The sequence below is a fragment of the Pseudomonas sp. M1 genome (genome assembly GCF_022760135.1).
Classification (GTDB): domain Bacteria; phylum Pseudomonadota; class Gammaproteobacteria; order Pseudomonadales; family Pseudomonadaceae; genus Pseudomonas; species Pseudomonas citronellolis.
Genome location: NZ_CP094343.1, coordinates 6,847,529 through 6,904,019 on the forward strand (window position 1 = coordinate 6,847,529; position 56,491 = coordinate 6,904,019).

50 protein-coding genes and 1 pseudogene (1 of these 51 only partly in view) are annotated in these 56,491 nt (G+C 66.9%); 32 read left to right on the top strand and 19 right to left on the bottom strand.

What is annotated here, in order from left to right; genetic code table 11:
- Together mnmE and PM1_RS30450 are read left to right on the top strand one after the other, a co-directional pair.
- Positions 1-102 carry the 3' end of a tRNA uridine-5-carboxymethylaminomethyl(34) synthesis GTPase MnmE gene (gene mnmE / locus PM1_RS30445; protein ID WP_009614435.1) on the top strand. The gene continues 1,266 nt to the left of window position 1, outside the view, so only the last 102 of its 1,368 coding nucleotides appear in the window; its start codon lies off the left edge, out of view; it ends in the stop codon at positions 100-102.
- 80 nt (positions 103-182) lie between these two features.
- On the top strand, positions 183-1,175 hold the full coding sequence (locus tag PM1_RS30450; protein WP_009614434.1) for a restriction endonuclease: 993 nt from the start codon (positions 183-185) through the stop codon (positions 1,173-1,175).
- A gap of 33 nt (positions 1,176-1,208) precedes the next feature.
- On the opposite strand, the gene PM1_RS30455 is transcribed toward PM1_RS30450, so the two are convergent.
- Positions 1,209-1,448 (bottom strand): hypothetical protein, encoded by a 240-nt coding sequence (locus PM1_RS30455; RefSeq protein ID WP_161788533.1) that lies wholly within the window; start codon positions 1,446-1,448, stop codon positions 1,209-1,211.
- Between the two features lie 73 nt (positions 1,449-1,521).
- Entirely contained in the window at positions 1,522-2,190 is a 669-nt protein-coding gene (locus PM1_RS30460; RefSeq protein ID WP_009614433.1) for a hypothetical protein, read from the bottom strand.
- A 670-nt stretch (positions 2,191-2,860) separates the two neighbouring features.
- Between PM1_RS30460 and mnmG the strand changes: the two genes are divergently transcribed.
- From mnmG to PM1_RS30540, 16 genes are all read left to right on the top strand, one after another.
- Positions 2,861-4,753, top strand: coding sequence for a tRNA uridine-5-carboxymethylaminomethyl(34) synthesis enzyme MnmG (mnmG, locus tag PM1_RS30465; protein WP_009614431.1), 1,893 nt, complete (start codon positions 2,861-2,863; stop codon positions 4,751-4,753).
- Entirely contained in the window at positions 4,753-5,427 is a 675-nt protein-coding gene (rsmG, locus tag PM1_RS30470) for a 16S rRNA (guanine(527)-N(7))-methyltransferase RsmG (protein ID WP_009614428.1), read from the top strand. Before mnmG ends, rsmG begins: the two co-directional genes overlap by 1 nt.
- On the top strand, positions 5,420-6,208 hold the full coding sequence (locus PM1_RS30475; RefSeq protein WP_009614427.1) for a ParA family protein: 789 nt from the start codon (positions 5,420-5,422) through the stop codon (positions 6,206-6,208). The genes rsmG and PM1_RS30475 overlap by 8 nt, the downstream gene beginning before the upstream one ends.
- A gap of 17 nt (positions 6,209-6,225) precedes the next feature.
- Positions 6,226-7,098: a ParB/RepB/Spo0J family partition protein gene (locus PM1_RS30480; protein WP_009614425.1), complete on the top strand. Its 873-nt coding sequence runs from the start codon at positions 6,226-6,228 to the stop codon at positions 7,096-7,098.
- A 149-nt stretch (positions 7,099-7,247) separates the two neighbouring features.
- Entirely contained in the window at positions 7,248-7,655 is a 408-nt protein-coding gene (locus tag PM1_RS30485) for a F0F1 ATP synthase subunit I (protein WP_009614423.1), read from the top strand.
- 16 nt (positions 7,656-7,671) lie between these two features.
- Positions 7,672-8,541, top strand: coding sequence for a F0F1 ATP synthase subunit A (gene atpB / locus PM1_RS30490; protein ID WP_009614414.1), 870 nt, complete (start codon positions 7,672-7,674; stop codon positions 8,539-8,541).
- Between the two features lie 109 nt (positions 8,542-8,650).
- On the top strand, positions 8,651-8,908 hold the full coding sequence (atpE, locus tag PM1_RS30495; protein ID WP_003457994.1) for a F0F1 ATP synthase subunit C: 258 nt from the start codon (positions 8,651-8,653) through the stop codon (positions 8,906-8,908).
- Positions 8,909-8,959: 51 nt separating this feature from the next.
- On the top strand, positions 8,960-9,430 hold the full coding sequence (locus PM1_RS30500; RefSeq protein WP_009614410.1) for a F0F1 ATP synthase subunit B: 471 nt from the start codon (positions 8,960-8,962) through the stop codon (positions 9,428-9,430).
- Positions 9,431-9,441: 11 nt separating this feature from the next.
- Positions 9,442-9,978 (top strand): F0F1 ATP synthase subunit delta, encoded by a 537-nt coding sequence (locus PM1_RS30505; RefSeq protein ID WP_009614408.1) that lies wholly within the window; start codon positions 9,442-9,444, stop codon positions 9,976-9,978.
- Positions 9,979-9,996: 18 nt separating this feature from the next.
- On the top strand, positions 9,997-11,541 hold the full coding sequence (gene atpA, locus PM1_RS30510) for a F0F1 ATP synthase subunit alpha (protein WP_009614402.1): 1,545 nt from the start codon (positions 9,997-9,999) through the stop codon (positions 11,539-11,541).
- A gap of 52 nt (positions 11,542-11,593) precedes the next feature.
- On the top strand, positions 11,594-12,454 hold the full coding sequence (atpG, locus tag PM1_RS30515) for a F0F1 ATP synthase subunit gamma (protein ID WP_009614400.1): 861 nt from the start codon (positions 11,594-11,596) through the stop codon (positions 12,452-12,454).
- 30 nt (positions 12,455-12,484) lie between these two features.
- Positions 12,485-13,861 (top strand): F0F1 ATP synthase subunit beta, encoded by a 1,377-nt coding sequence (atpD, locus tag PM1_RS30520; RefSeq protein WP_009614399.1) that lies wholly within the window; start codon positions 12,485-12,487, stop codon positions 13,859-13,861.
- Between the two features lie 40 nt (positions 13,862-13,901).
- Positions 13,902-14,327 carry a F0F1 ATP synthase subunit epsilon gene (locus tag PM1_RS30525; protein ID WP_009614398.1) on the top strand — a complete coding sequence of 142 codons (426 nt, stop codon included), beginning with the start codon at positions 13,902-13,904 and terminating at the stop codon, positions 14,325-14,327.
- Between the two features lie 137 nt (positions 14,328-14,464).
- Entirely contained in the window at positions 14,465-15,832 is a 1,368-nt protein-coding gene (glmU, locus tag PM1_RS30530) for a bifunctional UDP-N-acetylglucosamine diphosphorylase/glucosamine-1-phosphate N-acetyltransferase GlmU (RefSeq protein ID WP_009614397.1), read from the top strand.
- A 149-nt stretch (positions 15,833-15,981) separates the two neighbouring features.
- On the top strand, positions 15,982-16,575 hold the full coding sequence (locus PM1_RS30535) for a MarC family protein (protein ID WP_024128857.1): 594 nt from the start codon (positions 15,982-15,984) through the stop codon (positions 16,573-16,575).
- Positions 16,576-16,588: 13 nt separating this feature from the next.
- Positions 16,589-17,404: an N-acetylmuramoyl-L-alanine amidase gene (locus tag PM1_RS30540; protein ID WP_009614395.1), complete on the top strand. Its 816-nt coding sequence runs from the start codon at positions 16,589-16,591 to the stop codon at positions 17,402-17,404.
- Here PM1_RS30540 and PM1_RS30545 read toward each other — a convergent pair.
- Complete coding sequence (locus PM1_RS30545) at positions 17,383-19,143, bottom strand: ATP-binding protein (RefSeq protein WP_134163492.1); 1,761 nt, start codon at positions 19,141-19,143, stop codon at positions 17,383-17,385. The two genes, PM1_RS30540 and PM1_RS30545, sit on opposite strands and share 22 nt — an antisense overlap.
- A 26-nt stretch (positions 19,144-19,169) precedes the next feature.
- Positions 19,170-20,519, bottom strand: a complete 1,350-nt coding sequence (gene algB / locus PM1_RS30550) for a sigma-54-dependent response regulator transcription factor AlgB (RefSeq protein ID WP_009614393.1) — start codon at positions 20,517-20,519, stop codon at positions 19,170-19,172.
- A 351-nt stretch (positions 20,520-20,870) separates the two neighbouring features.
- On the opposite strand from algB, the gene PM1_RS30555 reads away from it, so the two are divergent.
- The 8 genes from PM1_RS30555 (at position 20,871) to PM1_RS30590 (ending at position 28,397) form a co-directional block, all read left to right on the top strand.
- Positions 20,871-21,119 (top strand): hypothetical protein, encoded by a 249-nt coding sequence (locus tag PM1_RS30555; RefSeq protein ID WP_009614391.1) that lies wholly within the window; start codon positions 20,871-20,873, stop codon positions 21,117-21,119.
- A 39-nt stretch (positions 21,120-21,158) separates the two neighbouring features.
- Entirely contained in the window at positions 21,159-21,320 is a 162-nt protein-coding gene (locus PM1_RS30560) for a DUF1328 domain-containing protein (RefSeq protein WP_009614390.1), read from the top strand.
- Positions 21,313-21,783 carry an inhibitor of vertebrate lysozyme family protein gene (locus tag PM1_RS30565; protein WP_009614389.1) on the top strand — a complete coding sequence of 157 codons (471 nt, stop codon included), beginning with the start codon at positions 21,313-21,315 and terminating at the stop codon, positions 21,781-21,783. The genes PM1_RS30560 and PM1_RS30565 overlap by 8 nt, the downstream gene beginning before the upstream one ends.
- A gap of 781 nt (positions 21,784-22,564) precedes the next feature.
- Positions 22,565-23,899 carry a glutamate/aspartate:proton symporter GltP gene (gltP, locus tag PM1_RS30570; RefSeq protein ID WP_009614388.1) on the top strand — a complete coding sequence of 445 codons (1,335 nt, stop codon included), beginning with the start codon at positions 22,565-22,567 and terminating at the stop codon, positions 23,897-23,899.
- 216 nt (positions 23,900-24,115) lie between these two features.
- The gene (locus PM1_RS30575; RefSeq protein WP_009614387.1) at positions 24,116-25,345 is read left to right on the top strand and encodes a nucleoside recognition domain-containing protein; all 1,230 of its coding nucleotides are present in this window, start codon (positions 24,116-24,118) and stop codon (positions 25,343-25,345) included.
- Positions 25,346-25,536: 191 nt separating this feature from the next.
- Positions 25,537-26,208 carry a S1C family serine protease gene (locus PM1_RS30580; protein ID WP_009614386.1) on the top strand — a complete coding sequence of 224 codons (672 nt, stop codon included), beginning with the start codon at positions 25,537-25,539 and terminating at the stop codon, positions 26,206-26,208.
- 222 nt (positions 26,209-26,430) lie between these two features.
- Positions 26,431-27,723 carry an MFS transporter gene (gene tcuC / locus PM1_RS30585; protein WP_024128859.1) on the top strand — a complete coding sequence of 431 codons (1,293 nt, stop codon included), beginning with the start codon at positions 26,431-26,433 and terminating at the stop codon, positions 27,721-27,723.
- 122 nt (positions 27,724-27,845) lie between these two features.
- Positions 27,846-28,397 carry a GNAT family N-acetyltransferase gene (locus PM1_RS30590; RefSeq protein WP_009614384.1) on the top strand — a complete coding sequence of 184 codons (552 nt, stop codon included), beginning with the start codon at positions 27,846-27,848 and terminating at the stop codon, positions 28,395-28,397.
- Between the two features lie 3 nt (positions 28,398-28,400).
- Here the strand turns inward: PM1_RS30590 and PM1_RS30595 are convergent, their stop codons facing one another.
- Positions 28,401-29,783, bottom strand: a complete 1,383-nt coding sequence (locus PM1_RS30595) for a M16 family metallopeptidase (protein ID WP_009614383.1) — start codon at positions 29,781-29,783, stop codon at positions 28,401-28,403.
- Positions 29,784-29,979: 196 nt separating this feature from the next.
- Here PM1_RS30595 and PM1_RS30600 point away from each other — a divergent pair, with 196 nt between their 5' ends.
- A complete protein-coding gene (locus PM1_RS30600) occupies positions 29,980-30,939 on the top strand; it encodes an NAD-dependent epimerase/dehydratase family protein (protein ID WP_009614382.1) in 960 nt (319 codons plus the stop codon).
- Between the two features lie 317 nt (positions 30,940-31,256).
- Here the strand turns inward: PM1_RS30600 and PM1_RS30605 are convergent, their stop codons facing one another.
- The 4 genes from PM1_RS30605 to PM1_RS30620 all read right to left on the bottom strand — a co-directional run bounded on the left by PM1_RS30605 (position 31,257) and on the right by PM1_RS30620 (position 37,292).
- Positions 31,257-32,819 (bottom strand): methyl-accepting chemotaxis protein, encoded by a 1,563-nt coding sequence (locus PM1_RS30605; protein WP_009614381.1) that lies wholly within the window; start codon positions 32,817-32,819, stop codon positions 31,257-31,259.
- Entirely contained in the window at positions 32,816-34,996 is a 2,181-nt protein-coding gene (locus PM1_RS30610) for a putative bifunctional diguanylate cyclase/phosphodiesterase (protein ID WP_009614380.1), read from the bottom strand. The genes PM1_RS30605 and PM1_RS30610 overlap by 4 nt, the downstream gene beginning before the upstream one ends.
- 153 nt (positions 34,997-35,149) lie before the next feature.
- Positions 35,150-35,473 carry a hypothetical protein gene (locus PM1_RS30615; RefSeq protein WP_009614372.1) on the bottom strand — a complete coding sequence of 108 codons (324 nt, stop codon included), beginning with the start codon at positions 35,471-35,473 and terminating at the stop codon, positions 35,150-35,152.
- 103 nt (positions 35,474-35,576) lie between these two features.
- On the bottom strand, positions 35,577-37,292 hold the full coding sequence (locus PM1_RS30620) for a Na/Pi cotransporter family protein (RefSeq protein WP_009614371.1): 1,716 nt from the start codon (positions 37,290-37,292) through the stop codon (positions 35,577-35,579).
- 474 nt (positions 37,293-37,766) lie between these two features.
- Between PM1_RS30620 and PM1_RS30625 the strand changes: the two genes are divergently transcribed.
- Positions 37,767-38,258, top strand: coding sequence for an LEA type 2 family protein (locus PM1_RS30625; protein ID WP_009614369.1), 492 nt, complete (start codon positions 37,767-37,769; stop codon positions 38,256-38,258).
- Here the strand turns inward: PM1_RS30625 and PM1_RS30630 are convergent.
- From PM1_RS30630 to PM1_RS30640, 3 genes are all read right to left on the bottom strand, one after another.
- Positions 38,255-38,863 carry a hypothetical protein gene (locus tag PM1_RS30630; RefSeq protein ID WP_009614367.1) on the bottom strand — a complete coding sequence of 203 codons (609 nt, stop codon included), beginning with the start codon at positions 38,861-38,863 and terminating at the stop codon, positions 38,255-38,257. The genes PM1_RS30625 and PM1_RS30630 overlap by 4 nt on opposite strands.
- Positions 38,864-38,936: 73 nt before the next feature.
- Entirely contained in the window at positions 38,937-39,698 is a 762-nt protein-coding gene (locus tag PM1_RS30635) for a TerC family protein (protein WP_009614365.1), read from the bottom strand.
- 18 nt (positions 39,699-39,716) lie between these two features.
- A complete protein-coding gene (locus PM1_RS30640) occupies positions 39,717-41,021 on the bottom strand; it encodes a CitMHS family transporter (RefSeq protein ID WP_009614363.1) in 1,305 nt (434 codons plus the stop codon).
- A gap of 450 nt (positions 41,022-41,471) precedes the next feature.
- Between PM1_RS30640 and PM1_RS30645 the strand changes: the two genes are divergently transcribed.
- Both PM1_RS30645 and PM1_RS30650 read left to right on the top strand, forming a co-directional pair.
- Positions 41,472-42,140 (top strand): TetR/AcrR family transcriptional regulator, encoded by a 669-nt coding sequence (locus tag PM1_RS30645; RefSeq protein WP_009614361.1) that lies wholly within the window; start codon positions 41,472-41,474, stop codon positions 42,138-42,140.
- A complete protein-coding gene (locus PM1_RS30650) occupies positions 42,137-42,727 on the top strand; it encodes an IMPACT family protein (protein ID WP_009614359.1) in 591 nt (196 codons plus the stop codon). Before PM1_RS30645 ends, PM1_RS30650 begins: the two co-directional genes overlap by 4 nt.
- Positions 42,728-43,786: 1,059 nt before the next feature.
- Here the strand turns inward: PM1_RS30650 and PM1_RS31470 are convergent.
- From PM1_RS31470 to xdhA, 5 genes and pseudogenes are all read right to left on the bottom strand, one after another.
- The gene (locus PM1_RS31470) at positions 43,787-44,524 is read right to left on the bottom strand and encodes a methyl-accepting chemotaxis protein (protein WP_372241058.1); all 738 of its coding nucleotides are present in this window, start codon (positions 44,522-44,524) and stop codon (positions 43,787-43,789) included.
- A gap of 129 nt (positions 44,525-44,653) precedes the next feature.
- Positions 44,654-45,715, bottom strand: a pseudogene (locus PM1_RS31475) (HAMP domain-containing protein); the annotation flags it as partial.
- Positions 45,716-45,960: 245 nt separating this feature from the next.
- Complete coding sequence (xdhC, locus tag PM1_RS30660; protein WP_009614355.1) at positions 45,961-46,797, bottom strand: xanthine dehydrogenase accessory protein XdhC; 837 nt, start codon at positions 46,795-46,797, stop codon at positions 45,961-45,963.
- Positions 46,794-49,382, bottom strand: coding sequence for a xanthine dehydrogenase molybdopterin binding subunit (gene xdhB / locus PM1_RS30665; RefSeq protein WP_009614353.1), 2,589 nt, complete (start codon positions 49,380-49,382; stop codon positions 46,794-46,796). Before xdhB ends, xdhC begins: the two co-directional genes overlap by 4 nt.
- Entirely contained in the window at positions 49,375-50,799 is a 1,425-nt protein-coding gene (gene xdhA, locus PM1_RS30670; RefSeq protein WP_009614351.1) for a xanthine dehydrogenase small subunit, read from the bottom strand. The genes xdhB and xdhA overlap by 8 nt, the downstream gene beginning before the upstream one ends.
- A gap of 725 nt (positions 50,800-51,524) precedes the next feature.
- Between xdhA and ahpC the strand changes: the two genes are divergently transcribed.
- Entirely contained in the window at positions 51,525-52,088 is a 564-nt protein-coding gene (gene ahpC, locus PM1_RS30675; protein WP_009614349.1) for an alkyl hydroperoxide reductase subunit C, read from the top strand.
- A 135-nt stretch (positions 52,089-52,223) separates the two neighbouring features.
- Positions 52,224-53,789, top strand: a complete 1,566-nt coding sequence (gene ahpF / locus PM1_RS30680; protein ID WP_009614347.1) for an alkyl hydroperoxide reductase subunit F — start codon at positions 52,224-52,226, stop codon at positions 53,787-53,789.
- Positions 53,790-54,209: 420 nt separating this feature from the next.
- Here ahpF and cls read toward each other — a convergent pair whose 3' ends face one another.
- The gene (cls, locus tag PM1_RS30685) at positions 54,210-55,634 is read right to left on the bottom strand and encodes a cardiolipin synthase (protein ID WP_009614345.1); all 1,425 of its coding nucleotides are present in this window, start codon (positions 55,632-55,634) and stop codon (positions 54,210-54,212) included.
- Between the two features lie 573 nt (positions 55,635-56,207).
- Complete coding sequence (locus PM1_RS30690) at positions 56,208-56,456, bottom strand: hypothetical protein (protein ID WP_009614343.1); 249 nt, start codon at positions 56,454-56,456, stop codon at positions 56,208-56,210.
- Between the last annotated feature and the right edge of the window lie 35 nt (positions 56,457-56,491).

Here is a 56,491-nt window from a genome sequence, read left to right on the forward strand (position 1 = left end):
GACCTGCGCCACGCCCAGCAGGCCCTGGGTGAGATCACCGGGGCGTTCAGCTCCGATGATCTGCTGGGGAGGATCTTCTCCAGCTTCTGTATCGGGAAGTGAGGCTTGATGATATCGATCGGCCCCGTAAAGTAGAGCGCCTCATCATCCCTCTTTAATCTGCAAATCTTTAAGGATCGTGTATGGCGCGGATGTGGATGGTACGCGGTGAAGGCGGAAGTCTGTATGAAGCCTTCAGAGAACACGGAATTGCAGCGATCGGCTGGCGACAGATCTCGGCGCAAGCTAAACCGGGAATTGCCCGCAAGCAACTGATCGCCTTGTACCAATCGGCCGAGCCGCAAATGAAGCAAGGTTCCGTGATCTCTGGCGCCTCGCAAGTGTGGCGCTTCGTCAATGAGATTCAGGACGGGGACTGGGCCATTACCTATTCCCCAGCCAACCGCACCTACATGGTGGGTCAAGTCAACGGGCCTTCCGAACACCATCCCGAATGGGTCGAGCAAGGCATGCCATTGGCACGCAAAGTGCGCTGGCAACCCCAGGAACTGGCTCGTGACAATCTCAGCGCCAGCACCAAGAACAGCCTGGGCTCGACGCTGACGCTGTTCGAAGTGCCGCCCGCTGCCGCTTCCGAAGTACTGGCGGCGCTGAAGGGTAAGCCGGTGCCGGTAACAGAAGAGGAAACCGAAGAAGCCGTCGTCGACCCGCTGGCCGATATCGACTCCCAAGCCCTGGAGCGCATCAAGGACCGTGTCAACGAGCTCGACTGGGACGACATGCAGCAACTGGTCGCCGGCATTCTGCGCGCCATGGGCTACAAAACCCAGGTCTCGCCGCCTGGTTCCGACCGGGGCAAAGACATAGTCGCCTCGCCCGATGGCTTCGGCTTCGAGCACCCGCGCATCGTCGTGGAGGTCAAGCACCGCAAGGGGCAAATGGGCAGCCAGGAGATTCGCAGCTTCCTGGGCGGCCGCCACAAGGATGATCGCGGGCTATACGTCAGTACCGGCGGTTTCACCAAAGAGGCTCAGTATGAAGCGGAGCGCGCCTCCATCCCGCTGGCAATGTGGACATTGGACCATGTGGTGCGCGCCCTGATCGAACACTATGACGCCACCGACGCCGAAACCAAACGAATCGTACCGCTGAAGCGACTGTACTGGCCTGCCTGAAGCCAGAGGGAACTGGTGCTGAAGCAGGCTGAATCACTGTCGAACGCTTGGTCGAAGTGATGACTGCGTAGGGGTACTGGGATGAATGGCAAAAAACTGATCCGCAACAGCACGGCCGAGTTCCTGATCTTCACTGGCCAGGCCGGCGAACAGAGCATCGAGGCCCCCTATGAGGACGAAACCCTGTGGCTGTCTCAGAAGCTGATGGCCGAACTGTTCGGGGTGGATGTGCGCACCGTCAGCGAGCACCTGAAGAACATCTTTGCCAGTCATGAGCTCGCGCCTGAGGCAACTATCCGGAAATTCCGGATAGTTGCGTCTGAAAACAAACTCTCCAGTGACTTCGCTAACGGGCCGAAGCGATCGCCTCCGCGCGTTCGCAGAGTTCGGCCACGCGACGCCTGGCGGTCCCAGCGCATGGCTCCGCAGCCGCGTCCAGCAGGTCCGGGTCGATCTCGAGGAACTCCACCAGGGCTTGCTGCGCTGTGGATAACTCCGTCAGGCCTGGCGGGACCTCGGGTTCCTCATCCTCAGCTTCCAGGAAAGGCGCATCCGCCAGCCAACCCAGGTAGAGCGGGCGCAGGTCGCCGCCCTGCAATTCCTCCCGCAATGGCAGCAGGCGCGGCATCCATTGCGTGCCATTGTCCACGGCGAAACGATCGAAGTTCTCGGTCTCGTCGAGCATCCAGTTGAAGCACCAATGCGAATCGCTGGCGACGATGGAAAAACTGAAGGAGGCGATGGCGAAGGGTAATACCCGTTCCGCCGGGAGGGCGGACCTGGGCAGCCGCAACGACAGCCGGCAGCTGGCAAAACTGGCGAAATAGACAAAGGCGTCGAAATAGCGCCGCATCCACTCATCCGGGTCGCCGTTGAGATCACCCCAGTTGTATTGGTTGGTGAAAACGGTCGGAGTAATGACGGCGCGACCGGACCTGGCTCGCAGTTCGGCCATCTCTTGCGGGGTGAGCGGCCGATCGATGGCTGCGAATTCGTAGTACTGGTATTCACTCATGACTGGCTGTCTTGGTTCGGGTGAAGAGTGGCGATGGTACACGCTCGCTTCTGTCCAGGAACTCACTCCCAGGGGTTCGCGAGCAAGCTCGCTCCTACGAAGAACCGTGCCCGTTCCCCACGTCCTGGTTTTGAACACAGGAAGAAATGACCTGTGGATAGCCCCTTTCCTTGCCCATATCCCTGGCAGCTTGTGGATTGATCTATCGGCGTAAACAACGAAACCACCGTGGAATCTGGCCTGGATCAACCTATTCACATGCCGCCCTGAACCCTGTGGAAAACTACCGTATAGCTACGTAGACAACCCAGTGGCCAAAACCGGGGATAACCTGCCTGTGCATAACCCTGCATTCCATGCACAGGTGTTCAACCGGAAGTGCCCTGCTTCCGGACACCTTCGGCACAGGTTTATCCTTCGCTGTAAATCTCGCTCCAGAAGGCCCCGAAGCACTTATCCACAAAAATTGTCCACACCAAACATAATCACTAGCTCTAAAAAGATTTAAAAATTCCCTCTCTCTTTATTTTGTGAATGAAGCATTCCCTCGTGTGACGCACGAAATGCCGATTGGCTACTTTTCATACAGGTCCCTTCAATCGGCAGGGCTAAGCCCCTATACTGTGCGGCTCTCTTTTTCTTTCCCTGATCGACAGGCACGAGGTGCGTGGTGGATTTCCCTTCCCGTTTTGACGTGATAGTGATCGGCGGTGGCCATGCCGGCACGGAGGCCGCGCTGGCGGCCGCACGCATGGGCGTGAAGACCCTGCTGCTCACCCACAATGTGGAAACCCTGGGCCAGATGAGCTGCAACCCGGCCATCGGCGGTATCGGCAAGAGCCACCTGGTCAAGGAAATCGATGCCCTGGGCGGCGCCATGGCGCACGCCACCGACAAGGGCGGCATCCAGTTCCGCGTGCTCAACAGCCGCAAGGGCCCCGCCGTGCGCGCTACCCGCGCCCAGGCCGACCGCGTGCTGTACAAGGCCGCGGTGCGCGAGATCCTGGAGAACCAGCCGAACCTGTGGATATTCCAGCAGGCCTGCGACGACCTGATCGTCGAACAGGACCAGGTGCGCGGCGTGGTGACTCAGATGGGTCTGAAATTCCACGCGGACCAGGTGGTACTGACCGCCGGCACCTTCCTCGGCGGACTTATCCACATCGGCCTGCAGAACTACTCCGGCGGCCGCGCCGGTGATCCGCCGGCCATCGCCCTGGCCAGGCGCCTGCGCGAACTGCCGCTGCGCGTCGGCCGCCTGAAGACCGGCACGCCGCCGCGCATCGACGGCCGCAGCGTGGACTTCTCGGTGATGACCGAGCAGTCCGGCGATACCCCGATCCCGGTGATGTCCTTCCTCGGCAGCAAGGAAGAGCACCCGCGCCAGGTCAGCTGCTGGATCACCCACACCAACGCGCGCACCCACGAGATCATCGCCGCCAACCTCGACCGCTCGCCGATGTACTCCGGCGTCATCGAGGGCATCGGCCCGCGCTACTGCCCGTCGATCGAGGACAAGATCCATCGCTTCGCCGACAAGGACAGCCACCAGGTATTCCTCGAACCCGAGGGCCTGACCACCCACGAGCTGTACCCCAACGGCATCTCCACCTCGCTGCCGTTCGACGTGCAGCTGCAGATCGTGCGTTCCATCCGCGGCATGGAGAACGCCCACATCGTGCGCCCGGGCTATGCCATCGAGTACGACTACTTCGACCCGCGCGACCTGAAGTACAGCCTGGAGACGAAAGTCATCGGCGGCCTGTTCTTCGCCGGCCAGATCAACGGCACCACCGGCTACGAAGAAGCCGGCGCCCAGGGCCTGCTCGCCGGCGCCAACGCCGCGCTGCGCGCCCAGAGCCGTGAGGCCTGGTGCCCGCGCCGCGACGAGGCGTACATCGGCGTGCTGGTGGACGACCTGATCACCCTGGGCACCCAGGAGCCGTACCGCATGTTCACTTCGCGCGCCGAGTACCGGCTGATCCTGCGCGAGGACAACGCCGACCTGCGCCTGACCGAGAAGGGCCGCGAGTTGGGCCTGGTCGACGACCGCCGCTGGGCGGCCTTCGAGGCCAAGCGCGAAGGCATCGAGCGCGAGGAACAGCGCCTGAAGAGCACCTGGGTGCGGCCGAACACCCCGCAGGGCGACGCCATCGCCGAGCGCTTCGGCACCCCGCTGGCCCACGAGTACAACCTGCTCAACCTGCTGGCCCGCCCGGAAATCGACTACGCCAGCCTGGCCGAAGTGACCGGCGCCAGCGCCGAGGACCCGCAGGTCGCCGAGCAGGTGGAGATCCGCACCAAGTACGCCGGCTACATCGACCGCCAGCAGGAAGAGATAGCCCGCCTGCGCGCCAGCGAGGACACCCGCCTGCCTGTGGATATCGACTACACGGGCATCTCCGGGCTGTCCAAGGAGATCCAGAACAAGCTCGGCCAGGCCCGCCCCGAGACACTCGGCCAGGCCGGGCGCATCCCCGGTGTCACCCCGGCGGCCATCTCGCTGCTGCTGATCCACCTGAAGAAGCGCGCCAGCGGCCGCCAACTGGAGCAGAGCGCCTGATGTCCCAGGTCACCCAAGCCCACTCCGACGAACTCGTGCGTGGTGCCGCGGCGCTCGGCGTCGAACTCGACGAAGCCGGCCGCCAGGGCCTGCTCGCCTACCTCGCCCTGCTGGCGAAGTGGAACAAGGCCTACAACCTCACCGCGGTGCGCGACATCGATGAGATGGTCTCGCGCCACCTGCTCGACAGCCTCAGCGTCGTCCCGCACTTCCTCGCCGCCGGCGGCGAGCGCTGGCTGGACGTCGGCAGCGGCGGCGGCATGCCCGGCATCCCGCTGGCCATCCTGTTCCCGGACAAGCGCCTGACGCTGCTCGACAGCAACGGCAAGAAGACCCGCTTCCTCACCCAGGTGAAGCTGGAACTGAAACTGCACAACCTGGAAGTTATCCACAGCCGGGTCGAGGCCTACCAGCCGGACCGGGCATTCAACGGCATCGTCTCCCGGGCCTTCAGCAGCCTGGAAGACTTCTGCAACTGGACCCGCCACCTCGGCGACGGCGAGACCCGCTGGCTGGCGATGAAAGGCGTGCACCCGGAGCAGGAGCTGACGGCACTCCCGGAAGATTTCCGGGTCGAAGCCGAGCACGCCCTCAGCGTGCCGGGTTGCCAAGGCCAGCGGCATCTGCTGATACTGCGCCGGAGCATGACGGGGACGGGGGACAACCATGGCTAAGGTATTCGCGATCGCCAACCAGAAGGGCGGTGTCGGCAAGACCACCACCTGCATCAACCTCGCCGCCTCGCTGGTCGCCACCAAGCGCCGCGTGCTGCTGATCGACCTCGATCCACAGGGCAACGCCACCACCGGCAGCGGTGTGGATAAGTTGTCCCTGGAATACTCCATCTACGACGTGCTCACCGGCGAGGCCGACCTGGCCCAGGCCATGCAGTTCTCCGAGCACGGCGGCTACCAGATCCTCCCGGCCAACCGCGACCTCACCGCCGCGGAAGTGGTGCTGCTGGAGATGGACATGAAGGAGCACCGCCTGCGCCAGGCCCTGGCCCCGGTGCGCGAGAACTACGACTACATCCTCATCGACTGCCCGCCGTCGCTGTCGATGCTCACGGTCAACGCCCTCTCCGCCGCTGACGGCGTGATCATCCCCATGCAGTGCGAGTACTACGCGCTGGAAGGCCTGACCGACCTGATGAACAGCATCCAGCGCATCGCCGAGCGTCTGAATCCGACGCTGAACATCGAGGGCCTGTTGCGGACCATGTACGATCCGCGCATCAGCCTGACCAACGACGTCAGCGCGCAGCTGCAGGAACACTTCGGCGACAAGCTCTACACCACCGTGATCCCGCGCAACGTGCGACTGGCCGAGGCACCCAGCTTCGGCATGCCGGCGCTGGTCTACGACAAGCAATCGCGCGGGGCCATGGCCTACCTGGCGCTGGCCGGCGAACTCTCGCGCCGCCAGCGCGCCGCCCGCAAAGCCGCCACCGCATGACCCATTAAGGAACCCGCATGGCCGTTAAGAAACGAGGTCTCGGACGCGGGCTGGATGCCCTGCTCAGTGGCTCCAGCGCCGCCACCCTGCAGGAAGAGGCCGTCCAGGCGGACAGCAAGGAACTGCAGCACCTGCCGCTGGACCTGATCCAGCGCGGCAAGTACCAGCCGCGCCGTGACATGGACCCCCAGGCTCTGGAAGAGCTGGCCCTGTCCATCAAGGCCCAGGGGGTGATGCAACCCATCGTGGTGCGCCCCGTCGACAAGGGCCGCTACGAGATCATCGCCGGCGAGCGCCGCTGGCGCGCCACCCAGCAGGCCGGCCTGGACACCATCCCGGCGCTGGTGCGCGAGGTGCCGGACGAAGCCGCCATCGCCATGGCGCTGATCGAGAACATCCAGCGCGAGGACCTCAACCCCCTCGAGGAAGCCGTCGCGCTGCAACGCCTGCAGCAGGAGTTCCAGCTGACCCAGCAGCAGGTCGCCGACGCCGTCGGCAAGTCCCGCGTCAGCGTGGCCAATCTGCTGCGCCTGATCGCCCTGCCCGAGGAGATCAAGACGCTGCTGTCCCACGGCGACCTGGAGATGGGCCATGCCCGCGCGCTGCTCGGTTTGCCCGAGGCGCGGCAGGTGGAAGGTGCGCGACATGTTGTCGCACGCGGCCTCACCGTGCGCCAGACCGAGGCACTGGTGCGCCACTGGCTCAACGCCCCCGGCGAACCTGCCAAGGTGGTCAAGTCCGACCCCGACATCAGCCGCCTGGAACAGCGCCTGGCCGAGCGCCTGGGCGCTCCGGTGCAGATTCGCCACGGCCAGAAGGGCAAGGGGCAACTGGTGATCCGCTACAACTCGCTGGACGAGTTGCAAGGGGTTCTGGCCCACATCCGCTAAGACCATCGTCTGTGTAGCGATAGTCGGAAATCACTACCCGGCTGTTGAATGGGTATGCCCGGCCCCCTATACTCTGCGCGCAATTTTGTCGGCACAAAGTATGCCAAGTTGTTGATTTGCGAAGCCGACGCCAGAGGACTTTGAGACAGATGGAACCCAGCAAGCCGAACCGCCTGCCCTTCCATCGCCAACCGGCCTTGCGCCTGTTGCTCGTCCAGCTGGCCGTGGTGCTTCTGGGGGCTGCCGTCCTGTTTTTCTCCCGGGGCGTGGTTGCCGGCTATTCTGGTCTGCTCGGCGGACTGATCGCCTGGCTGCCGAACGTTTATTTCGCATACAAGGCGTTCCGCTACAGCGGAGCGCGCTCGGCTCAGATGATCGTCCGCTCCTTCTATGCGGGCGAGGCCGGGAAGCTGGTTTTGACGGCAGTGCTCTTCGCACTGGCGTTCGCAGGCGTGAAGCCGCTGGAGCCCCTGGCTCTGTTCGGCCTCTACCTGCTGACCCTGATGGTCAGCTGGTGCGCACCCCTGCTGATGGGACACACATTTACAAGACCTTAGAGCGATTGAGGCAAACATGGCAGCAGAAAGCGCTTCGGGTTACATCCAGCACCACTTGCAGAACCTGACCTTCGGTCGTCTGCCGGAAGGTGGCTGGGGGTTCGCCCACACAGCCGAACAAGCCAAGGAAATGGGCTTTTGGGCATTCCACATCGACACCCTGGGCTGGTCGGTATTCCTCGGCCTGGTGTTCATCCTGATCTTCCGCATGGCAGCCAAGAAGGCCACCAGCGGTATTCCGGGCGGCCTGCAGAACTTCGTCGAAGTCATGGTCGAGTTCGTCGACGGCAGCGTGAAGGACACCTTCCACGGCCGTAACCCGCTGATCGCACCGCTGGCGCTGACCGTGTTCGTGTGGATCTTCCTGATGAACCTGATCGACCTGGTGCCGGTGGACTTCCTGCCGCTGGCCGCCGCGAAGATCACCGGCAACGAGCACCTGTTCTTCCGCGCCGTGGCCACCACCGACCCGAACGCCACCTTCGGCATGTCCATCGCGGTGTTCGCCCTGATCATCTTCTACAGCATCAAGGTCAAGGGCATCGGCGGCTTCCTCGGCGAGCTGACCCTGCACCCGTTCCACAGCAGCAACATGCTGGTGCAGATCATCCTGATCCCGGTGAACTTCCTGCTGGAGTTCGTCACCCTGATCGCCAAGCCGGTTTCCCTGGCCCTGCGTCTGTTCGGCAACATGTACGCCGGCGAGCTGATCTTCATCCTCATCGCCGTCATGTTCGGCTCCGGCATTCTCTGGCTGGGCGGCATGGGCGTGGTGCTGAACTGGGCGTGGGCGGTGTTCCACATCCTGATCATCACCCTGCAGGCCTTCATCTTCATGATGCTGACCATCGTCTACCTGTCGATGGCCCACGAAGACAGCCACTGATCCAAAGATTCTGACCGCTCCCCGCCACGTCGGCGGGGGCGGAAGGGAAGTTTCACCACCTTAACTTGCTTCAAAACTTAACCAACACGACAGAAAGTCGGGAGGAAAAATGGAAACTGTAGTTGGACTCACTGCTATCGCCGTCGCTCTGCTGATCGGTCTGGGTGCCCTGGGTACCGCCATCGGTTTCGGCCTGCTGGGCGGTAAATTCCTGGAAGGCGCTGCTCGCCAGCCGGAAATGGTTCCGATGCTGCAGGTGAAAATGTTCATCGTCGCCGGTCTGCTCGACGCCGTGACCATGATCGGTGTTGGTATCGCCCTGTTCTTCACCTTCGCTAACCCGTTCATTGCTCAGGTAGCCCAGTAATTTCCGGATTCCGGAAATTCGTGACTGACAACGAACGAGCGAGGTGTTGGCGTGAACATTAATGCAACTCTGATCGGCCAGGCCATTGCGTTCGCCATCTTCGTCATCTTCTGCATGAAGTTCGTATGGCCTCCGGTCATCGCGGCTCTGCACGAGCGTCAGAAGAAGATCGCCGACGGTCTGGACGCAGCCAACCGTGCTGCTCGTGACCTGGAACTGGCCCACGAGAAAGCGGGCCAGCAACTGCGCGAGGCCAAGGCTCAGGCGGCCGAAATCATCGAGCAGGCGAAGAAAAGCGCCAATCAGATCGTTGATGAAGCCCGTGAGCAGGCCCGTGCCGAAGGCGATCGCATGATCGCCCAGGCCAAGGCCCAGATCGAACAGGAACTGAACAGCGTCAAGGATGCCCTGCGTGCCCAAGTGGGTGCCCTGGCCGTGTCCGGCGCCGAGAAGATCCTGGGTGCTTCGATCGATGCCAACGCGCAAAAGCAGCTGGTTGATCAACTGGCCGCCGAAATCTGAGCGAGGGCGATATGGCAGAACTGACCACGTTGGCTCGTCCTTACGCGAAGGCGGCTTTCGAGTACGCCCAGGCTCATCAGCAATTGGCCGATTGGTCCGCTGCTCTGGGTGTGCTGGCTGCAGTGTCGCAGGACGACACCGTGCGCCAGCTGCTCAAAGAGCCTCAGCTGACCGCGGCGGCCAAGGCCGATGCCCTGATCGACGTCTGTGGCGACAAGCTCAACGCTCCGGCCCAGAACTTCGTGCGGACCGTGGCTGAAAACAAGCGCCTGGACTTGCTGCCGACCATCTCCGAGATGTTCGAGCAGCTCAAGGCCGAGCAGGAAAAGCTGGTCGAGGTAGAAGTCGTGAGCGCCTTCGCCCTGGACCAGGAACAGCAGGACAAACTCGCCAAGGCTCTCAGCGCCCGGCTCAGTCGCGAAGTGCGACTCCATGCGTCGGAAGACGCGAGCCTGATCGGCGGCGTGGTGATCCGCGCCGGTGACTTGGTAATCGATGGCTCGGTGCGCGGCAAGATCGCGAAACTGGCTGAAGCGTTGAAATCTTGAGTTTGAAGGGGCAGCGGCATGCAGCAACTCAATCCTTCCGAAATTAGTGAAATCATCAAGGGGCGCATCGAGAAACTCGATGTCGCCTCGCAAGCGCGCAACGAAGGCACCATCGTCTCCGTATCCGATGGCATCGTGCGCATCTTCGGTCTGGCCGACGTCATGTACGGCGAGATGATCGAATTCCCGGGCGGCGTCTACGGTATGGCGCTGAACCTGGAGCAGGACTCCGTCGGCGCCGTGGTACTGGGTGAATACCAGGACCTCAAGGAAGGCATGAACGCCAAGTGCACCGGCCGCATCCTGGAAGTTCCGGTCGGTCCGGAACTGCTGGGCCGCGTGGTCGACGCGCTGGGTAACCCGATCGACGGCAAAGGCCCGATCGATGCCAAGCTGACCGACGCCGTCGAGAAAGTGGCACCGGGCGTGATCTGGCGTAAGTCGGTAGACCAGCCGGTGCAGACCGGCTACAAGTCGGTCGACGCCATGATCCCGGTAGGCCGTGGCCAGCGCGAGCTGATCATCGGCGACCGTCAGATCGGCAAGACCGCCCTGGCCGTCGACGCCATCATCAACCAGAAAGACAGCGGCATCCGCTGCGTCTACGTGGCCATCGGTCAGAAGCAATCGACCATCGCCAACGTCGTGCGCAAGCTGGAAGAGAACGGCGCCCTGGCCAACACCATCGTGGTGGTTGCCAGCGCTTCCGAATCCGCTGCTCTGCAGTACCTGGCGCCGTACTCCGGCTGCACCATGGGCGAATACTTCCGCGACCGCGGTGAAGACGCCCTGATCGTGTACGACGACCTGTCCAAGCAGGCCGTTGCCTACCGCCAGATCTCCCTGCTGCTGCGCCGTCCGCCGGGCCGTGAAGCCTACCCGGGCGACGTGTTCTATCTCCACAGCCGCCTGCTGGAGCGCGCTTCCCGCGTTTCCGAGGAATACGTCGAGAAGTTCACCAATGGCGCCGTGACTGGCAAGACCGGTTCCCTGACCGCTCTGCCGATCATCGAGACCCAGGCTGGCGACGTGTCCGCGTTCGTTCCGACCAACGTGATCTCCATCACCGACGGTCAGATCTTCCTGGAAACCTCCATGTTCAACTCGGGCATCCGTCCGGCGGTCAACGCCGGTATCTCGGTATCCCGTGTTGGTGGCGCGGCCCAGACCAAGATCATCAAGAAGCTCTCCGGCGGTATCCGTACCGCACTGGCGCAGTACCGCGAACTCGCGGCCTTCGCCCAGTTCGCTTCCGACCTGGACGACGCCACTCGCAAGCAGCTCGAGCACGGTCAGCGCGTTACCGAGCTGATGAAGCAGAAGCAGTATGCGCCGATGTCCATCGCCGAGATGTCGCTGGCCCTGTACGCCGCCGAGCGCGGCTTCCTGCAGGACGTCGAGATCGCCAAGGTGGGCGCCTTCGAACAGGCGTTGATCGCTTACTTCCAGCGCGAGCATGCCGCTCTGCTGGCGAAGATCAACGAGAAGGGTGACTTCAACGACGAAATCGACGCGGGCATCAAGGCCGGCATCGAGAAGTTCAAGGCCACCCAAACCTGGTAAGCCGCAGCGGGGGCCGGTAATGGCCCCCGCCTGCTAACCCGATAGGTGTGAAATGGCAGGCGCAAAAGAGATTCGCAGCAAGATTGCGAGCATCAAAAGCACGCAGAAAATCACCAATGCCATGGAAAAGGTGGCGGTGAGCAAGATGCGCAAGGCACAAATGCGCATGGCGGCCGGCCGTCCCTACGCGGAGCGCATTCGCCAGGTGATCGGCCATCTGGCCAACGCCAACCCGGAGTACCGTCACCCGTTCATGATCGAGCGCCCCGTCAAGCGCGTCGGTTACATCGTGGTGAGCTCCGATCGCGGCCTGGCCGGCGGCCTGAACATCAACCTGTTCAAGGCGCTCGTCAAGGACATGTCCGCCCAGCGTGAAGCCGGCGCGGAGATCGACCTGTGCGTGATCGGTGCCAAGGGCGCATCCTTCTTCAAGAACTATGGCGGCAACGTGGTCGCAGCCATCAGTCACCTGGGCGAAGAGCCGTCGATCAACGATCTGATCGGCAGCGTCAAGGTCATGCTGGATGCCTACCTGGACGGGCGTATCGATCGCCTGTACGTGGTTTCCAACAAGTTCGTCAACACCATGACCCAGAAGCCGACCGTGGAACAGCTGGTTCCGCTGGTGGCCGAGGACAACGAAGACCTGAAACACCACTGGGACTACCTCTACGAGCCCGATGCCAAGGCCCTGCTCGACGGCCTGCTGGTGCGCTACGTGGAATCCCAGGTGTACCAGGCGGTGGTTGAGAACAACGCCTGTGAGCAGGCGGCCCGGATGATTGCAATGAAGAACGCTACCGACAACGCCGGTGACCTGATCAGCGAACTGCAGCTGGTCTACAACAAGGCGCGTCAGGCGGCGATCACCCAGGAAATCTCGGAAATCGTCGGCGGCGCTGCCGCGGTGTAAGAACAGGTTCAAAATTCAGAGGAACCAGACATGAGTAGCGGACGTATCGTTCAAATCATCGGCGCCGTGATCGACGTGGAATTCCCGCGCGATGCCGTGCCGAGCATCTACGAGGCCCTGAAGGTTCAGGGCGTCGACACCACCCTGGAAGTCCAGCAGCAGCTGGGCGACGGCGTGGTCCGTTCCATTGCGATGGGTTCCACCGAAGGCCTCAAGCGTGGCCTGAACGTGGAAAGCACCGGCGCAGCCATCTCCGTCCCGGTCGGTAAAGCGACCCTGGGCCGCATCATGGACGTACTGGGCAACCCGATCGACGAAGCCGGCCCCATCGGCGAGGAAGAGCGCTGGGGTATCCACCGCGAGGCTCCCTCCTACGCCGACCAGGCTGGCGGCAACGAGCTGCTGGAAACCGGCATCAAGGTGATCGACCTGGTCTGCCCGTTCGCCAAGGGCGGCAAGGTAGGCCTGTTCGGTGGCGCCGGCGTCGGCAAGACCGTGAACATGATGGAGCTGATCCGCAACATCGCCATCGAGCACAGCGGTTATTCCGTGTTCGCCGGCGTGGGCGAGCGTACCCGTGAGGGCAACGACTTCTACCACGAGATGAAGGACTCCAACGTTCTCGACAAGGTAGCCCTGGTCTACGGCCAGATGAACGAGCCGCCGGGCAACCGTCTGCGCGTGGCGCTGACCGGCCTGACCATGGCAGAGAAGTTCCGTGACGAAGGCCGCGACGTACTGCTGTTCATCGACAACATCTACCGTTACACCCTCGCCGGTACCGAAGTATCCGCACTGCTGGGCCGTATGCCTTCCGCAGTGGGCTACCAGCCGACCCTGGCCGAGGAAATGGGCGTGCTGCAAGAGCGCATCACCTCCACCAAGCAAGGCTCGATCACCTCGATCCAGGCCGTCTACGTTCCCGCGGACGACCTGACCGACCCGAGCCCGGCGACCACCTTCGCCCACCTCGACGCCACCGTGGTACTGTCCCGCGACATCGCCTCGCTGGGTATCTACCCGGCCGTGGACCCGCTGGACTCCACCTCCCGTCAGCTGGACCCGCTGGTCATCGGCCAGGATCACTACGACACCGCTCGTGGCGTGCAGTACATCCTGCAGCGCTACAAGGAGCTGAAGGACATCATCGCGATCCTCGGCATGGACGAACTGTCCGAGTCCGACAAGCTGCTGGTGGCCCGTGCTCGTAAGATCCAGCGCTTCCTGTCCCAGCCGTTCTTCGTGGCAGAAGTCTTCACCGGCTCGCCGGGCAAGTACGTCTCCCTGAAGGACACCATCGCTGGCTTCAAAGGCATCCTCAACGGCGACTACGACCACCTGCCGGAGCAGGCGTTCTACATGGTCGGCGGCATCGAAGAAGCCATCGAGAAAGCGAAGAAGCTGTAATCCGTGCGCCCGGCAACGGGCGCTTACGTGAGGCAAGGGTATGGCTATTACTGTCCACTGCGACATCGTCAGCGCCGAAGCGGAGATCTTCTCCGGTCTGGTCGAGATGGTCGTTGCGCACGGTTCCCTCGGCGATCTGGGTATCGCCCCGGGCCACGCGCCGCTGATCACCGAGCTCAAGCCGGGTCCGATCCGCGTGGTCAAGCAGGGTGGCGAGCAGGAGGTGTACTACATCTCCGGCGGTTTCCTCGAAGTCCAGCCGAACATGGTGAAGGTCCTGGCCGACACCGTGATCCGCGCGGGCGACCTCGACGAAGCGGCCGCTCAGACCGCGCTGAAGGAAGCTGAGAAGGCTCTGCACGCCAAAGGTGCCGAGTTCGACTACAGCTCCGCTGCAGCCCGCCTGGCCGAAGCCGCAGCGCAACTGCGCACGGTCCAGCAGGTTCGCAAGAAGTTCGGCGGCTGAGCCGGCTCGCAACGGCCAGGGTCTTCGGAGTCGGCGACGAATCCGGGGCCCGGGCTTTAGCGACCTAGGGGAAAAGGGTAGCCTTGGCTACCCTTTTTCTTTTTCTACATCCAGCGTTACCAGGACGGTCCAACTTCATGTCCCTCGAAATCGTCATCCTCGCCGCCGGCCAGGGCACGCGCATGCGCTCGGCCCTGCCGAAAGTCCTCCATCCGGTCGCCGGCAAACCCATGCTGGCCCACGTGATCGATACCGCCCGTGGCCTCGCCCCGCAGCGCATCCACGTGGTGATCGGGCATGGCGCCGAACGGGTGCGCGAGCGCCTGCAGGCCGATGACCTGAATTTCGTGGTCCAGGAACAACAGCTGGGCACCGGCCACGCCGTGGCCCAGGCCGCGCCCTACCTGAGCGCCGAGCGTGTGCTGATCCTCTACGGCGACGTGCCGCTGATCGAGTTGCCGACCCTCGAACGCCTGCTGCAACAGGCCAGCGCCGAGCAGCTGGCGCTGCTCACCGTGGAGCTGGACGACCCCACCGGTTACGGCCGGATCATCCGCGGCCAGGACGGCGAGGTGAAGGCCATCGTCGAACAGAAGGACGCAAGCACCGAGCAGCGCGCCATCCGCGAGGGCAACACCGGCATCCTCTGCGTGCCGCGCCAGCGCCTGGAAGGCTGGTTGGGCCGGCTGTCCAACGCCAACGCCCAGGGCGAGTACTACCTCACCGACGTCATCGCCATGGCGGTGGCCGACGGCCTGCGCGTGGCCACCGCGCAACCCCAGGCGGCCATGGAAGTGCAGGGCGCCAACGACCGCCTGCAGCTGGCCGAGCTGGAGCGCTTCTACCAGCTGCGCATCGCCCGCCGCCTGATGGCCCAGGGCGTGACCCTGCTGGACCCGGCGCGCTTCGACGTGCGCGGCGAGGTCAACGCCGGCCGCGACGTGCAGATCGACGTCAACGTGGTGCTGGAAGGCCGCGTGGACATCGAGGACGAAGTGCAGATCGGCCCGAACTGCACCATCCGCAACAGCGTCCTGCGCCGCGGCGCCATCATCAAGGCCAACAGCCACCTGGAAGGCGCCGACGTCGGCCCCGGCAGCGACGTCGGCCCGTTCGCCCGCCTGCGCCCCGGCAGCGTGCTGGAGAGCCAGGTGCATGTGGGTAACTTCGTCGAGCTGAAGAACGCCCACCTGCACGAGGGCGTGAAGGTCGGCCACCTGACCTACCTGGGCGACAGCGAGGTCGGCGCGCGCACCAACATCGGCGCCGGCACCATCACCTGCAACTACGACGGCGCCAACAAATGGCGCACGGTGATCGGCGAAGACGTGTTCATCGGCTCCAACAACTCGCTGGTGGCGCCTGTGGATATCGGCGCCGGGGCCACGACTGGCGCGGGTTCCACCATCACCGCCGAGGTCCCGGCGCAGACCCTCGCGGTCGGCCGCGCCAAGCAGCGGGTGATCGAGGGCTGGAAGCGCCCGGAGAAGATCAAGAAGTCCTGAGGGGCTGTGGATAAACCGACATCCACATCCGCGCGGCGCCTGCCATGAAGTTATGCACAGGCGCCCACGGCCGTCGCGTCCCCGGCTGATTCATTCACAGGGACGGCTTTCTGCCCGGCGCCCAGGCGTCGGTTCCTGTTCCTGGAGTTATCCACATGCTCGGCGTCGCCGTCCTGATCTTCCTGATCACCGACCCCTTCGGCAACATCGCGGTGTTCCTCGCCGCCCTCAAGTCGGTGCCGGCCGAACGCCGGCTCAAGGTGGCGCTGCGCGAGCTACTGTTCGCCCTCGGCCTGCTGCTGCTGTTCCTCACCCTGGGCGAGCACATCCTCACCGGCCTGGGCCTGTCCAGGGAGGCCACCGGCATCGCCGGCGGCATCATCCTCTTCGTGGTCGCCATGCGCCTGATCTTCCCCACGCCCCAAGGCGTGCTCGGCGACATGCCCGACAGCGAGCCGCTGCTGGTGCCCCTGGCCACTCCGGCGGTGGCCGGGCCTTCGGCGCTGGCCATGCTGATCACCCTGCGCACCACCTACACTGGTCCGCTATGGGAGCTGTACCTGGCGGTGATCCTGGCCTGGGCCGCCACCGCGCTGATCCTGCTGCAGGCTTCCTTCCTGCAGCGCTTCCTCGGCCCGCGCGGGCTCACCGCCGTAGAGCGCCTGGCCGGCATGCTGCTGATCATGCTCAGCGTCAACATGCTGCTGCAGAACCTGCGTAGCGTGCTGCACATCGTCGGATGACCGTGGAGCCACCATGCGCCACCTGTGCCTGATGTTCGCCTCCCTGCTGCTGGCCGCCTGCGCCGGCCGGGGCGGCCTGGAAATCGACCGCGAGCACCCCTCGCGCAACCAGGACAGCCGTGTCCAGTACATCATCATCCACTACACCTCGGCGGACCTGCCGCGCTCGCTGCAGCTGCTCACCCGCGGCGAGGTCAGCGCCCACTACCTGATCGGCGCCAACCCGCCGACCATCTACCAACTGGTGGACGAGAACCGCCGCGCCTGGCACGCCGGGCAGAGCGAGTGGCAGGGGCGGACCTGGCTGAACTCCACCTCGATCGGCATCGAGCTGGTCAACCCGGGTTACCGCGAGACGCCGGAAGGGCGGGTGTGGACACCTTATCCACAGGGCCAGATCGATGCCCTCATCCTGCTGCTGAAGGACATCGTCAAGCGCCAGGGCATCACCCCCGAGCACATCCTCGGGCACAGCGACATCGCCCCGCAGCGCAAGGTCGACCCGGGCCCGGCCTTCCCCTGGAAGCGCCTGGCCGACGCCGGCCTGATCCCCTGGCCGCAGCCCGGCGACCTGGCGCATCGCCTGGCCGAGCTGAACGGCCAGCTGCCGGCGCCCGGCTGGTTCCAGCAGCAGTTGGCGCGGCATGGCTACGCGGTGCCGCTCAATGGCCAGCTGGACGAGGTGACGCGCAACGTCATCGCCGCCTTCCAGATGCGCTACCGGCCGGCGCGCTTCGACGGCGTGCCGGACCTGGAGACCGCCGCGCTGCTGCTGGCGGTGCCCACCTCCATGGCCGCGCCGGCGGTTCAGACCGGCAGCAGCATGTAGATGCGCGTGCCCTGGCCGGGCTGCGAGCGCACGCCGATGCGCCCGCCGTGCAGCTGCACGATCTCCTTGCACAGGGCCAGGCCCAGGCCGGCGCCGCCGCTGCGCCGGCCCACCTGCACGAAGGGCTCGAAGATGCGCGCCTGCTGGCTATAGGCGATGCCCTCGCCGGAGTCCTCCACCGCCAGCATCAGCCATTGGCTCTGGCGCTGGGCGAGCAGCTGCACGCTGCCGCCCTTCGGGGTGTGGCGCAGGGCGTTGCCCAGCAGGTTGTCCAGCACGCGCTCCAGGCGCAGGCGGTCGACGCTTAGGACCGGCAGCTGGTCCTCCAGCACTATCCCCAGGCCGATGCCCTGGGCCTGGGCGCGGGCGAGGAAGCGCTGGCGCGCCTGTTCCAGCAACTCGCCCACCGTGCAGGGCTGGCGGTCGAGCTTCTGCTGGCCGTCCTGGTAGCGGGAGAAGTTCAGCAGGTCGTCGATCAGCCGCACCAGGCGCTGCATTTCCTCGTCGACGGTATCGGCCAGCTCGCGCTCGCGGCTGCCCTCGGGCAGCGCCAGGCGTTCGCGCAGCAGGGCGAAGGCCATGTGCAGGCCGGTGACCGGGGTGCGCAGCTCGTGGGAGGCGCGCAGCACGAATTCGCTGCGCACCCGCTCGAAGGCGCGCAGCTCGGTGACGTCGCGCAGCACCAGCACCGCGCCCATGTTGCGCCCGTCGTCGTGGGTGACCGGGGCCAGGGTCCAGGCCAGCAGACGGTTTTCGCCGCCGATCTCGACCTGCAGGTCCTGGGGCGTATCGTCGCCCATCGACTCGCCCTGCAGCACCAGGCCGGTGGCCTGCAGCAGCTCCTGGTTGTCGATCAGCTCGCCCAGCAGCTGGCCATGGGGGTCGGCCCGGGAGAACAGCTGGCGGCTGGCCACCGGGTTGGCGTGCTCGATGCGGCTGCGCCGGTCGATGATCACCAGGCCGTCGTCGATGCTGTCGAGCACCGCCTGCAGGCGCCGCTGGCTGGCCAGCACCGCCTCGATGTTGGTCGCCTTGTACTCGGCCAGGGCCTGGGCCATCAGGCCGAAACGCCGGCTCAGCGAGGCCATCTCGGCTTCCCGCGAGACCGGCAGGCTGACCTCGAAGTCGCCCTTGCCGATGCGGTCGGCGGCCTGCGCCAGGGCCTCGATGGGGGCGCCGAAGCGGCGGGCGATGCCGTGGGCGGTGACGAAGCCGATCACCAGCATGGCCACGCCCACCAGCCCCAGCAGGCTGGCGATCAGCCAGGCGTGGCGGCGCGAGCTGCGCTCCGCGTCGCTGATGGTCTGGATGGCGTGGTTGTGCAGCGCCAGCAGGTACTGGTGCAGGGAGGTGAAGGTGCGGCTGAAGTCGCTCTCCACCACCAGGCTCCAGCGGTTGCTGCCGGAGGAGCTGACCTGGCCCTGGAACTCCTGGTTGGCCTGGTCGATGCGCTCGTAGAGGGTGCGCTCGACGTCGCTGGCGGCTTTCGCCCGGCCTTCGGCGAGGTAGCGGTCGAACTGCTCGCGCAGCCGCGCCAGGCGCTGCGCGTCGGGGCTGTCGCTGAGCAGCTGGGCCAACTGGTCGTCCAGGGACTGGCGCAGCTGCTGGCTGCTGGCGATGGTGGCGAAGTTGTGCGAGATCAGCCGCTCCTGTTCGCGGCCCATCAGCATCACGCTGAACACCCCCAGCAGCAGGCCGATCAGGGCCAGGGTGATCAGCGCCGAGATGCTTAGGAACATCCGCGAGCGCAGAGTCAGCGCGCGCTTCACAGGTTGTACTGCTTGCGCTTGCGGTACAGGGTGGAGGCGTCGATGCCGAGGATCTTCGCCGCCTGGTCGAGGGTCGGGGCGCTGGCCATCACCGAGGCGATGTGGGCCTTCTCCAGTTCCTCCAGGCTCAGCGCCTCGCCGACCCGCGGCACGGCGGCGGCGCCGCTCTGTTCGCCGAGCCCCAGGTGCTCGGGCTCCACCAGTTCCTGGTTGCAGATGATGCTGGCGCGCTCGATCACGTTGCGCAGCTCGCGCACGTTGCCCGGCCAGGCGTACTGCCGCAGCAGCGCGGCCGAGGCCGGGCTGAAGCCGCGGGCCGGGCGCCCGTAGTCCTTGACGAAGCGGGCGAGGAAGCGCTCGGCCAGGCCCTGGATGTCCTCGGCGCGCTCGCGCAGCGGCGGCAGGTTGAGGACGATGACGTTGAGGCGGTAGAGCAGGTCCTCGCGGAACGCCCCCTGGGCCACCATGCCGGCCAGGTCGCGGTTGGTCGCGGCGAGGATGCGCACGTCGGCGCGGCGCGTGACCGGGTCGCCGACGCGCTCGTATTCCTTGTCCTGGATGAAGCGCAGCAGCTTGGCCTGCAGCGGCAGCGGGAAGTCGCCGATCTCGTCGAGGAACAGGGTGCCGCCGTCGGCCTGGCTGATCCGCCCCTGGGTGCTCTCGCTGGCGCCGGTGAAGGCCCCGCGGTTGTGGCCGAACAGCTCGCTTTCCATCAGCTCGGCGTTCAGCGACGGGCAGTTGATGGTCACGCAGGATTTCTTCGCGCGCTTGCTCCAGGCGTGGATGGCGCGGGCCAGCTCGCCCTTGCCGGAGCCGGATTCGCCGAGGATGAGGATGTTGGCGTCGGTGGCGGCTACCTGGCGCGCGGTCTCCAGCACCGCGGTCATCGCCGGGCTGTGGGATTCGAGCTGCTCGGCCTGGCTGGCCTGGGCGCCCTCCAGGGCCTCCAGGCGCGCGGTGAGCTGGCGCACCTCCAGCTGCTTGGCCGCGGCCAGGCGCAGCTGCTCGGGGCTGCAGGGCTTGACCAGGTAGTCGGCGGCGCCGGCCTGCATGGCGTCCACGGCGGTGTCCACGGCGGAATGCGCGGTGACGATCACCACGCGCATCCAGGGCGCCTGCAGGCGCATCTGGGCCAGCACGTCCAGGCCGTTGTCCTCGCCCAGGCGTAGGTCGAGGAAGCACAGGTCGAAGACCTGGCGTTGCAGCAGGGCATCGGCCTGGGCCGCGCTGGATGCGGTGGCCACGCTGTAGCCCTGGTCCTCCAGGCAATAGCGGAAGGTGCGCAGGATGGCGGGTTCGTCGTCGACCAGCAGGATTCGGCCAAGCGTCTCCGGAGTGGGGTCCATTCGGGGTGCCTCGTAGTAGGAAATTCCTTTCGCGTATGCGTCTTTTAGTCCAGGAAATTTCTTGCAAGTTGCAATGAAAGTTAGACGCATCTCTGAAGGACACCGGCGCCTCTGGCGAAGGAAAGCGGACGGGAAGGGGAACGACCTGCCGGGTCCCGTGCAAAACGCACGGCCGGAACCGGCCTGTCGTGCAGGATGCGCGCTGCCGGCGGCCCGCCGATTTTTACAAGCCGTTGTTTTAAAAGGGATTAGTCAAAGTCATCGACCTGGCACGCGGCGTGCGAGACAGGTTGCGGGAGGCCCGGTGCACCCGCGCCGGCCGATCACCAGTCCTTCGGGAGGAGCACGTCGATGAACGCTGATGGAGCCAAGGGGGATTCGCTGGGGCGGCTGCTGTTGCTGGCCGTCGCCGTGGTCGTACTGCTGGACCGTTGGTATCCGGTCGCTCCACAGCCTTCCGCCGCGCCGGTGCAGGAACCTGTGTCCAGCGCTTTCCTCGGACAGCCATCGAGGCTGCAGGACGAACGAATGGCCATCACGGAAGAGGCCGCCAGCACCGCGGTGGTCCGCCAGACCTCGCGGGTGAGCTGGGTGTTCTGAGGGGCGCGCACCGCCTTTCCATGACAGAGGAGACATTCCATGCTGAGCTGGGCTCTCACATTCCTGATCATCGCCATCATCGCCGGGGTACTCGGCTTCGGTGGCATCGCCGGCGCCGCGACCAGTATCGCCAAGATTCTCTTCGTGCTGTTCCTGGTGCTCTTCGTCATCTCCTTCTTCGTCGGGCGGCGCCGTGGCTGAGCCGCGCCCGCTGCGTCGGTTCCTGCTCGCGCTGCCGCTGCTGGCGGCCGGGCAGGGGTGGGCGGCCGACAACGACGCCATCTACCGCCTCAACGAGCTGCTGGACAGCGACCCGCAGTACCGCGAGACCTGGCAGGACCTGGTGAAGAAGGAAGAACGGCTGCCCGACTGGGTGATGAACCTGGACGGCACTGCCACCCCCATGCAGGTAGAAGAGGAGGACGGCGACAAATACCTGGTGGGCGAGCTGTGCAAGGCCCACGACTGCGCGGCCAACCGCCTCTACGTGGCCTTCAGCTGGAACAAGAAGGATGCCTACGCGCTCTACGTGCAGGTGCCGGAAAACCTGCCGCCGGACAAGTCGCCCAGCCGCCACGCCAGCTTCCGCTGGCTGGGTGAGCCGGACGCCGGCATGCAGCAACTGCTCGACGAGCAGCTCAAGGCCGATCCGAACTGGTACTGAATCCGCGCCGGCGACGGCGCATGACCAGGGGGCCGGGATGCTGGGGGGAGTGGTGAGCCCGCAGCGACCCAGGGGTACAGGGAGTGCCTCCGACGAGGGCCGGGTCAGGTGTGAGGCTGTGAGGGGGAGCTTCGATGGCTTCTGTGGAGCTTGAAGAGCCCCTCTCCCCAGCCCTCGGCTGCGCGCCCCGCCATGAAGGGAGAGGGGGCAGTCCGCTGGCTGAAAGTTAAGGTTTCGGCCGGGAACCTTCGGAGTTGCCGGCTAACTCAGGAATACCCACGCACTCCGAACGGTCCCCTCTCCCTTCAGGGAGAGGGTTAGGGAGAGGGCGCTCTTAAGGCCCCATCCCCCCACCTCCAACTTCCCTGATATCAATCAACCCCGACCCACCCCCCTGGCCCCCTAAAATATCCCCGCCGCGCCTGGTCACCCGGACGACCATCCATCGCGAACTACAGGCCCCCACGCCTGCGTCACGGCAGCGCACCCGCGGCAGGGAAAGCGAATGCCTCCCCGAGCCTCGCTTTCCACCCACAGGGTTCGAAAAAAGCGGCCGCCACGGTCTTTTCAGCCCAATCCCATGCAAAAAAGCAATGGCCTGCGAGCCTGGAACACCCGTTCCATTTGCTTTTCCCCATGCCGATTGTGCATGGGGTAGCCGTTTCCGGCATTAGACGCGAAGAAGGGGGGTGGGAATCATGCGCCCTTTTTTTCGCCACCCCGGCCATCCCGGCGGCGGGCGAAACCCCCGACTTCCACAAGAACCAAGGGTGAACACACTATGGGCAAAGCCAAGCTCAGCCTCGCCTGGCAGATCGTCATCGGTCTGGCACTGGGCATCGCCATGGGTACCGTGCTGAACCACTTCAGCGCGGAAAAGGCCTGGTGGATCAGCAACATCCTGCAGCCGGCGGGCGACATCTTCATCCGCCTGATCAAGATGATCGTGGTACCGATCGTCATCTCCTCGCTGATCGTCGGCATCGCCGGCATGGGCGACGCCAAGAAGCTCGGGCGCATCGGCCTGAAGACCATCGTCTACTTCGAGATCATCACCACGGTGGCCATCGTCGTCGGCCTGGTGCTGGCCAACCTGTTCCAGCCCGGCGCCGGCATCGACATGAGCACCCTGGGCACGGTGGACATCTCCAAGTACGCGCAGACCGCCAAGGAAGTGGAACACCACCACGCGTTCATCGAGACCATCCTCAACCTGATCCCGTCGAACATCTTCGCCGCCATGGCCCGCGGCGAGATGCTGCCGATCATCTTCTTCTCGGTGATGTTCGGCCTGGGCCTGTCGTCGCTGCCGGCGCCCACCCGCGAGCCGCTGGTGAAGATGTTCCAGGGCGTGGCCGAGGCCATGTTCCGCGTCACCCACATGATCATGCTCTACGCGCCGGTCGGCGTGTTCGCGCTGATCGCCGTGACCGTCGCCAGCTTCGGCTTCGCCTCGCTGCTGCCGCTGGCCAAGCTGGTGCTGCTGGTGTACTTCGCCATCGCCTTCTTCGCCTTCATGGTGCTGGGCCTGGTGGCGCGGCTGTTCGGCTTCTCGATCATCAAGCTGATGCGCATCTTCAAGGACGAGCTGGTCCTGGCCTATTCCACCGCCAGCTCCGAGACCGTGCTGCCGCGCATCATCGAGAAGATGGAAGCCTACGGCGCGCCCAAGGCGGTGAGCAGCTTCGTGGTGCCCACCGGCTACTCGTTCAACCTCGACGGCTCGACGCTCTACCAGAGCATCGCGGCGATCTTCATCGCTCAGCTCTACGGCATCGACCTGTCCATCGGCCAGCAACTGATGCTGGTGCTGACGCTGATGGTCACCTCCAAGGGCATCGCCGGCGTGCCGGGGGTGTCCTTCGTGGTCCTGCTGGCCACCCTGGGCAGCGTCGGCATCCCCCTGGAAGGCCTGGCCTTCATCGCCGGCGTCGACCGCATCATGGACATGGCGCGCACCGCGCTGAACGTCATCGGCAACGCCCTGGCGGTGCTGGTGATCTCCAAGTGGGAAGGCATCTACGACGGCAAGCAGGGCGCGCTCTACTGGCAGGCGGTGGAACAGGGCCGCGGCGAAGAGCTGCTGAGCGACGCCCGGCAGAACACCGCGCACTGAGCCAGGCCGAACGGCGGATAACGCTTCGCGTTATTCGCCCTACACCCAACCCACCATTGACGTAGGGCGAATAACCGTTCGCGGTTATCTGCCGTTACACCGGGCGCATGCCCGGCTTCGGGATCGAGCCCGGAGGCGCTTTGCGGCCTTGGCGTTTCTGGCAGCGATGCACGCGCGCCGTTATCATCGCGGCCAACGTCCTTGGGGGGGATACCCATGCTCAACGGCCTCTGGCTCGGCTTTTTCCTGGTCGCGGCGGTCACCGCGCTGTCGCGCTGGCTGCTCGGCGGCCAGGCCGACGTGTTCGCCGCCATGGTGGAGAGCCTGTTCGCCATGGCCAAGTTGTCGGTGGAGGTCATGGTCCTGCTGTTCGGCACCCTGACGCTCTGGCTGGGCTTCCTGCGCATCGCCGAGAAGGCCGGTCTGGTGGAGCGCCTGGCCTGGCTGCTGGGCCCGCTGTTCCGCCGGCTGATGCCCGAGGTGCCGGCCGGGCACCCGGCCATCGGCCTGATCACCCTGAACTTCGCCGCCAACGGCCTGGGCCTGGACAACGCCGCCACCCCCATCGGCCTCAAGGCGATGAAGGCGCTGCAGGAACTCAACCCCAGCAGCACCACGGCGAGCAACGCGCAGATCCTCTTCCTGGTGCTCAACGCCTCGTCGCTGACGCTGCTGCCGGTGACCATCTTCATGTACCGCGCGCAACAGGGCGCGGCCGACCCCACCCTGGTGTTCCTGCCGATCCTCCTGGCCACCAGCGCCTCGACCCTGGTCGGCCTGCTCTCGGTGGCGGTCATGCAGCGCCTGCGCCTGTGGGACCCGCTGGTGCTCGCCTACCTGATCCCCGGCGCTCTCGCCCTGGGCGCCTTCATGGCGCTGCTGGCCGGGCTTTCCGCCACGGCGCTGGCGCAGCTCTCCTCGCTGCTGGGCAACCTCACCCTGTTCGGCCTGATCGTGGCGTTCCTGGTGCTCGGCTGGCTGAAGAAGGTGCCGGTGTACGAAACCTTCGTCGAAGGCGCGAAGGAAGGTTTCGACGTGGCCAAGAACCTGCTGCCCTACTTGGTGGCGATGCTCTGCGCCGTCGGCGTGCTGCGCGCCTCCGGGGCCCTGGAGCTGGTGCTCGGCGGCATCCGCTGGACGGTCGAGGGCCTGGGCTGGGACACCCGCTTCGTCGACGCCCTGCCCACTGCGCTGGTCAAGCCGTTCTCCGGCAGCGCGGCGCGCGCCATGCTGCTGGAGACCATGCAGAGCCAGGGCGTGGACAGCTTCGCCGCGCGCCTGGCGGCCACCGTGCAGGGCAGCACCGAGACCACCTTCTACGTGCTGGCGGTGTACTTCGGCTCGGTGGGCATCCAGCGCGCCCGCCACGCCGTGGGCTGCGCCCTGCTGGCGGACCTTGCCGGGGTGCTGGCGTCCATCGGCGTGTGCTACTGGTTCTTCGGCTGAAGCCCGGTCGTTTAATTAAAAAAATCGGAAAATATTTAAATATCCTTATTCTTCTGAAGTTTCTTTCAGAAACAATTAGGTAATTGGATTTTTAATTAAGGATTCGCGCCACTTAATAGGGTTAATTTTCCATAAGAACTTTCCTTTAATCGAAATTAGATTTTCCTCAAATCAAATTAAGGAAAATCGCAATGAGAGGGAAAGTGAGTTGCCTGGCGCTGTGCGCCCTGCTGGCCGGCTGCAACGGCTGGGTGAAGCCGGAAGTCGATGGCCAGCTCAATTCGCGTTATTTCACGGTGTTGTCCGGCCTGCCGGCGCCGGGGCTGATGGTGGCTTCGGCGGTGCAGTGGAACGCCGACTATGCGGTGACCGCTGCCCACGTGCCCTATCTGTCGGACCTGGCCTATTCCTGCAGCACCCGCTGCGACCTGGTGTTCATCCGCCGCAAGGCCGACGGGCCGCTGCCGCACTGGCGCGCGCCGCGCAATGGCGAGGCGGTGACGGCGCTGGGCAGCAGTACCCTGCTGCTGCCGGTGAGCTCCCGCGGGCGGGTGTGGCCGGTGCCCTACCGCAACCTCAACGAGCCCAACGAAGAGCTGTACGGCATCCATGACGCGGCCCTGGCCCAGGGGATGTCCGGCGGGCCGCTGGTGGCGGCCGACGGCAGCGTGCTGGGCATGAACATCGGCTACAAGGGCACGGCCTGGGGCGGCGTGCAGCACCCGGGGCTCAAGGGCGCCAAACGCATCAGCGTGTTCGTGCCCTACGCGGTGATCGAGCGCGAATGGAAGCTGTTCCAGGTGAAGCTGGCGCGGGAACGGGAAGCGGAAATGGGGCGCCGGTTGCAGGCGAGCAATCCCTAGGCGGGAATGACGCCTGCCATACCTGCCAATCTTTTGTGAATTTTCCGACGAGTTGTCACGAAGCTTTCACCAGCCTTTCAAACCCTTGTAATTCGGGCCTTTCAGCCATTTTTCATTTGATCTCGGGCAGTTTTTACACATAGGGTTACAAATATCTTCCCGGCCGCTGCCTGCCTGCTCGCATCCGGGAAGGGCCCCGTGATCGTCAGAATGGTGTTTCCCATGGCTTCCAAGAATTCCAAGGCCAAGGCCGTGTTCCGCGTCGTCAGCGGCAACTTCCTCGAGATGTACGACTTCATGGTGTATGGCTTCTACGCCACCGCCATCGCCAAGACCTTCTTCCCCGGCGACGACCCCTTCGCCTCGCTGATGCTGTCGCTGGCCACCTTCGGCGCCGGCTTCCTGATGCGCCCATTGGGGGCCATCTTCCTCGGCGCCTACATCGACCGCCACGGCCGCCGCCAGGGCCTGATCATCACCCTGGCGCTGATGGCCATGGGCACCCTGCTGATCGCCTTCGTCCCCGGCTATTCCACCCTTGGCGCGCTGGCGCCGCTGCTGGTGCTGCTCGGCCGCCTGCTGCAGGGCTTCTCCGCCGGTGTCGAGCTGGGCGGCGTGTCGGTGTACCTGGCGGAGATCGCCAGCCCCGGCAAGCGCGGCTTCTTCGTCAGTTGGCAGTCCGCCAGCCAGCAGGTGGCGGTGGTCTTCGCCGGGCTGCTGGGGGTCATCCTCAACCACTGGCTGAGCCCCGCGCAGATGGGCGAGTGGGGCTGGCGCGTGCCCTTCTTCGTCGGCTGCATGATCGTCCCGGCGCTGTTCGTCATCCGCCGCTCCCTGGAGGAGACCGAGGCCTTCCAGCAACGCAAGCACCACCCGCGCCTGGGCGAGGTGCTGCGCTCCATCGGGCAGAACTTCGGCCTGGTGCTGGCCGGCACCGCCATGGTGGTGATGACCACCGTGTCCTTCTACCTGATCACCGCCTACACCCCGACCTTCGGCAGGAACGAACTGCACCTGTCGGACTTCGACGCCCTGCTGGTGACCATGTGCATCGGCCTGTCGAACTTCTTCTGGCTGCCGGTGATGGGCGCGCTGTCCGACCGCGTCGGCCGCCGCCCGCTGCTGCTGGCCGCCACCGTGCTGGCGCTGCTGACCGCCTACCCGACGCTGTCCTGGCTGGTGGCCGAGCCCAGCTTCGCCCGCCTGCTGACGGTGGAACTGTGGCTGTCGTTCCTCTACGGCAGCTACAACGGCGCCATGGTGGTGGCGCTGACCGAGGTGATGCCGGCGGACGTGCGCACCACCGGCTTCTCCCTGGCCTACAGCCTGGCCACCGCCACCTTCGGCGGCTTCACCCCGGCGGCCTGCACCTGGCTCATCCATGCCCTGGACAACAAGGCCGCCCCCGGCCTGTGGCTGAGCGGCGCGGCGCTGCTGGGCCTGGTCGCCACCCTGGTGCTGTTCCGCCGCCGCGGCCGCGCGGCCCCCTCGGGCGAGGCGCTGGCCGGCGCCTGAGGACCTGCGGCGCTTTGCCACTGGCCGCCCTCGGCCGGCCTTGACCTCGGTCAAGGGTGGCCGGGGGCGGCAGGAGAAGGATAGGTCAATGACATTTCCTTCTTCTCCTCGGAGACAACGCCATGCCCACCCCCCTGCACCAGCAAGCCGCGGCGCTCGCCGCCGGCGGCCATGACCACTGGATCGAGACGCTCGACGACGGCAGCCATGTGCTGATCCGCCCGCTGCGCGCGGAAGACCGCGAGCTGGAGCGCAACTTCCTCGAACGCCTGTCGCCGATGACGCGCAAGCTGCGTTTCCACGGCGAAGTGAAGATCAGCGACGCGCTGCTCGACAGCCTGATGGACGTGGATTACCAGGACAACATGGCGTTCGTCGCCCTGGTGCACGACGACGGCGAACTGCGCGAAATCGGCATCAGCCGCTACGCCAAGGTGGACGCGAACCAGTGCGAATGCGCCCTGACCACCGCCGACGACTGGAAGCGCCGGGGCCTGGGCAAGGCGCTGATGCGCCACCTGATCGACGTGGCGCGGCGCAACGGCTTCACCCAGATGTACAGCATCGACCAGGCCATCGACCGCGACATGCGCGACCTCGCCGTGGAACTGGGCTTCCGCGCCCAGCGCGACCCGGACGACGCCACCCGGGTGATCCGCCGCCTGGCGCTGTAAGGCTCAGCGCTTGCGCCGGCGGCACCACAGCCACAGGGCCGCCGGCGGCAGCAGCACCAACAGCACCGCGCCGGCGGCCAGCGGGTAGACCATGTCGTCGTCCAGCAGCGGCTTCTCGATGCGCAGGTAGCCTTCGTCCTTGAACAGCTGGCGCGCCGTGTCGTTGGCCCGTTGCAGGCTGACCTTGGCCAGGCGCCGGTCCTCGTTGGGGAACTGGCTGCCGTCGTAGTCGCCCAGCGCGCCCCAGTAGTAGTCGGCGAGGCTGGCGTTGCTCGGCGTGCTCCAGGCCAGCTGCGCCCGCTGCACCCGCTGGATGCGGGCGAAGCGCTGGGCGTCCAGGCCGTGCTGGCGGATGTTCTCCACCACCTCGCGCAGGGCCTTCAGGGTGGCGTCCTCATCTTCCCGGGCGATGTCCGCGTTGAGGCTGAGGAAGCCCTGGTTGGCGTAGGAGGTGCGCTCGCTCCAGGGCCCGTAGGACAGCTCGCGATGGACCCGCAGGTCGGCATAGAGGGCGTCGCTCAGGTAGGCCTGCAGCAGGTCTAGGGCGGCGCCGTCGGCCTCGGCCGGCTCGGGGAAGATCCAGTGCACCACCGCGCCCTCGCCGAACAGGCCGCTGTCCAGCGTCCGCTGGCGCGCCGCCGGGCCCTGCATTTCCGGCAGTTCGCGGCGTTCCGGCGTAGCCCGGTCGGGCAGGCTGCCGAAGGTGTGGCTGAGGTAGGCGGGCAGGCGCGGGTCGAGGTCGCCGACCACGATCAGCGTCATGTTGGCCGGCACGTACCAGTCGCTGCGCAGCTGCTCCAGCTGGGCCTGGGTCAGGTGCGCCACCTGCGGGCGCTCGGCGCAGGCCAGGCCGAGTTCCACGGCCAGCTGTTCCTGGCCCGGGCGGCTGGTGTTCTGGTGGTCGAGGAAGCGCTGCAGGTGCGAGTAGTGGCCGCCGTCCTCGCGGATCAGCACCTGCTTGGTGGCCTCTACCTTGGTTTTGTCCAGTTGCGTGCGGGTGAGCACTTCCAGCAGTAGGTCGAGCACCTGGCGCTGGGTGGCCGCCGGCGCCTCGATGACGAAGGTGGTGTCGCCCTCGCTGGTGTAGGCGTTCCACTGGCCGCCCAGGGCCTGCATGCGCGCTTCCAGGCCGGCCTCGTCGCCGCCGTCCAGGCCGCTGAAGAACAGGTGTTCCAGCAGGTGCGGCAGCTGCCGGTCATGGCAGCTGAAGTCGGAGAAGCCGACGCCCACCACCAGGCGGATGGACACCGAGCCGCGCTGGCTGGTCGGCTTGAACAGCACGCCCATGCCGTTCTGCAACTGGTAGCCCTCCACGGTCGAGCGCGAATCGGCCAACGACCAGCCGCCGCCGAGCAGGAACAGGAGGGGGAGGAACAACCAACGCATGGGCCAAGCCTGGAAAAAAGCAAAGCCAGGAGAATAGCGGATTGCCGCCGATCCACCTACCCATGGGCGGCACCCTTGGCGACGGGCTGCGACCTGCCCCGGCCCGGTCTATCATCAGGCGTGGCGCGAAGGGTGATTGATGGCCTTTCGCTAGTGGCATCGCCCTGCCGTATCGTCCAACGCGGAGGCCGCTCCCATGCGCGTCCTGATCACCGGCGCGGCCGGCCACATCGGCCAGAACCTGCTCAACGAACTGGCGGTCCAGCACCGCGACTGGACGCTGGTGGCCGCCGACGTGCGCAGCCTGCCGACGCAGCACCTGCGGCCGAACATCGAGCCGGTGCAGCTGGACATCGGCCACCCCAGGCAGGTCCGCGAGTGCGTGCGGCAGTGGCGCCCGCAGGCCATCGTGCACCTGGCCTCGGTGGTCAACCCGCCGCCGCAGATGTCCGCCACCCGCCTGCACACCATCGAGGTCGGCGGCAGCCGTGCGCTGTTCGAGGCGGCGGTGGAGCACGAGGTGGGCCAACTGGTGGTGGCCAGTTCCGCCGCGGCCTACGGCTTCCACCCGGACAACGCCGAGCTGATCGACGAGAGCCACCCCCTGCGCGGCCAGTCGCAGTTCCCCTACGCCCGCCACAAGCACGAGATCGAACAGCTGCTGGCCGGCCTGCGGCAGAGTTGTCCACAGCTGCGCCAGTTGGTGCTGCGCCCCGGCACCATCCTCGGGAGGGGTGTGCACAACCCGGTCACCGACCTGTTCATGGGGCGTTCGGTGCTGGGGATAAGTGGGCGCTGCAGCCGCTTCGTGTTCATCTGGGACCAGGACGTGGTGAACATCATCCGCCAGGGCCTGGAGCAGGGCAGCGAGGGCATCTACAACCTGGCCGGCGACGGCGCGCTGAGCCTGCGCGAGATCGCCGGGCTGCTGCGCAAACCCTACCGAACCCTGCCGGCGCCGCTGCTGCGCGGCGCGCTGGCCATGCTGCGGCCGCTGGGTCTGGCGCCCTTCGGCCCGGAGCAGGTGGACTTCATGCGCTACCGGCCGGTGCTGGACAATGCGAGGTTGAAGCGGGAGTTCGGGTATCAGCCGCGGTATTCGAGCCGGGAGGCGTTTCTGGCGTTCATCGCGGCGCGGGGGTTGCAGGCGGGGTAGGGGGGATTTTCGTAGGAGCGAGCTTGATCGCGAATGGTGTTTCCTGGGAGCTGCGGGTGTTGGGGTTCAGAGCGCCCTCTCCCTAACCCTCTCCCTGAAGGGAGAGGGGACCGTTCGGAGTGCGTGGGTATTCCTGAGTTAGCCGGCAACACCGAAGGTTTCAGACTGAAACCATCACTTCTCTCGGCACGGACAAGCCCCCTCTCCCTTCAGGGAGAGGGCTGGGGAGAGGGAACGGAGCCAAGCCAAAACACCGAAGTCACAGCTGGGCACCATTCGCGAGCAAGCTCGCTCCTACGAAGAGCCGCGCCCTTCATTCAAGCGTTGCGCCTTCCCTCCCAGAAATGCCCCGCCATCATCCTCAACCCTGCCGCCAACTCCGCCACCCTCGCCGCACTGGCCTGGCTATGGCTCGCACTGGCGGCATTACCGTCGGCCGACTCACGAATGGCCAGCAGGCTGCGTTCGATCTCCTCGCTGGCGCAGCCCTGTTCCTCGATGGCCCCGGCGATCTCCAGGCTCATGCGCTGGATCGCAGAGACCTGCCCGGCGATCTCCTCCAGCGCGCCGGCGGCGCGGCCGGCCTGGTCGAGGCTGGTGTGGGCCTGTTCGCAGCTGTGGCGCAGGGCCTGCACCGAGGCGCCGGCGCCGCGTTGCAGGTCGCCCACCAGGGCGTGGATATCCAATGCCGAGTCGGCGGTGCGCGAGGCCAGCGCGCGGACTTCGTCGGCCACCACGGCGAAGCCGCGCCCGGCCTCGCCGGCGCGGGCTGCCTCGATGGCGGCGTTGAGCGCCAGCAGGTTGGTCTGCCCGGCGACTTCCTGGATCACCTGCAGCATCCGCGAAATGCCCTCGCTGTGCCCGTGCAACTGCTCCACCGCCTCGCTGGCGCGGCGCACCGCGTCCTCCAGGGCGGCGAGCTGGCCGCGGGTGGCTTGCACCTCGCCCTGGCCGGCCTGGGTCACCCGCTCGCTGCACTGCGCCGCCACCGCGCTGTGCTGGGCGTGGCGCGCCACTTCCTGGACGCTCTGCGCCAACTGCTGCATGGCGCTGGCCACCTGGTCGGTCTCCTGCTGCTGGCGGCGCGTGCCGGCGCTGCTGTCGGCCACGGTGCCGGCCAGCTGCCCGGCGTGTTCGGCGAGCTGGCGCGAGGCCTCGGCCATGCGCCCGACCACCGCGCCGGTCTCGGCTTCGAGCATGCGCAGGGCGAAGTCCAGCTCGCCGAATTCGTCGTTGCGGCCGCTGTACAGGCGTTGGCTCAGCGGGTTGTCGGCGACCTGCCGGGCGCGCGCCAGCAGGGGCCGCAGCGGCTGCAACTGGTGCGCCAGCCAGGCGCCGGAAAGCAGCAGGGCGAGGCCGAAGGCCAAGGGTGCGGGCGCCAGATATGCCAGCAGCGCGCCCAGGGCCTGCGCCAGGCCCAGGCCTACTAGCAGCCGCGGCAGCAGGCCCAGGCGCGGCCGGCGCGGCAGCCAGCCGGCGCGCATGCGCGCGTACAGCTGCTCGGCGGCCTCGACCTCGGCGGCGCTGGCGCGGGTGCGCACCGACTGATACTCCACCACCTTGCCGCCGTGGCGGATCGGCGTGACGAAGGCGCTCACCCAGTAGTGGTCGCCGTTCTTGCAGCGGTTCTTCACCAGGCCCATCCAGCTGCGCCCGGCCTGCAGCGTCCGCCACAGGTGGGCGAAGGCGGCCGGCGGCATGTCCGGGTGGCGCACGCGGTTGTGGTTGTGCCCCAGCAGCTCCTCGGCGCTGAAGCCGCTGATGCTCAGGAAGTCCGGGTTGACGTGGCTGACCGCGCCCTTGAGGTCGGTGGTGGAGAGGATGTTGGCGCTGGCCGGCACTTCGACCTGGCGCCCGCTGACCGGCAGGTTGAGCTTCATCGGTGGGTCTCCATGGCCGCGGGGTGCAGGATGTGGGGCGGCAGCGGCGGGCTGAAGAGGAAGCCCTGGGCGAAGCGGCAGCCTTCCTTGCGCAGGAATTCCAGGTGCTCGGGGTGCTCGACGCCCTCGGCCACCACCTCCAGGCCGAGGCTGCGGCCCAGGCCGACGATGGCGCGGCAGATGGCGCTCAGCTCGGGGTCGTCGGGGACCTTGCCGATGAAGCTGCGGTCGACCTTCAACAGGTCCAGCGGGAAGCGCTTGAGGTAGCCCAGCGACGAATAGCCGGTGCCGAAGTCGTCCAGCGCCAGGCGCACGCCGTGGGCGGCCAGCTCGCGCAGGCAGGCGAGGGTCTCGGCGCCGTCCTGCATCATCAGGCTCTCGGTGATCTCCAGCACCAGGCTCTGCGGCGCCAGGCCGGTCTCGGCGAGGATCTGCCGCACCCGCTCGGCGAAGCCCGGCTGCTGCAGTTGGCGGATGGACAGGTTCACCGAGCAATACAGCCAGGGTTGGCCGTCGCGCTGCCAGGCGCGGGCCTGGCGGCAGGCCTCGCGCAGCACCCAGTCGCCGACGCGGACGATCTGGCCGGATTCCTCCAGCGCCGGGATGAACTGCAGCGGGGAGACCGGCTGGCCGCCGGAGCGCCAGCGCAGCAGCACTTCCACGGCGATGCGCCGCGGCGGGTCGACGTCGATGCGCAGGATCGGCTGGTAGTGCAGGCTGAATTCGCCGCGCTCCAGCGCCTGGCCCAGCGCGCTCTCCAGCTCCAGGCGGCGCTGCGCGGCGGCCTGCAGCTCGCTGGAGAAGCGCGCGTACTGCGCCTTGCCGGCCTCCTTGGCGCGGTACAGGGCCAGGTCCGCGGCCTGCAGGGTGTCGATCGCCTGGCCCTCGGCGATCAACCCGGTGATGCCGATGCTGGCGCTGACCACCAGGGTGCGGCCGTCCAGGTGCAGCGGCTGGTGCAGGCAGTCGAGCATGCGCTGGGCGACCTGTTCGGCGTCGGCCAGGTTGGCCATGTCGTCCAGCAGCACCACGAACTCGTCGCCGCCGAAGCGCGCCAGGTGGTCGCCGGGGCGCAGGCAGCGCAGCAGGCGCTGGGCCACCTCCACCAGCACGCGGTCGCCGACGGCGTGGCCGAGGCTGTCGTTGATCAGCTTGAAGCGGTCCAGGTCGATGAACAGCAGGCCGGCCTCGCGCGCGCCGGGGCGGCCCTGGCGTTGCAGGGCCTGCTGCAGCAACTCGTCCAGGCGCAGGCGGTTGGCCAGGCCGGTCAGCGGGTCGTGGCGCGCGGCGTGGCTGAGCTGGTGCTCGCTGGCCTTGCGCTGGCTGATGTCGCTCTGCGAGCCGGCCATGCGCCCGTCGGTGATCACCCCGCGGGCCTGCACCCAGAGGTAGCCGCCGTCGCGCTGGCGGATGCGGTACTCGTGGTTGAGCAGGGCGGCGCTGCCGCGCAGGTGGGCGTCGATGGCCTGGCGCAGGCCGGGCAGGTCGTCGGGGTGCACGCGGGCGAACCAGCTGGCGCTGCCCTCGCCGAGGCTGTCGCGGTTCAGCCCGAGCATGCGCGCCCAGCGCTCGGAGACGTACAGGCGGTCGTTGGCCAGGTCCCAGTCCCAGATGCCGTCGTTGGCCCCGCGCAGGGCCCGGGCGAAGCGCGCCTCGCTGTCCTCCAGGGCCTGGCGCTGGGCGGCGCCGTAGGTGTCGATGGCCAGCGACATGTCGAAGAACACCCGCTTGAGCAGGCTGGCGAAGGTCGCTGCCTGCGGCCCGTCGCCGAGCAGCTCGTCGAGCATGTGCTGCAGGTACAGGCGGTAGGCGCCCAGGTACCACTTCAGCTCCACCCCCACCCGCTGGTGGACCAGGCCGATGCGCAGGCGGTCGCGCACGTAGCCGCCGTCCTGCGGGGCCTCCCAGAGCTGCTCGTAGTACTGCGCCTGGCTGCGCTTGAGGCGCTGCAGGGTGGCCGGCTCGGAGAGGATGGCCGCCAGCGGCGGGAACTGGCCGAGGTGCGCGTAGAGCTGGTCGATGAAGCGCGCGTGGCTGTCGCCGCGCTCGGCGGCGGCCTGCTGCAGGCGCTGCTCGTCGGCTGGCTGCCAGTGCAGGTAGCGCAGGCGCTGGTCGATCTCCGCCGGCGACAGGCCGATGCGGTCGAGCATGTGGTCGAGCTTCGGTCCCAGGCCCATGCTTGCCTCCTTGTTTTTCTGCGGGCATGAAAAAAGCGCCGCGCCCGTCGCACGATGAATTCGGCGACAGGCGCGGCGCTTTGTCTTGCAGGCCCTTGGCGTCCTGCCCGGCAAAGCCGGCTTCCGCGGTGGCGGAACGTTGGTCGGGGGTTTTTACACCATCGGCGGGGAGGCGGACAACTCCCGCAATGCGGCCTCCAGGCGCAGGCGCAGTTGCCCCAGCTCGCGCGAACGGAAGGCGTGGCGGCTGCGTTCGAGCACGCCGACGGCGTCGGCCAGCAAGGCGTGCAGGCGCGCGGTATCGCTCAGCGCGGCATCCTTGAACCAGCGGCACAGCGGGGCCTGCTCGCAGTCGCCGGGGCCGGCGAGTACCGCGCAGGGCACCTGGTAGACCGTGAGCAGGGCGCGCACCTGGCGCGCCACGCTCTCGTCCTGGGAGGTCACCAATAACTGGGCCGGAAGCCGGCTAAGGGTCATGGCGTCATGCTCGTGGATGGCAAAGGGCCACTACCCTAGCCGAACGCCATGCCCGGGCATTGACGCGGATCAGTCCCGCGGCGAGCTGCCGCACGCCGGGACCTCAGCCGGCCGCGCTGGAGCCTGGTGGCACGCCGTGGCCCGGCGGTTGGGCGGCGTCTTCCAGGGCCTGCTCGACGTAGTCGTCTTCGGCCTCCTCGCCGCTGCCGGCCTCGGGGTTGTCGAGGACGGCATAGGCGATGGCGCAGAACAGCGAGTTCAGGCGCTTCATGTCGGCGATCAGGTCCAGGTGCAGCGAGCTGGTCTCGATGCTCTGCACCACCTGCTGGCGCAGGCGGTCGACGTGGGCATGGGCGTAGCGGCGCTCCTGTAGGCGGAAGCGCTGCTTGGCCCGGCGCAGGCGCCGCGCGCCTTCCTGGTCGCCGTTGAGGAACACCGACAGGCTCAGGCGCAGGTTGACCAGCAACTGGCTGTGCAGCGCGGTGATCTCGGCCAGGCCGTTGTCCGAGAAGGAGCGGCTGCGCGAGGTCTTCTTGTCCTGCACGGCGCTGAGCATGTGCTCGATGATGTCGCCGGCCTGCTCCAGGTTGATGGCCAGCTCGATGACCTCGGCCCAGCGCCGGCTGTCGCGCTCGCTCAGGTCCTCGCGGGGCATACGCGCCAGGTACAGCTTGATCGCCGTGTAGAGCGCGTCGACGTCGTCGTCGAGCTTGCGGATCTCCTTGCCCAGCAGCGGGTCGCCGCCGCGGGTCACCTGCAGCAGGTTGATCAGCATCTGCTCGACGATGTCGCCCATGCGCAGCGTCTCGCGCACCGCGTTGACCAGCGCCAGGCTCGGCGTGTCCAGCGCCGCCGGGTCGAGGTGGCGCGGGCGCACGCGGTCCTCGGGGGCGGCGCGGTCGGGCATGATGCGCGTGCAGAAGGCGGCCATCTGGGTGGTCAGCGGCAGGCAGGCGAGGCAGCGCACCGAGTTGTAGAGCACGTGGAAGGCGATCACCAGCTCCTGGGTTCGGAACGGCCAGCCATCCACCCACTGCGCCAGCGGGCCGATCAGCGGCAGCACCAGCACGCAGCCGGCGACCTTGAACAGCAGGCTGCCCAGGGCCACCCGGCGGCCGGCGGCGTTCTGCGAGGTGGAACCGATCAGGGCGAGGATGCCGGTGCCCAGGTTGGCGCCCACCACCAGGCACAGCGCGACCTTCAGCGAGATCACCTTGGAGGTGGCGAGGGTCGCGGTGAGCAGCACGGCGGCCAGGCTGGAGTAGGAGATCATGGCGAACAGCGCGCCGGTCAGGGCGTCGAGCATGACGTCGCCGGTGAGGCTGGAGAACAGCACCTTCACGCCCTTGGCCTGGGTCATGGGTTCGGCGGCCTCGACGATCAGCTGCAGCGCCAGGATGATCAGGCCCAGGCCGATGAACACCCGGCCCAGCTGGCCCAGGCGCGTCTGCTTGCGGGTGAGGAAGAAGATCACCCCGAAGAAGATCAGCAGCGGCGACAGCCACGACAGGTCGAGGGTCAGCACCCGCGCCATCAGCGCCGTCCCGACGTCGGCGCCGAGCATGATCGCCAGCGCCGGGGCCAGCGCCATCAGGCCGCTGGCGACGAAGGAAGTGGCCAGCAGCGCGGTGGCGTTGCTGCTCTGCACCAGCGCGGTGACGCCGATGCCGGCGGCGAAGGCCAGCGGCCGTTTCTGCACGCTGCGGCTGAGAATGCGCCGCAGGTCGCTGCCGTAGACCCGGAGGATGCCGGTGCGCACGATGTGCGTGCCCCACACCAGCAAGGCGACGGCGGAAAGCAGGTTGAGCAGTGTCAGCATGGCGGCCCCCCTCGTTACTGCATGGCCGCCCAGGCGTGACTGCGCTGTGGGACGACTCTGGCCGATTTTTCTGTCATCTAATTGTCATGGTAGACCCCTGCGGTCCCTCGGGGGTTCGACAAGATGCTGATTCGTCGGGGTGTTTACCTTGAGTAAAGCCGTTGGGGCGGGGTTTTGCAGGGGGGGCTCGGAAAATCGCGATCGTAGGACCTTGTCCGCGATAGCCGGAAATATCGGCGCGATTCGCGGATGAGATCCTACGGTTCCAGGAAGCAAGGCTTTTCGTAGGATGGCGTTGAGCGAAGCGATACCCATCAGCGCAACTGCGCCACCCGCACCATTTCCCTGTAGGAGCGCGCCCTGCGCGCGAATCGCGGGCAGGGCCCGCTCCTACAAGGGGTATCCGAACCACGGTTTCTCCCGGCCACCGCCGCGGGCTAGACTGCCCCGGACACATCGCCAGCGGAAACTCCAATGCCCAAGCGCCTTCTCGCCACCCTGCGCCTGTTCCTCGCCCTCGGCCTGATCCTGGGCCTGGGCGCCTGCGCCAGCCTGTTCGGCAACGACCCGCTGAAGATCGACCTGGTGGGCCTGGAGCCCCTGGCCGGGCAGGGCATGGAAGCGCGCTTCGCGGTCAAGCTGCGGGTGCAGAACCCCAACGACCGCGACATCGACTACGACGGCGTGGCCCTGGACCTGAGCATCAACGGCCGCCCGCTGGCCAGCGGGGTGAGCGACCAGCGCGGGCAGGTGCCGCGCTTCGGCGAGGCGGTGCTCAGCGTGCCGGTGAGCATCTCCGCCTTCCGCCTGGTGCGCCAGGCCTGGGGCCTGGGCAACGCGCCGCCGCGCCAGGGCATGCCCTACGAAATCAGCGGCAAGCTCGGCGGCGGCCTGTTCGGCACCGCTCGCTTCAGCGACAAGGGCACCCTGGAGTGGCCGGCCGGGGCGCCCTTGCCGACGCTCTAGGGCCTCCAGCCCTGGTCGAAGTAGATGCCGTGCTCGATGGACAGGGTCGGCGCCACCAGCTTGTAGCCTTCCTCGCCGCGCAGCTTGAGCAGCTTCACCCGTTCGACCTGGGGCTGGGTGAGGTCTTCCAGCTTCGCCCGGCTGGCCTTGCCCAGCAGCTCCGGGTTCTTGACCCAGTCCTGGACGTTGCGCGGGGTGATCTCGAAGGTGACCAGCCAACCCTTTTCCACCGCCGGGCCGAAGTCGTCCTTGTCCAGCTCGGAGACATCCTTGATCTCGTTGCTGAACCCATCGCTGTAGCAGAAGCCCTTGCGTTCGGGCTGGTAGGCGGCCTTGCCGGCGTCGGTGAGGCTGTAGGTCAGGCCATCCTTGCGCAGCAGGCCGACCTTGACGAAGGCGTCGAAGACGTCGGCGTTGCTGCTGTCGGGGGTGCCGGGCGTGCCGAGGGTCAGCGGGAACTGGCCGAACATTCCGGTGGCGCAGTGCGGCTGGTCGAGTTTCAGCGTCGCCAGCTTCTTCTCGATCTCGTCGTGGGAGGGAGTACCGCCGGAGCAGCCGGCGAGCAGGGCCAGCAGGACGCCGGCCGCGGGGAGTTTGCGGAGCATGGGTTTTCCTCTTCCATGGAAAGTGAAACGGCCCCGTTCAGGGGCCGTGCGGATCATACCAGGGTCCCGGCCGTCACTGGCCGGGAATGTCCCGGCGCAGCTGCACCGGCTCGACCGGCTTGCGCCCGCGCGCCGTGCGCATGCGGATGTTCAGCGCTTCCACCGCCAGCGAGAAGGCCATGGCGAAGTAGACGTAGCCCTTGGGCACGTGGACCTCGAAGGCTTCGGCGATGAGCACGGTGCCGACCACGATGAGGAACGACAGCGCCAGCATCTTCAGCGACGGGTGCTTGTCGATGAAGTCGCTGATGGCGCCGGAGGCGAGCATCATCACCAGCACCGCGACGACGATGGCGGCGACCATCACCGGCACGTTGGAGACCATGCCCACCGCGGTGATCACCGAGTCCAGCGAGAACACGATGTCGATGATGGCGATCTGCACGATGGTGCCGAGGAAGCCGCCGAGCAGGCTCTTGGGCTGCTGTTCGGTCTCGTCCTCGCCTTCCAGGCCGTGGTAGATCTCGCTGCTGCTCTTCCACAGTAGGAACAGGCCGCCGAAGAACAGGATCAGGTCACGCCCGGAAATGCCCTGCTCGAACACCGTGAAGAGGTCGGCGGTCAGGCGCATCACCCAGGTGATCGACAGCAGCAGGAGGATGCGCGTGACCATCGCCAGGGCCAGGCCGAACAGCCGCGTGCGCGCCTGCATGGCCTTGGGCATGCGCCCCACGAGGATGGAGATCATGATGATGTTGTCGATGCCCAGGACGATCTCCAGGGCGGTCAGGGTGAGGAGCGCGACCCAGATTTCCGGGTTGGTCAGCCATTCCATTTACGGTTTTACCAGTCGTCAGTCGTTGAACAGGGGGAACAGCCCCAGCAGCAGGGCGGCGGCGAGGATAGCGAGACAGACCAGCACTGCCCAGCGCAGGGTGAAGCGCTGGTGGTCGCCGAAGTCCACCTTGGCCAACCCCACCAGCAGGTAGGTGGAGGGCACCAGCGGGCTGAGCAGGTGCACCGGCTGGCCGACGATCGAGGCGCGGGCCATTTCCACCGGGGTGATGCCGTACTGCGCGGCGGCCTGGGTCAGCACCGGCAGCACGCCGTAGTAGAAGGCGTCGTTGGACATGAAGAAGGTGAACGGCAGGCTCACCAGCGCGGTGATGGTCGCAAGATACGGCCCCAGCGCCGGCGGAATCACCGCCAGCAGGCTCTTCGACATGGCCTCGACCATCCCGGTTCCGGAGAGGATGCCGGTGAACACGCCGGCGGCGAAGATCAGCGAGACCACCGCCAGCACGTTCTCGGCATGGGCGCCGATGCGCTTCTTCTGCTCCAGGATGCACGGGTAGTTGACGATCATGGCGATGCTGAAGGCGATCATGAACAGCACCGGCATCGGCAGCAGCCCGGCGATCAGCGTGCCCATCAGCACCAGCGTCAGCGCGCCGTTGAACCACAGGAGCTTCGGCCGCCGCGCCTCGGGGTACTGCGAGACGCTGACCTCGGCCGCGTCCAGGTGCTCGCCGGGCAGGTGCAGCTGGCCCAGGCGCGCGCGCTCGCGCTTGCCGTAGGCCCAGGCGATGGCGAACACCGTCGCCAGGCCCGCGACCATCGCCGGGATCATCGGCACGAATATGTCCGCCGGGTCCACGTGCAGGGCGCTGGCGGCGCGGGCGGTTGGGCCGCCCCAGGGGGTCATGTTGAGCACGCCGCTGGAGAGCATGATCAGGCAGGCCATCAGCAGCGGGCTCATGCCCAGGCGCTGGTACAGCGGCAGCACCGCGGCCACGCAGATCATGTAGGTGGTGGAGCCGTCGCCGTCGAGGGAGACGATCATCGCCAGCGCGGCGGTGCCCATCGACACCTTCAGCGGGTCGCCCTTGACCAGCCGCAGGATCTTGCGCACCGCCGGGTCGAACAGCCCCGAGTCGATCATGATGGCGAAGTAGAGGATGGCGAACATCAGCATCACCCCGGTCGGCGCCAGGGTGCGGATGCCGTCGAGCATCATCGGCCCGAGGCCCGCGGCGAAGCCGCCGAGCAGGGCGAAGGCGATGGGCACCAGGATCAGCGCGATGAGCGCCGAGAGGCGCCGCGTCATGATCAGGAGCATGAAGGTCGCCACCATGGCGAAGGCGAGCAGGGTCAGCATCGGGAGGGCCTCCGTCGGGGTCAGCGCGGCGGCTGGCCGGGCAGGGACGGGGCGGGTCGGCGGTTCAAGCGTGTCATGGCATCACCCGTGTTGTTCTTGTGTGGATAACCCGCCGCCGGGCAGCGGAGGGGAGGGCGGATGCTAGGGGCTCAAGCTTTCAGCAGCCTTTCTTGGGAAAAACCGGCGATCGTCGGCGAAGGGCTGGTGTTTCTGGATGTTTCAGGGCGGGCTCTTCGTAGGATGGGTTGAGCCTTGGCGAAACCCATGCGGGCGTGGCGATGGGTATCGCTGCGCTCAACCCATCCTACGTCGGCGTTCCTCATGCCCCTGCGGGGCATTCCCCCGCCCCGTTGCGGTGCACCGCGGGAAAAACGCCGGATTCGCTTGAATCCCCCGCCCCGCCTGGGTTATCCATGCTTCGCCCTTTCGCTGAAGCCATGGATACGCCGTATGACTTTCCCAGTGCCAGCCCACCTTGCCGAAGGCGCCGACAAGCCCGCCGGCCGCATTCGCCAGAAGAACGAGGAAGTCATCCTCGCCGCCGCCGAAGAAGAGTTCGCCCGCCACGGCTTCAAGGGCACCAGCATGAACGCCATCGCCCTGCGCGCCGACCTGCCCAAGGCCAACCTGCACTACTACTTCAGCAACAAGCTGGGGCTCTACACCGCGGTGCTGGGCAACATCCTCGACCTCTGGGACAGCACCTTCAACCACCTGTCCGCCGAGGACGACCCAGCCACCGCCCTGGCCGGCTACATCCGCGCCAAGATGGAGTTCTCCCGCCGCCACCCGCTGGCCTCGCGCATCTTCGCCATGGAGATCATCAGCGGCGGGCAGTGCCTGAGCAGCCACTTCAACCAGGACTACCGCGCCTGGTTCCGCGGCCGCGCCGCGGTGTTCGAGGCCTGGATCGCCGCCGGCAAGATGGACCCGGTGGACCCGGTCAACCTGATCTTCCTGCTCTGGGGCAGCACCCAGCACTACGCCGACTTCGCCACCCAGATCGCCTTCGTCACCGGGCGCAAGCGCATGTCCCGGCAGGACTTCAACGACGCCGCCGACAACCTCATCCGCATCATCCTCAAGGGCTGCGGGCTGACGCCGCCGGCCACGGCATGAGCTTCACCCTCGCCGGCCCGGCCAGCTACGCCGAGGAAATCCGCAAGAGCCGCTTCACCTGCCTGGCCGCGCCCATCGCCAGCGAGGCCGAGGCCCAGGCCTTCCTCGCCGCCCACCGCGACACCAGCGCCGGGCACAACTGCTGGGCCTGGAAGCTCGGCGCGCAATACCGCTTCAGCGACGACGGCGAACCCGGCGGCACCGCCGGGCGGCCGATGCTCGCGGCCATCGAGGGCCAGGCCATGGACCGCGTAGTGGTGCTGGTCAGCCGCTGGTTCGGCGGCATCAAGCTCGGCACCGGCGGCCTGGCCCGCGCCTACGGCGGCTGCGCGGCCAAGTGCCTGCAGGACGCCGCGCGCATCGAACTGGTGCCCAGCAGCCGCCTGGCCTTCGCCTGCGGCTTCGCCGAGCACGCGCTGCTCAAGGCGCGCATCCTCGCCCTGGGCGCCGGCATCGAGGACGAGGCCTACGGCGCCGAGGGTGTGGATATCCGCCTGAGCCTGGCCGATGCCAAGGTCGAGGAACTGCAACGCCTGCTCGGCGACCTCAGCCGCGGCCGCATCCAGGCCACCCGCCTCGACGACTGAAGGCAATTATCCCCAGGGCTTTTCCAGCGGACACGGGTTTTTGTCCCCGGTTCCTGTGCGGCATCCTGTGGACAAACTGTGCCCCCTCCTTTCCAGGCCACGCCAGCCGTGGCCTGCATGGCATTGCGCAGAATTTGTGCAAACGGCGGAAAAGGCCGTTTTCGGCTATCCCCGGATAGCGTGGGCAAGGCTGTGGAAAAACTGTCGATGAAGGCCCCGGAAGCAGGCATTCCGGGGGCTGCGCGAGGCTGTACGTTTTTTGTTCTGTAACGGGCTGAAAGCCGCGCCAATCAAGGGCTTAGGCCAGGTCTTGAAGCCTCGGAAAAGGGGCCTGGACAAGTCCGGTATAAGCCCTTGGCAAGCTGTGAATATCCTGGTGGAAAACTGTGCCATGGGCGGCACTTATGCAGGGCAGGGGAAGGAGCGGGGAGAAGCCGGTGGAATCGGGGTTTTCCACGGATGGGCGAATGGATTGCTCACAGAGGCCGTGGACAGTGTTGTGGATATCCTCTGGGGAAAACTGCCCATGCCAGAACCGCCGCCGGCTGGCGAAAACTGTACGTTATTTGAGCAAAAAGCCCCGGAATTGCTGGGCTGCAGAAGGGTATCCACAAATCGAAGAGGCAAAAAAGTGTTTATGGGGCCTTCCTGTGGAAGCCTGCCGCCTGTGGACAGCGAAAAGCACTTTTCAACAGTGGATAACAGGAACGTAGGGCGTATAACCGTTCGCGGTTATACGCCGCTACACCGCCCTCATGCCCGGCCTCTGGTCCGAACCCGAAGCGCCCCTGGACAGGCGCTTCGAGGCCGAATCCGAGGCGCGCCTGGCGCCAAGGTCAAACGGCGTATAACGCGGAGCGTTATACGCCCTACACCAGGCCCAACCACCGCGTAGGGCGTATAACCGTTCGCGGTTATCCGCCGCTACACCGTCCTCATTCCCGGCCTCTGGTCCGAACCCGAAGCGCCCCTGGACAGGCGCTTCGAGACCAGATCCGAGGCGCGCCCGGCGCCAAGGTCAAACGGCGTATAACGCGGAGCGTTATACGCCCTACGTCGTTACAACCGGAACTGCCCCATCTGCCGCTGCAGGTCGTCGGCCAGGCCGCGCATGGCCTGGCATTGTTCGCGGCCCTGGTGCACTTCGCAGGCGGTGGCGCGGGCCAGGTCGGCGATGCCCTGGACGTTGCGGTTGATCTCCTCGGTAACCGCGCTCTGCTCCTCGGTGGCGGCGGCGACCTGGTGGTTGATGTCGCTGATGCGCTCCACCTGGTCGGCGATGGCGCCCAGCGAGGCGCCGGCGCGCTGGCTGGCGGCCAGGCCCTCGCCGGTGGCCGCCTGGCCGGACTGCATGGAGCCGACCGCCTGCTCGGCGCCCTGCTTGAGGCGCTGGATCATCGCCTGGATCTCGTCGGTGGAGCCCTGGGTGCGCCCGGCCAGGGTGCGCACCTCGTCGGCCACCACGGCGAAGCCGCGGCCCAGCTCGCCGGCGCGGGCGGCCTCGATGGCGGCGTTGAGCGCCAGCAGGTTGGTCTGCTCGGAAATGCCGCGGATCACCGCCAGCACCTGGTCGATGGTCGCCACCTGGGCCGCGAGGTCGCCCACGGCTTCCGCGGCCTGGCCGATCTCGGCGGACATGCGCTCGCCATGCTGCAGCGCGCCGCCCACCACCTGGCGCGCCTGGCCGGCTTCGCCGCGGGCCTGCTGCGAGGCGCTGGCGGCCTGCTCGGCGTTGCGCGCTATCTCCTGCACGGTGCTGCCCATTTCGTTCACCGCCGTGGCCACCATGTCGGTCATCTCCTGCTGGCGGCTGGCGTGTTCCGCGGTGTTATCCACAACCCGCGCCACCTCGGCCACGCTGCGTTGCAGTTGCTCGCTGGTGGCCAGTACCGCGCCGATCAGCTGGCGCTGGCCTTCGAGGAAGCGGTTGAAGCCGCGGGCCAGGTCGCCCAGCTCGTCGGCGCGGGCATCGTCCAGGCGGCGGGTCAGGTCGCCGCCGCCGGCGCCGATGTCCAGCAGCGCCGTGGTCACCTGGCGGATCGGCCGCACCAGGCCGCGGGCCAGCAATACCACCAGGCCCAGGCAGAGCAGCGCCACCGCCGCGCCGGCCAGGCCGGAGAGGCGCAGGGCCTGGCGCGCGTCGGCGTAGACCTCGGCCTCCGCCACCTCGCTGACCAGCGTCCAGCCCAGGTCGCGCAGCGGCAGGCTGGCGGCCAGGTAGGTTTCGCCGTCGCGCTCGAAGCGGCTGCTCTGGAAGCCCGGATGGCCGAGCAGCGCCTGCGCCGCGTCGCCGCCCACCAGGTCGGCCAGGGCCTTGCCGCGGGTCCGGGCCGGGTCGGGGTGGATCTGCACCTGGCCGTCGTTCTTCACCAGGTACACGCGGCCGGACTGGCCGAAGCGGAAGTCGCGGATCAGCCTGGACAGCTCGTCCATGCGCAGGCCCAGGCCGGCGATGCCCAGCAGCTTGCCGTCGCGCTCGACGCGGCGGTCGATGAACAGCGTGAGTTCGCCGCTGCCGACGTCGGTGTCGATGTTCAGCACCTGCGGCCGGCCGCTGTCGACGAAGCGGAAGTACCAGGCGTCCTGCGGGTTGTCGCGGGACAGCGTGCGTTCCTTGCCCTTGTCGCTGTAGTAGGCATCGCTGGCCTGGCTGGCGATGAGCGCGGCGAAGGCCCGCTGCGAAGTGCGGATGCCGCCCAGGTAGCGGACGAAGTCGGCCTGCCGCGCCGGGTCCTCGCCGGCGGCCAGCCAGTCCTGCACCAGGCTGTTGTCGGCGATGCCGGCGGCGGCGGTGAGCGGGCCGGTGAGCTGGCGCTCGAAGTCGTTGGCGATGGCCTGGATGCTCGCCGGCAGCGCCTGTTCGAGCAGGTAGCGCTCGCTCAAGCGGTTGACCAGCACGGCGTAGAGGCCGAGTACGATGAGCAGGCTGAGCAGCAGGGCGCTGCCCATGCTGAGGATGAGTTGGGTCTGGATGCTGCGAAGGCGCATGTTCTTGTTGTCCTCTTGGCACGCGGCGAATCCGTTCGCGGCGGGAGACGGGCGTAGGGAAGGGGCCGAAGAGGTTATCGGCGGGGCCGGGGAAAACTGTTGTCCCGTCGGTCAGGTTTTTTGGGGTTGGCTGGGGTGGCCGATGCGCCGGGCCCGGAACACCCCGGACAGGCGCTTCGAGGCCGAATCCGGGGCGCGCCTGGGGTCGAGGTCAAACGGCGGATAACCGCGAACGGTTATTCGCCCTACGTATGGTTTGCCTCGCTGCACAGGGCTTTCCATTCGACGCCGCTGCGCGTGGTGCGCGGCGGGGCGTCCCGGTGGTAGCGGGCGATGACCTGGGCGGCCACGGCGATGGCCACTTCCAGCGGGCGCTTGCCGGGCACCTCGGGCAGGCCGATGGGGCAGTGCAGGGATTCGATGGCGGCTGGGGAAAAGCCGCGCTGCTCCAGGCGCATGTGGAAGCGCTGGGCCTTGGTGCGCGAGCCGATCATGCCGAGGAAGCCGGCGTCGCCGCGCTTGAGCACGGCCTCGGCGAGAGCGTAGTCCAGCGGGTGGTTGTGGGTCATGATCAGGTAGTAGCTGCCCGGCGCGGCTTTATCCACAGCCTCCAGCGGTTCGTCCAGCAGGCTGCAGCGCACCCCTGTGGGTAACTCGGCGGGGAATTCCGCGGCGCGGCTGTCCACCCATTCCAGGCGCAGCGGCAGCCCGGCCAGCAGCGGCGCCAGGGCGCGGCCGACGTGGCCGGCGCCGAACAGCAGCACCTGCGGCCCGCGCACCGCGAAGCACTCGAACAGCAGGCTGGCGCGGCCGCCGCAGCATTGGCCCAGGCGTGCGCCGAGGGGGAAGTGCTCCAGGCTCTGCGCGTCCTTGCCGGCCAGCAGCAGCTGGCGCGCGTGCTCGGTGGCGGCCAGTTCCAGGTGGCCGCCGCCGATGGTGTCGTAGCAGGCGTCGGCGGTGACCAGCATCTTGCAGCCGGCCTCGCGCGGGGTGGAGCCCTGCACGCCGATGACGGTGACCAGCACGTAGGGCTCGGCGCCGTCGCGCAGGCGGGCGATGGCGTCCATCCAGGTGGGGGTCATGGGGTGGGCTCCTGGGGTGGGTTGCTGGTGTTGGTTGGGTACTTCTGTGCTGGCGGTGAGGTGGGTTCCCTCTCCCCAGCCCTCTCCCTGAAGGGAGAGGGGGCTTGTTCGGTGTGGCGGGAAACTGATGGCGCTGGAGATTTATCCACAGTTTCCGGCTGGCTCCATTGTTTCGCTTCACGCGAAACGGTCCCCTCTCCCTCCGGGAGAGGGCTAGGGTGAGGGCATGCCGCGTCTTCCAGCGAACCATCCACAGCCCACCCCTTCAACGCCTCGCACGCCCACAACACCCGCTCCGGCGTAGCCGGCGTATCCAGCGCCGGGCTCACCCGGTAGTCCGCCAGGCTGGCGATGGCGTCGCGCAGGGCCGACCACACCGAGATGGCCAGCATGAACGGCGGCTCGCCCACGGCCTTGGACAGGTACACGCTGTCTTCCTCGTTGGGCCGGTCGAACAGGGCCACGCGGAAGTCTTCCGGCACGTCGCTCACCGCCGGGATCTTGTAGGTCGCCGGCCCCGTGGTGAGCAGGCGGCCCTTGGCGTCCCACTTCAGTTCCTCGCTGGTCAGCCAGCCCATGCCCTGGACGAAACCGCCCTCGATCTGGCCGATGTCGACGGCCGGGTTCAGGCTGCGGCCCACGTCGTGGAGGATGTCCACCCGCAGCAGGCGGTATTCGCCGGTCAGGCTGTCTACTTCCACCTCGGACACCGCCGCGCCATAGGCGAAGTAGAAGAACGGATGGCCCTGGCCGGTCTCGCGGTCGTAGTGGATCTTCGGCGTGCGGTAGAAGCCGGTGGCCGACAGCTGCACCCGCGCGAAGTAGGCGGCCTGCACCACCTCGGCGAAGTCCAGCGCCTTGTCCCGGACTTGCACCTGGCCGTGGGCGAAGCGCACTTCCTGGGGCGTCACGCCCTCGCGCGCGGCGAGGAATTCCGCCAGCCGCGCCTTCAGCGTGCGGGCCGCGTCGCGGGCGGCCATGCCGTTCAGGTCGGTGCCGCTGGAGGCCGCGGTGGGCGAGGTGTTGGGCACCTTGTCGGTGCGCGTGGCGGTGATGCTCACGCGCTCCAGCGGCACCTGGAATTCCTCGGCGACGATCTGCGCCACCTTGGTGTTCAGGCCCTGGCCCATCTCGGTGCCGCCATGGTTCAGCTGGATGCTGCCGTCGGTGTACAGGTGGATGAGCGCGCCGGCCTGGTTCAGGTGCTGGGCGGTGAAGCTGATGCCGAACTTCACCGGCGTCAGCGCCAGGCCGCGCTTGAGTATTGGGCTGCCTGCATTGGAGGCAGTGATGGCGGCGCGGCGGGCGCGATAGTCGCTGCTGGCTTCCAGGCGTTCGATCAGCTCGCCCAGCAGGTTGTGTTCCACGCGCTGGTGGTAGGGCGTGAGGTCGCGGCCGCTGCCGCCGTAGAGGTTGAGCTTGCGCACGTCCAGCGGGTCCTGGCCGACGGCGCGGGCGATGTCGTCCATGGCGCGTTCGATCAGCATCATGCCCTGGGGCCCGCCGAAGCCGCGGAAGGCGGTGTGCGAAACGATGTTGGTGAAGCTGCGGTAGCCGGCCACGGCCACGTCGGGGATGAAGTAGGCGTTGTCGGCGTGGAACATGGCGCGGTCGACGATGGCGTCGGAGAGGTCCGGCGAGTGGCCGCAGTCGCCCACCACTTCCAGTTGCGCGGCGAGCAGCCGGCCCTCGGCGTCGAAGCCCACGCGGTAGCGGTTGTGGAAGGGGTGGCGCTTGCCGGTGGCGCGCATGTCGTCGGCGCGCGGCAGGCGCAGCTTCACCGCGCATCCGGTCTTGCGCGCCAGCAGCGCGGCCAGGCAGGCCCAGGGCGCGGCCTGGGTTTCCTTGCCGCCGAAGCCGCCGCCCATGCGCCGCACTTCCACGGTGACCTTGGCCAGGGGGATGGCCAGCACCTCGGCCACCAGCTTCTGCACCTCGCTGGGGTGCTGGCTGGAGGTGAACACGAACATGCCGCCGTCGTCCGTGGGCTGCGCCATGGACACCTGGCCTTCGAGGTAGAAGTGCTCCTGGCCGCCAACGAACTGGCTGGCCTGCAGCACGTAGGGCGCGGCGGCCAGGCCGTGCTCGGCGTCGCCGCGGCGCATGAAGTGCGGCGGGCGCACGAAGCGTTCCTCGGCCTTGGCCCGCAGCGGGTCCAGCAGCGGCTGTTCCTCGGCGTATTCCACCTTGGCCAGGCGCACGGCGCGGCGGGCCTGCAGCTGGGTTTGCGCGGCCACGGCGAACAGCGCCTGGCCGTGGTACTTCACCCGTTCGCCGGCCAGCAGCGGGTCGCCGGGGAACACCGGGCCGATGTCGGTGTGGCCGGGCACGTCGTCCAGGGTCAGCACGGCGACCACGCCGGGGGCGTTGCGCACAGCCTCCAGGTCCAGCTTGTGGATAACCCCGCAGGCGATGTCCGTGAGGCCGACGGCGGCGTGCAGCAGCTCGCGCGGTTCCTTGATGTCGTCGACGTAGCGCGCCGCGCCGCTGACGTGCAGCTCGGCGCTGTCGTGGGGCCGGGCCTGGCCGGCGCTGCGGGTTTCGCTGGCGCCGCCGTTGGCGGCCAGGGGAGGCAGGCTACGCATGGCGCACCTCCGCAGGGGTTGCCGTGTATTCCACTAATGCGCGTTGCAGCAGGTTCTGCGCCACCTTCAGGCGATAGGCGGCGCTGGCGCGCAGGTCGTCGATGGGCTGGAAGTCCTCGGCCAGGGCGGCCTGGGCCGCGGCCACGGCGGCGGCGTCGAACGCCCGGCCGCTCAGCGCGGCCTCGCTGCGGCGGCCGCGCAGCGGGGTGGCGGCCATGCCGCCGCAGGCCAGGCGCACCTCGCGCACCAGGCCCTGCTCGTCGAAGTTCAGGCGCAGGGCCAGGCACACGGCGGAGATGTCGTCGTCGCGGCGCTTGGAGACTTTGTCCACACGGAACAGCTGGCCTTCCCTCAACCTGGGGATAACTATCGCCTCGATGTATTCCCCCGGCTGCAGCACGCTCTGCCGGTAGCCGGTGAAGAAGCCGTCGATGGCGATTTCGCGCAGCTGTCCGGCGCGGCGTAGACGCAGGCGTGTATCCAGGGCCAGCAGCACCGGCGGCATGTCGCCGATGGGCGAGGCGTTGGCGATGTTGCCGCCGAGGGTGCCGCGCTGGCGGATCTGCAGCGAGCCCAGGCGTTCCAGCAGCTCGGGCACGCCGGGGAAGGCGCGCAGCGCGTCCGTACAGTCGGCATAGGGCCGCGCGGCGCCGATCAGCAAGTGATCGGGGTATTCCTCCAGGCGGCGCAGCTCGGCCACGCGCTCCAGGTGGATCAACTGCGGGAAGCGCTTCAATGCCTGGGTCGCTTCCAGGGCCAGGTCGGTGGCGCCGGCCACTAGGCGCGCCTGTGGATGGTTCATCAACAGGGTGTCCAGCTCTTCCAGCGTGGTAGGCAGCCAGGCGTGCTGTTCGCCGTCGTCCAGGCTGGCGCCGGCGGGCAGGGCGCGCAGGCGTTCGGCGGTGGCGCGTTCGGCGTCGCTGAAGCGATCCCTGTGCGTGTCGCCGGCGATGCGCCTGGCGGCTTCGAGGATCGGCCGGTAGCCGGTGCAGCGGCACAGGTTGCCGGAAAGGGCCGTCAGCGCGCTCTCGCGGTCGAGCTCGCAGGCCGCGTGGCGCCAGGCGAACAGCGACATGACGATGCCCGGCGTGCAGAAGCCGCACTGCGCGCCGTGGCAGTCCACCATGGCCTGCTGCACCGGGTGCAGGCGTTCGCCCTCGGCGAGGCTTTCCACCGTCAGCAGCTGGCGCCCGTGCAGCGAGCCCAGCGGGGTGATGCAGGCGTTCACCGCGCGGTAGCGCAGGCCCTCGCCGTCGGGTTCGGCGAGCACCAGGGTGCAGGCGCCGCAGTCGCCGGAGGCGCAGCCCTCCTTGGTGCCGGTGCGCCCCAGCTGGGTGCGCAGGTAGTCGAGCAGGCTCGTTTCCGGCGCCAGGCCGTCCACCTGGCGCAGCTCGTCGTCGAGCAGGAACTGGATCATGCGTAACCTCGCTGGAGCGCGCTCGCGGCGCCTGCCGGGGGCGGGCCTGACGCGGCGGCAAAGCTGTCCATGTGGTCAGGTAATGCACGAACTCTGCCAGCCGAAAGGGCCGGCTCCATAAGCTAAAGCATAGGCTTGCGGCGCTTTTTGACCAGCTGGCCAGGAAACTGCTTCGGCCCCCGCCACTGGTGAAGCCCGCCCATGCCCACAGCCCCTGGCGGCCGTGCTTATAGGCCTCAGGCGGAGCGCTGCGGTGTGAACGCTTTTCGTAGGATGGGTTGAGCTTGCGAAACCCATGCGGTTGCGGCGATGGGTATCGCTTCGCTCAACGCCATCCTGCGACGGTGCTGCTTCAGGGATAGGTCATGGCCCGCACCGGCATCTCCGCTGCGGCTGATGGCTTGCGGGCTGCCGTTGGTCGGGAAGATGCTCTTCGCCCAGGATGCGCTGGTCTACCTCGTTCGCGCGGTTAGCCCCGGTGTCCCTGGGGCAGCCGTGGAAGGCCGGGCACCGAGCTGTCACGAGGCGGTCGTGTCGGTTGTGCAGGATGGAGGATGGCATCGCTCATCGATAGCGGTGCTCTTCCTTTTATAAGTCCGCTGATAGAGAAAGCCAATTTGTTTGATGGCCTAAATCAATGGGCCATCCGGGCTAATAGTGGATAATCTTGCCCACGTCGAATTTCATAACCAATTCGATCAACCCATCTCTACGAGGAATGCCGAATGAACCTGATCAACACCCAAGTCCAACCGTTCAAGGTCAACGCCTTCCACAACGGCAAGTTCATCGAAGTCACCGAGCAGTCCCTGAAGGGCAAGTGGTCGGTCCTGATCTTCATGCCGGCAGCCTTCACCTTCAACTGCCCGACCGAGATCGAAGACGCCGCCAACAACTACGCCGCCTTCCGCGACGCTGGCGCCGAAGTCTACATCGTCACCACCGACACCCACTTCTCCCACAAGGTCTGGCACGAAACCTCCCCGGCCGTGGGCAAGGCCCAGTTCCCGCTGATCGGCGACCCGACCCACCAGCTGACCAACGCCTTCGGCGTGCACATCCCGGAAGAAGGCCTGGCCCTGCGCGGCACCTTCGTGATCAACCCGGAAGGCGTGATCAAGACCGTCGAGATCCACAGCAACGAGATCGCCCGTGACGTGTCCGAGACCCTGCGCAAGCTGAAAGCCGCCCAGTACACCGCCGCCCACCCGGGCGAAGTCTGCCCGGCCAAGTGGAAAGAAGGCGAGAAGACCCTGGCTCCCTCCCTGGACCTGGTCGGCAAGATCTAAGTAACACCCTCCCCCGGCGGACGGCCCCCACAAGGGCCGCCCGTCCTGCCCAAAGCCTACCCGCAAGCGTGCAGGGCGGACGCACAGCGTCCGCCGCGGGAACCCTTTTGCCCGAATTTCGTAGGAGCTGAATTCATGTTGGACGCCAATCTTAAGACCCAGTTGAAGGCCTACCTGGAAAAGGTCACCCAGCCGTTCGAGATAGTCGCGTCCCTCGATGACAGCGACAAATCCCGCGAGCTGAGCGAACTGCTGCACGACATCGTCGGCCTGACCGACAAGATCACTCTGCGCGAAGACGGCAGCGACGAACGCAAGCCGTCCTTCTCGCTGAACCGCCCGGGTGCGGACATCGGCCTGCGTTTCGCCGGTATCCCCATGGGCCACGAATTCACCTCCCTGGTGCTGGCCCTGCTGCAGGTCGGCGGCCACCCGTCCAAGCTCGAGCCCGAAGTCATCGAGCAGGTCAAGGGTATCCAGGGCAGGTTCGAGTTCGAAACCTACTTCTCGCTGTCCTGCCAGAACTGCCCGGACGTGGTCCAGGCGCTGAACCTGATGGCGGTGCTCAACCCCAACATCCGCCACGTCGCCATCGACGGCGCGCTGTTCCAGGACGAGGTGGAAAAGCGCCAGATCATGTCGGTGCCGAGCATCTACCTGAACGGCGAAGTCTTCGGCGCGGGCCGCATGGGCGTGGAGGAAATCCTCGCCAAGATCGACACCGGCGCCGCCGCTCGCGAAGCCGAGAAGCTGGCCGCCAAGGAAGCCTTCGACGTGCTGGTGGTGGGCGGTGGCCCGGCCGGCGCCTCGGCGGCCATCTACGCCGCGCGCAAGGGCATCCGCACCGGCGTCGCCGCCGAGCGCTTCGGTGGCCAGGTGCTGGACACCATGGCCATCGAGAACTTCATCTCGGTGAAGGAAACCGAAGGCCCGAAACTGGCCCGCGCGCTGGAAGAGCACGTGAAGCAGTACGAGGTCGACATCATGAACCTGCAGCGCGCCAGCGCGCTGGTTCCGGCGAAGAATGCCGGCGAGCTGCACGAAGTGAAGTTCGAGGGCGGCGGCAGCCTCAAGGCCAAGACCGTGATCCTCGCCACCGGCGCCCGCTGGCGTGAGATGGGCGTGCCCGGCGAGCAGGAATACAAGGCCAAGGGCGTGTGCTTCTGCCCGCACTGCGACGGCCCGCTGTTCAAGGGCAAGCGCGTGGCGGTGATCGGCGGCGGCAACTCCGGCGTCGAGGCGGCCATCGACCTGGCCGGCATCGTCGCCCACGTGACCCTGCTGGAGTTCGACAGCAAGCTGCGCGCCGACGCCGTGCTGCAACGCAAGCTGTACAGCCTGCCGAACGTGGACGTGATCACCAGCGCCCTGACCAGCGAAGTGAAGGGCGACGGCCAGAAGGTCACCGGCCTGGTCTACAAGGACCGCAACTCGGAAGAGTTCAAATCGGTGGAGCTGGAGGGCATCTTCGTGCAGATCGGCCTGCTGCCGAACACCGAGTGGCTCAAGGGCAGCGTCGAGCTGACCCCGCGCGGCGAGATCATCGTCGATGCGCGCGGCGAGACTTCGCTGCCGGGTATCTTCGCCGCCGGTGACGTGACTACGGTGCCGTACAAGCAGATCGTGATTGCGGTGGGCGAGGGGGCGAAGGCTTCGTTGTCGGCCTTCGATCACCTGATCCGTAGTTCTGCGCCGGCCTGATGACCTCGCGCTAGTCAAAACGCCCGGTTCACTTGAGTGAGCCGGGCGTTTTTCTTTGTGGGTGTTTGGCCGGGGGTCGATGGGGTTCGGGGGTGAGTTGGGTTCCCTCTCCCCAGCCCTCTCCCTGAAGGGAGAGGGGGCTAGTTCGTGCCGAGAGATGGAAGGGTTTCAGCCGGACACCTCCGGCGTCGCCGGCTGACTCTAAAACACCCAGCCCTGCCCAACGGTCCCCTCTCCCTTCAGGGAGAGGGTTAGGGAGAGGGCCGCGGCATCCCCGCCACACCAGAAATCACCGCCGAACACCTTCTCCTCGTAGGAGCGAGCTTGCTCGCGAACAGCTTGGCACCGGACCCCGACAGGTTCGCGAGCAAGCTCGCTCCTACGAAAAGCCTCCAGCCTCTAGCCTCCAGCCCGCAAGCATCAAAGAATCGGCGAAACCAACCGCGCCACCCGCATCCCCAACTGCTGCAACTGCCCGCTGCGCTCCGTGCCCAGCTCCACCGCCTGCTCGAAATCCGCCAGCAGCATGCTCTCCACGTCGCGGGCGAAGGCTTCGTCCACCGTCACCAGCATGATCTCGAAGTTCAGCCGGAACGAGCGGTTGTCCAGGTTGGCGCTGCCCACCGCGGCGCAGTCGTGGTCCACCAGCACCACCTTCTGGTGCAGGAAGCCCGGCTGGTAGCGGTACACCTTCACCCCGGCGCGCACCGCGTCCTGGGCGTAGAGGCTGGAGGCGGCGTAGACGGTGCGGTGGTCCGGGCGCGAGGGCAGCAGGATGCGCACGTCCACGCCGCGCAGCGCGGCCAGGCGCAGGGCCGAGCTGACCGCCTCGTCGGGGATGAAGTACGGGGTGGTTATCCACACCCTTTCGCTGGCCGCGTTGATCATCTCGACGAAGAACAGCGAGCAGGTTTCCTGCTTGTCCGCCGGGCCGCTGGCCAGCACCTGGCAGATCACCCCCTGCTCGTCGTAGCTGTCCGGCAGCAGCAGGGTGGGCAGGGCGTGGGTGGCCCAGAACCAGTCCTCGGCGAAGCACTCCTGCAGGCAGGCCACGGCCGGGCCGCGCAGTTCCACGTGGGTGTCGCGCCAGGGCGACAGCGGCGGCTTCTCGCCCAGGTATTCGACGCCGACGTTGTGCCCGCCGACGAAGCCGCGCAGGCCGTCGACCACCACCACCTTGCGGTGGTTGCGGAAGTTCAGCTGGAAGCGGTTGATCGCCCCGTGGCCGGTGCTGAAGGCCTGCACCTGCACGCCGCCGGCGCGCAGGCGCTCGACGTAGCGCCCGGGCAGGCCGTGGCTGCCGATGGCGTCGTAGAGCAGGAAGACTTCCACGCCGTTGGCCGCGCGCTCCAGCAGCAGCTGCGCCAGGCGCTGGCCGAGGGCGTCGTCGCGGACGATGAAGAACTGCACCAGCACCACCTGCCTGGCCTGGGCGATGGCCTCGAAGATGGCGTCGAAGGTGGCCTTGCCGTTGACCAGCAGGCGCACGTGATTGTTCGCCAGGGTCGGCATGCGCGCCAGCGCGGTCAGGGCCTTGAGCGCCTTGTAGTTCTCCGACTGGCTTGCCGTAAGGGCCTCTTCCACCCAGGGCCGCCAGTCCAGCTCGGCGGCGGCCAGGTGCATCTCCTCGTTGGCCTGGCGCCGCGCGCCTATGTAGGCGTCGAAGCGGCTGCGGCCGAACACCAGGTAGGGCAGCAGGGTGAGCAGCGGCATGAACACCAGGGAAATGGCCCAGGCGATGGCGCCCTGCGCGGTACGCACGGTGAGCACCGCGTGGACGGCGGCGACCACGCCGAGGATCTGGATGGCCACCAGGAAATGGGCGATGTAGGCGGAGTAATGCATGCGCGCGAACGAGTCCTTCTGCCGTGCGTGTTAGCGCAGCTTAGCCTCGCTCGGGGGGCCGCGGCCATCCCGGCAGTTCGCCACGCCAGGTTTCGTAGGCCTTGCCCAGGCGCAGCACGCTCATGGGGGACTCCGGTAGGGAACCATGGCACGACCCTGGCCTATTGCGGGGGAAAGCGGCGTAGGGCGGATAACGCTCCGCGTTATCCGCCGTTTGGCCTTGGTCGACGAACGGGAGGAGGCCAACCGGGCGCTTTCGGGAGGGGCCGGTGGCTTTGGGTGTTCTGGCCCGCCCGTGGTTCCCTCTCCCCAGCCCTCTCCCTGAAGGGAGAGGGGGCTTGTTCGTGCCGAGAGGAGGAGGGGTTTCAGCCAGTAATCTCTGTGCTAGCCGGCTAACGCCGAAACATCAGCGCACTCCGAACGGTCCCCTCTCCCTTCAGGGAGAGGGTTAGGGAGAGGGCGCTCTTCAGGACAAGCCCCAAAGCCCCGGCAGAACACTGTTCGCGAGCAAGCTCGCTCCTACGAAAAGCAAAGAGCAAAGAGCAAAGAGCGAAGAGCGCGAACGAGCGCTACTCAGGGCCTTGGCACCAACGCCGGCAGCAGCTGCCGCGAAATCGCCTCGCGCACCGCCGGCAGCAGCGTCGCGTTGCCGCCCAGCATCTCCTCCACCAGCCGGCGCAGGGCCATGGAGCGTTCGGGGGTGAGGGCGCGCACCGCGTATTCGCAGGCCTGTTCCGCGGTGACGTCCGGCGGAACGGCGAAGCCCAGCGCCTGCAGGCGTTCGCGGAAATCGTCCTGGTCGATCAGGTCGGCGTGCATCATCGCGGAGTCCTCCGTGAGGTTGGGCTTCCCCGGAT

Coding starts and splice junctions, on each gene's coding strand:
- glmU (WP_009614397.1), top strand. CDS start 14,465: ATGTCCCTCGAAATCGTCATCCTCGCCGCCGGCCAGGGCACGCGCATG.
- PM1_RS30555 (WP_009614391.1), top strand. CDS start 20,871: ATGAACGCTGATGGAGCCAAGGGGGATTCGCTGGGGCGGCTGCTGTTG.
- PM1_RS30620 (WP_009614371.1), bottom strand. CDS start 37,292: ATGCTGACACTGCTCAACCTGCTTTCCGCCGTCGCCTTGCTGGTGTGG.
- PM1_RS30645 (WP_009614361.1), top strand. CDS start 41,472: ATGACTTTCCCAGTGCCAGCCCACCTTGCCGAAGGCGCCGACAAGCCC.
- rsmG (WP_009614428.1), top strand. CDS start 4,753: ATGTCCCAGGTCACCCAAGCCCACTCCGACGAACTCGTGCGTGGTGCC.
- atpG (WP_009614400.1), top strand. CDS start 11,594: ATGGCAGGCGCAAAAGAGATTCGCAGCAAGATTGCGAGCATCAAAAGC.
- cls (WP_009614345.1), bottom strand. CDS start 55,634: ATGCATTACTCCGCCTACATCGCCCATTTCCTGGTGGCCATCCAGATC.
- PM1_RS30560 (WP_009614390.1), top strand. CDS start 21,159: ATGCTGAGCTGGGCTCTCACATTCCTGATCATCGCCATCATCGCCGGG.
- PM1_RS30475 (WP_009614427.1), top strand. CDS start 5,420: ATGGCTAAGGTATTCGCGATCGCCAACCAGAAGGGCGGTGTCGGCAAG.
- PM1_RS30625 (WP_009614369.1), top strand. CDS start 37,767: ATGCCCAAGCGCCTTCTCGCCACCCTGCGCCTGTTCCTCGCCCTCGGC.
- PM1_RS30615 (WP_009614372.1), bottom strand. CDS start 35,473: ATGACCCTTAGCCGGCTTCCGGCCCAGTTATTGGTGACCTCCCAGGAC.
- ahpC (WP_009614349.1), top strand. CDS start 51,525: ATGAACCTGATCAACACCCAAGTCCAACCGTTCAAGGTCAACGCCTTC.
- PM1_RS30525 (WP_009614398.1), top strand. CDS start 13,902: ATGGCTATTACTGTCCACTGCGACATCGTCAGCGCCGAAGCGGAGATC.
- tcuC (WP_024128859.1), top strand. CDS start 26,431: ATGGCTTCCAAGAATTCCAAGGCCAAGGCCGTGTTCCGCGTCGTCAGC.
- algB (WP_009614393.1), bottom strand. CDS start 20,519: ATGGACCCCACTCCGGAGACGCTTGGCCGAATCCTGCTGGTCGACGAC.
- PM1_RS30580 (WP_009614386.1), top strand. CDS start 25,537: ATGAGAGGGAAAGTGAGTTGCCTGGCGCTGTGCGCCCTGCTGGCCGGC.
- PM1_RS30540 (WP_009614395.1), top strand. CDS start 16,589: ATGCGCCACCTGTGCCTGATGTTCGCCTCCCTGCTGCTGGCCGCCTGC.
- xdhB (WP_009614353.1), bottom strand. CDS start 49,382: ATGCGTAGCCTGCCTCCCCTGGCCGCCAACGGCGGCGCCAGCGAAACC.
- atpB (WP_009614414.1), top strand. CDS start 7,672: ATGGCAGCAGAAAGCGCTTCGGGTTACATCCAGCACCACTTGCAGAAC.
- PM1_RS30640 (WP_009614363.1), bottom strand. CDS start 41,021: ATGCTGACCCTGCTCGCCTTCGCCATGGTGGCGACCTTCATGCTCCTG.
- PM1_RS30610 (WP_009614380.1), bottom strand. CDS start 34,996: ATGGGCCTGGGACCGAAGCTCGACCACATGCTCGACCGCATCGGCCTG.
- PM1_RS30505 (WP_009614408.1), top strand. CDS start 9,442: ATGGCAGAACTGACCACGTTGGCTCGTCCTTACGCGAAGGCGGCTTTC.
- PM1_RS30590 (WP_009614384.1), top strand. CDS start 27,846: ATGCCCACCCCCCTGCACCAGCAAGCCGCGGCGCTCGCCGCCGGCGGC.
- PM1_RS30480 (WP_009614425.1), top strand. CDS start 6,226: ATGGCCGTTAAGAAACGAGGTCTCGGACGCGGGCTGGATGCCCTGCTC.
- PM1_RS30450 (WP_009614434.1), top strand. CDS start 183: ATGGCGCGGATGTGGATGGTACGCGGTGAAGGCGGAAGTCTGTATGAA.
- ahpF (WP_009614347.1), top strand. CDS start 52,224: ATGTTGGACGCCAATCTTAAGACCCAGTTGAAGGCCTACCTGGAAAAG.
- PM1_RS30545 (WP_134163492.1), bottom strand. CDS start 19,143: ATGTTCCTAAGCATCTCGGCGCTGATCACCCTGGCCCTGATCGGCCTG.
- PM1_RS30650 (WP_009614359.1), top strand. CDS start 42,137: ATGAGCTTCACCCTCGCCGGCCCGGCCAGCTACGCCGAGGAAATCCGC.
- PM1_RS30455 (WP_161788533.1), bottom strand. CDS start 1,448: ATGACTGGCAAAGATGTTCTTCAGGTGCTCGCTGACGGTGCGCACATC.
- PM1_RS30630 (WP_009614367.1), bottom strand. CDS start 38,863: ATGCTCCGCAAACTCCCCGCGGCCGGCGTCCTGCTGGCCCTGCTCGCC.
- atpE (WP_003457994.1), top strand. CDS start 8,651: ATGGAAACTGTAGTTGGACTCACTGCTATCGCCGTCGCTCTGCTGATC.
- gltP (WP_009614388.1), top strand. CDS start 22,565: ATGGGCAAAGCCAAGCTCAGCCTCGCCTGGCAGATCGTCATCGGTCTG.
- PM1_RS30690 (WP_009614343.1), bottom strand. CDS start 56,456: ATGATGCACGCCGACCTGATCGACCAGGACGATTTCCGCGAACGCCTG.
- xdhA (WP_009614351.1), bottom strand. CDS start 50,799: ATGATCCAGTTCCTGCTCGACGACGAGCTGCGCCAGGTGGACGGCCTG.
- atpD (WP_009614399.1), top strand. CDS start 12,485: ATGAGTAGCGGACGTATCGTTCAAATCATCGGCGCCGTGATCGACGTG.
- PM1_RS30575 (WP_009614387.1), top strand. CDS start 24,116: ATGCTCAACGGCCTCTGGCTCGGCTTTTTCCTGGTCGCGGCGGTCACC.
- PM1_RS30460 (WP_009614433.1), bottom strand. CDS start 2,190: ATGAGTGAATACCAGTACTACGAATTCGCAGCCATCGATCGGCCGCTC.
- PM1_RS31470 (WP_372241058.1), bottom strand. CDS start 44,524: ATGACCGACATGGTGGCCACGGCGGTGAACGAAATGGGCAGCACCGTG.
- PM1_RS30605 (WP_009614381.1), bottom strand. CDS start 32,819: ATGAAGCTCAACCTGCCGGTCAGCGGGCGCCAGGTCGAAGTGCCGGCC.
- PM1_RS30485 (WP_009614423.1), top strand. CDS start 7,248: ATGGAACCCAGCAAGCCGAACCGCCTGCCCTTCCATCGCCAACCGGCC.
- atpA (WP_009614402.1), top strand. CDS start 9,997: ATGCAGCAACTCAATCCTTCCGAAATTAGTGAAATCATCAAGGGGCGC.
- xdhC (WP_009614355.1), bottom strand. CDS start 46,797: ATGACCCCCACCTGGATGGACGCCATCGCCCGCCTGCGCGACGGCGCC.
- PM1_RS30600 (WP_009614382.1), top strand. CDS start 29,980: ATGCGCGTCCTGATCACCGGCGCGGCCGGCCACATCGGCCAGAACCTG.
- PM1_RS30595 (WP_009614383.1), bottom strand. CDS start 29,783: ATGCGTTGGTTGTTCCTCCCCCTCCTGTTCCTGCTCGGCGGCGGCTGG.
- PM1_RS30635 (WP_009614365.1), bottom strand. CDS start 39,698: ATGGAATGGCTGACCAACCCGGAAATCTGGGTCGCGCTCCTCACCCTG.